Below are 53581 nucleotides of genomic sequence, written 5' to 3' on the forward strand. Positions count from 1 at the left end.
GCGTCACGGCGCGCCTGTTCGGCGGCGGCGGCGGCGGCGCGGTCGGCCTGGGCCTGGGTGGCCAGCTCGATGGCGCGGCGACGGGCTTCCTGTTCCTCACCGGACAGGGCGCCGCCGGCGGGTTGCTGACGCGGCGGAGCCGGACGCGGGGTCGGCGCGGCGGCCGGCGCGGCGGTCTCGGGGCGCGGACGGGCAACGTCGAAGCCCTGCGGACGCTGATGGCCGCCTGCGGGCGCTCCCGGACGGCGCTTGGTCTCGACGACCACCGTCTTGGTGCGGCCATGGCTGAAGCTCTGGCGCACGGTGCCGGTCGAAACCGATCCCGCGGCGCGCGGCTTCAGGCTCAGTGGCGCGCGCGGACCCGTCGTCGACGGGGTTCCTGCAGGCGTACCGTTGCCCTGGCCTTCGTTGGTCTTGTCGTTCTCGTCGCTCATCCGGTCGCTTTTACTCGTGGCGGGGAAGTCCGCCTGATCTTCAAATCGTCTCGTCGCCCCCGGTCGGGGCAGAGTCTGGAAACGCGAATAGCCGTGCGCAGTCCGGCGTTATGAAAACGCCAAACCCCGCCCGTTAATCCGCCCCTTCAGGCTCGTCCTTCAGGTCCTCGTCCGACCCGTCCGCAGCGTCAGACCTGTAGTCCAGGTCCCACGCCGCAGGGCGAAGCGATCGAAATCCCGCCAGTCGTTCGACCTCGGTGGTCCAGCGATCAGCGCGCCCGCCCAGCAGCAGGACGGCGTGTATCGCATTTTCCAGCCCCAGGGCCAAACTCAAATCGTCCGCACTGAAGGCGCCGCAGACCTTTGTGATCTGGTGTCGCGCCAGGGCGAGGATCTTGCCGCGTCCGTCGGAGGCGCCGTCGGACGCCTCGATGACCCACGCGGCCTTGCCGGCGCGGATGCTCGCGGCCGACTTTTCGAAGCCGGAGATAAGCACGCCTTCGCGCCGGGCAAGACCCAGCTGGTCCAGACAGCGCCGAACCAGCAGGTTTTCGACCGTGTCGGCCAGATCGGCCGCGGCGTTCAGCTTCGTTTTGGCGGCGCGCGAGAACAGGTTCTTCCTCGCCGCCGCCTCGACAGACGCGCGGTCGGCGGCGACCCACAGGCCGCGCCCGGGCAGTTTCCTGCCCAGGTCGGGGAAGACGGAGCCGTCAGGCCCGGCGACGAAACGGATCAGACGAGATTCATCCATGACCTCGTGTGTGACGAGGTCCCGGCGCTCCCTATCCGTCGTTGCGTCCCGCAAGCTCATGTTCAGCCCCGCGTCCCATCACGCGTCGCGGGAAGATTCGAGGTCTTCGGCGAAGACCTCCGCGTCGCCGTTGTCCAGCGCAGCCTCTTCGAGGCCTTCGTCCTGCTGGGCAGGCGCGAAGACGGCTTCGGGGTCGTATTCGCCCTCGGCGTATTCTTCCTCGTATTCCGGCTCGGGCTGCGGCAGTTCCGAAGCGTCGATCCAGCCGGCGGCCACGCGGGCCTGCAGGATCAGCAGCTCGGCCTCTTCCTGCGACAGGTTGAAGCTTTCCAGAACGCCCGGGACCTTGGTCCGCTCGCCGTTCTTCATCTCATAGCCGCCGCGGATTTCGTCCGTGGCCAGGTCGGCCAGGTCCTCGACGGTCTTGACCCCGCCTTCGCCCAGGGCGACGGCGATGGCGCCGGTCACGCCGGGCACGGCCAGGACTTCGTCCAGCACGCCCAGCTCGATGCGCCTGGCGTCGAGGGCGGCGGCCTGACGTTCCAGGAAGTCGCGGGCGCGGGCCTGCAGCTCCTCGGCGGTGTCCTCGTCGAAGCCTTCGATCTCAGCGACTTCGTAGGATTCCACGAAGGCCAGGTCCTCGATGGTGGCGAAGCCTTCGGTGACCAGCAGCTGGGCAATGACCTCGTCCACGTCCAGGGCTTCCTGGAACAGGCTGGTGCGCTCGGCGAACTCGCGCTGGCGACGCTCGGAGTCCTGGCTCTCGGTGATGATGTCAATCTGCCAGCCGGTCAGCTGGGAGGCCAGACGCACGTTCTGGCCGCGGCGGCCGATGGCCAGCGACAGCTGTTCGTCGGGCACGACCACCTCGACGCGGTCGGCTTCCTCGTCGAGCACGACCTTGGAGACTTCAGCGGGGGCCAGGGCGTTGACGATAAAGGTCGGCTCGTCGGCGTTCCACTGGATGATGTCGATCTTCTCGCCCTGCAGCTCGGCGACGACCGCCTGGACGCGCGAGCCGCGCATGCCGACGCAGGCGCCGACGGGGTCGATGGAGCTGTCGTTCGAGAGCACGGCCATCTTGGCGCGCGAACCCGAGTCGCGCGCGGCGGCGCGGATTTCGATGACGCCGTCGTACACTTCCGGCACTTCCTGGGCGAACAGCTTGGCCATGAAGCCCGGGTGGGCGCGGCTCAGCATGATCTGCGGGCCCTTGGCCTCGGGACGGACGTCATAGATGTAGGTGCGGATCCGGTCGCCGATGTTGAACACCTCGCGCGGGATCGACTGGTCGCGGCGCATGATGCCTTCGCCACGGCCCAGGTCGACGATGGTGTTGCCGTATTCGACGCGCTTGACGGTGCCGTTGACGATCTCGCCGACGCGGTCCTTGAACTCTTCGTACTGGTTGGCGCGCTCGGCCTCGCGGACCTTTCCGGTGATGACCTGACGGGCCATCTGGGTCTGGACGCGGCCGAACTCGAACGGCGGCAGGACCTCGACATATTCCTTGCCGACCACGGCTTCCGGGTCGCGCTTGGAGGCGTCCTTCAGGCGGACCATGGCGCTGTCGTTGAACTCTTCCAGCTCGTCTTCCGGCATCCAGTCGTCCTCGACGATGGTGACGTGACGGGTCAGGCTCAGCTCGCCGGTCTTGGGGTCGATCTTGGCGCGGATGTCGTGATGGGCGCCGTAGCGCGACTTGGCGCCCTTCTGGATCGCTTCTTCCAGGGCCTCGATGACGATCTCACGATCGATGTTCTTCTCCTGGGCGACCGCGTTGGCGATCTGGAGCAGTTCGAGACGGTTGGCGGAAATACCGGTGGCGGCCATCAGGCTTTGTCCTCGGGAAGGGTCTTGTTGGTGTCTTCGGGAGCCGCATCAGGCAGCTCGTCGTCTTCGGGTTCGCCGCGCGCCGCACGAAGCGCCGCGCCGCGTTTGATCAGGTCGTCGTTCATGACCAGCTTGGCGTCGACCACCCAGTCGAAGGGGATCAGGGCGGTGTCGTCCTCGCCGTCCAGGTCGATGGCGACCATCTCCGTGCCGGTCTCGTCCTTGTCCAGGCCCGCCAGAACGCCCTTGAAGCGCTTGCGGCCCTCGACCATCCGGTCGGCTTCCAGCCGCGCCTCGAAACCCTCGAACAGGTCGAAGTCGATCAGGCGGGTCAGCGGGCGGTCGATGCCGGGCGAGGAGACTTCCAGCAGATATTCGCCGGCGATCGGGTCGGCGGCGTCGAACACCTCGGAAACCGCGCGGCTCAGGCGGGCGCATTCCTCGACCGAGATGTCGTGGTCGGTGGGGCGCTCGGCCATGATCTGCAGCCGCTGGCGCAGGGTGCCGCCCATCAAGCGCACGCGCACGACCTCGAGGCCGAGCGACTCCGCGATGGGGTCGATCAGTTCGAGCAGCTGGCGGTCCTGGGAAGTCTTGGCGCGCAAGGCGGGGATCAACTCAATAAAAAAGCGGCTGGCCGTCCGGGCCGCCGCTTTGAAACGGCGCCGTCGGACGCCGATGTCTAACGATGTGGGAGGCGATATAGGCCAACCGGAAGGGGTTGTCAGCCCCCTCCGGTCACGGGCCCGAATTCAGGCGTTGCCCAGATAGTCCCGCTTGCCGATCTCGACGCCGGCGTTGCGCAGGATCCCGTAGGCCGTGGCCACGTGGAAGAAGAAGTTGGGCAGGGCGAAGCCGGTCAGATAGGCGCCGCCCTTGAAATGCTGTTCGCCGCCCGGGAATTTCAGGACCACGTCACGGTCCTCACCGCCCTCGAAGGTGTCTTTGTCGACCGACTGGATGAAGGCGACGGTGGCGTCGATCCGGCCCTTGAGCTCGGCGAAGGTCGTCTCCGTATCAGCCATCGACGGGTTCTCGGTCCCGCTCAGCCGGGCGACGGCGCCCTTGGCCGAGTCCGAGGCCAGCTGGATCTGGCTGGAGAAGGGCCGCATGTCGGGGGCGAGGCGCGCCTCGATCAGCTTCGCCTCGTCGAAGCCCTGCGACAGGGCCTTGTCCATGAGGGCGGACAGATTGGTCAGGGCGCGCACGAAGACGGGCGCGGAGGCGTCATAGAGACCGAAGGCCATGAGAGTTTCCCGGGGGTTTCTGATGTCCGCTTTCGGACGCCCGGTATCTGTTAGGCGGTCCGTTCGAATTCAAGGAACAGCGGAGCCGTATCGCCCAGTTTCTTTTCCTCATACCGCGTCACCAGATGGTCGGCCGGGGCGGTCGTCCAGTCCTCGGCGCTGTCGGCCAGCCAATGCAGGTGCGGATTGCGCTGGAAGCGCTCCAGCGCCCACTCGGCATAGTCCTTCCAGTCGGTGACGAAGCGCAACCTCCCGCCCGGCTTGAGCACCCGCACGAGGGCGGCGACGAAGTCGTCCTGGACCAGCCGGCGCTTGTTGTGGCGAACCTTGTGCCAGGGGTCGGGGAACAGGATCATCACCCGGTCGAGCGAGGCGTCGGGCAGGGCCTCGACCACCGCCCGGGCGTCGTCGGCGTGCAGCCGGACATTCTTCAGCCCGCCTTCATCGATGTGACGCAGGGCCGAGGCGACCCCGTTCAGGAAGGGCTCGCAGCCGATCAGCAAGGTCTCGGGATGGCGCGCCGCCTGGCTGGCCAGATGCTCGCCGCCGCCGAAGCCGATCTCCAGCCACACCGCCTTGGCGCCCGGCATCAGGGCGGCCGGATCGACCGGCCCGGCCTTGGGGTTCGGCACGGCGATAGACGGCATCAGGGTGTCGAACAGGGCCGCCTGCAGCGGCTTGATCGGACGCGACTTGATCCGGCCGAAAGTCCGCAAGGGGCGATGGCCGCTGGTGTCGGCTGGGGCGTTGGGATCGGGGGTCTTCGAGGCAGGCATGGCGCCCTCTAGCGGCTGATGGCGACGGAAAGAAGCCGTCGAGGACGAAAACGCCGGCCGCCCCTTTCGGAACGACCGGCGAAATCAGGACCCCGAGGGATCAGATCGTGATCAGGCGAGGGCCTTGAGCTGGTCGACCAGGTCGGTCTTTTCCCAGCTGAAGCCGCCGTCGGCGTCGGGCTCACGACCGAAGTGGCCATAGGCCGTGGTGCGGGCGTAGATCGGCTTGTTCAGGCCCAGGTGCTCGCGGATGGCGCGCGGGGTGGCGCCGCCGATGAAGTCCAGGATCTTCTCTTCCAGTACCGCTTCCGAAATCGTGCCGGTGCCGTGCAGATCGACGTGGATCGACTGGGGCTTGGCCACGCCGATGGCATAGGAGATCTGGATGGTGCAGCGGTCGGCGAGACCGGCCGCGACCACGTTCTTGGCCAGGTAGCGGCAGGCATAGGCGGCCGAGCGGTCGACCTTGGTCGGGTCCTTGCCCGAGAAGGCGCCGCCGCCGTGGGGCGCCGCACCGCCGTAGGTGTCGACAATGATCTTGCGGCCGGTCACGCCGGCGTCGCCGTCAGGCCCGCCGATTTCGAAGATGCCGGTCGGGTTGATGTGCCAGACGGTGTTCTCGTCGGTGAAGCCTTCCGGCAGCACTTCGAGGATGTAGGGCTTCACGATCTCGGCGACGTCGGCCGAGGACAGGCCCGGGGCGTGCTGGGTCGACAGCACGATCGAGGTCGCGCGGACCGGCTTGCCGTCTTCGTACAGGATGGTGACCTGGCTCTTGGCGTCGGGCTCCAGCCGCTTGTCGCCGGCGTGACGAACCTCGGCCAGCTTCTTCAGGATGTTGTGGCTGTACTGCAGGGTCGCCGGCATCAGCTCAGGCGTCTCGTTCGAGGCATAGCCGAACATGATGCCCTGGTCGCCCGCGCCCTCGTCCTTGTTGCCGGCGGCGTCGACGCCCACGGCGATGTCGGCCGACTGGCCGTGCAGACGGTTGATGAACTCGAACTTGTTCCAGTGGAAGCCGGCCTGTTCATAGCCGATGTCCTTGACGGCGGCGCGCACGGCAGCCTCGATCTCGGCCTCGATGCCCGGGGCCCAGGCGCCGGCGGTGTCCATGACGCCTTCGCCGCGGATCTCGCCGGCCAGGACCACCAGATTGGTCGTGGTCAGGGTCTCGCAGGCGACGCGCGCATAGGGATCCTTGGACAGGAACAGATCGACGACCGTGTCCGAAATCCGGTCAGCGACCTTGTCGGGGTGGCCTTCGGAGACGCTTTCCGAGGTGAAGAAGAAGGAAGAACGGGACAAGGATATGGCTCCGGGAACGCCTGCAGGGACGCGATTGGAGCCAGACATATAAAGATATGCTTATATGTTCAAGACTTGGGGCGGCCGGAATGGCGCGACAGCGGCGACGCCATCGATTTTTCCCCGGCCAGCCAACGCTCAAGAACCCCGCCCAGCAAGGCGTAGAGGGTGATCAGGCCGAACACCCACTGGGCCACAATATTCTCGCGGGCCGTGATCTCGGGTCGACTCATGACGGCCAGATAGGCGAGGACGACCAGCCCCTGGGCCGCGGTCGCCACCAACAGCCACCAACGATCGTATTTCAGCGTCAGCCACCCGAGTACGCCCAGCAGCACGAAATCGGCGACGGCGAGGCCCACCAGCAGCTCCCCGATCCGGGCCGGTTGCAGGAAGGGCGCGGCCAGATAGTTGACGAGCAGGATCATGGCGACCATCCGCTCCGCGCGACCGCCCTTCAGCCAGGCGACCGGCAGGACCACCACCACCGAGATCAGGAAGAAGAGCTGGGTCGGTGGCACGGCTCGGCTACGAGGTCTTCTTGGCCACGCCGGGATAGACCTGGGCGTCGATCTTGCCGACGGCCTCGTGCATCTCGCCCAGCATCACCACCGTCGTCGCGACGAAGGCGGCCAAAATGATGGTCAGACCGACGATCAGGGCGATGCGGAGCGCCGGGCTACGCGGCGGCGGCCGGTATCCGAGGCGCGCCTCAACCGCAAGATCGGCGGTCGCGCCGTCGGCCCGATCGCGCTCGCGATCGACTGCGCCGGGGCTGGATGGCTCCATGGACCCTTTCGGATCCCCCGTCGTCCCGTCCGCGACCGCGCCTGCGGCGGTCTCTGGTACGATCGGGTCCAGGAGCGCGAGGGCGGCCTTGCGCCGGTTGACGCCGAGCCGCTGGCACGCCTCGTGGACGTGCTTCTTCACCGTCGCTTCCGAGATGCCAAGGTGGGCCGCGATCTCCTTGTCTGTGCGGAAGGCGGTGAGGCGCAGACACTGCTCCTGACGCGCACTCAAACGGGGATGCATCGACGACTCCAAGGGATCGCCTCAACTAGAGCGTTTGCCCCGTCGCCGTCCACCATCTGAACGCGGTTCATCAGGCAGAAAACGCGCGGTTTCAAGCCTGTGTCCCGCATGCATCTTAAAAGTGGGACGCCGGCCCGATTCCCGACCGGCCAAACCGTCGCTCCGGCCGTCGAAGGGACGATGGCCCGACGCTGGAACATCGGGCCATCCCATCCGCGATGGATCGCCGCTCGAGGGTGCGGCGCAGGGTGTGAGCCCTATGGAAAGGACGTCGCCGAACCGACCCCGCCTCAGTCACGCACACGAAAATTGCAGCGAAATTCGACCTTCGCGCGTTGCAGCGGCCCGGCCCTTGCAACCTGGGCCATATTAAAGGGCCTGTGTATCAGGTCGCGACGTTCCGGATTTCCCGCATGCTGACCGCCTCCATCGTCCTCGCCGCCGTCGCCGTCATCGCGGTGATCGCCCTGTTCATTCGCGAGGGCATCGAAAAGCGCGGCTATCTGAAGAACGCCCGCCGCAAGCCCGGCCGCATCCCGCTAAACTGAGCGTGGCTGGAGGCGTCTCGTCTCGGGAGAGGGAGTGGTGCCGCTTAGGTGACTCGAACACCTGACCCCATCATTACGAATGATGTGCTCTACCGGCTGAGCTAAAGCGGCCCTCGGCGATCAGGGGCGGGGCCCCTCGATGCGAGGAGGGCTCTTTATACGGGACGCGGCGCCTTGCCAAGCGCTTCCATGAGGCTGTTTTCGTCGGGACGGGCGGCGATGCGGACCTCCGCGAAGCCCGAGGCGCGGATCGGGGCCGCAACAGCGGGCGACAGGGCGATGGCGATCCGGTTTGCGAGGGCCCCGGACGTCAGGCGTCGGACCAGAACCTCGGCCGCGCGGGCGGACTGGATCAGGACGATGTCGAAGATCTCCGGGAGAGGCGCCGCGCTCTCGACGGTGCGGTAGACGGCCAGCGTCCGCGTCGGGACCCGACGGGCCAGCAGCCCCGCCAGATCCGCCGCGGGCCGTTCGGCGCCGGGGGCCAGCAGGACGCCGCTCCGACCGGCCCAGTTCTGCGCGATCCGATCCGCCAGGGCCGCCGCGTCACCCCCCGTCGATCCGGCAGAGACCACGTCGGTGAAGCCCTCGCGGCGCGCCGCCTCGGCGGTGCGGTCGCCGACGGCGAAGACCGGCCAGTCGCGGCGCGGGGTCAGGGCGGCGAAGGCCAGGCCGTTGACGCTGGTGAAGGCCAGGGCCGCGACATCGTCGAGCACGACCTCCGGGGCGCAGAAATCGGGATCGCGCACCAGCAGGGGCGAGACCACGGCCCTGAACCCGGCCTGACGGACGCGGTCGGCGAGGCGGTCGGCGCCGGGGGCCGTGCGGGTGATCCAGACGATCGGCCCGGCGTCGCTCACGCCCGATCCAGCATTTCCGGCGCGACTTCCTGATCGCCGGCCGCCAGATGGACTTCATGGCCCAGGGTCTGACCGAGCGCATGGGCGGCGGCCTCGGCGTCGGCGGCGTGGATGTCGCCGAGCGTTCCCGACCGGCGCCAACGGGCCGAGCCGTCGGGGCTGAGCATTTCGGTGGTGAGCAGAAGATGGCCGTCGCCGAAGGTCGCATGGGCCCCGACCGCCGTACGGCACGACCCTTCCAGCGCGACCATCGCCCCGCGCTCGGCGGCGACGGCCAGGGCGGTCATCGGATGGTTGAGGGCGGCGATCCAGCGGGCGTGCTTCGCGGCTTCCTCATCCCCGTCGCGGGTCTGGATGGCCAATGCCCCCTGCCCCGGCGCCGGCAGGAATTTATCGAGTGACAGCCGCTCGCGGATCACCTCCGACAGACCCAGACGGTTCAGCCCGGCGGTGGCCAGAAGGATGGCGTCGAACTCCCCGTCGGCCAGCCGCTTCAGCCGGGTGTCGACGTTGCCGCGCAGCATCTGGATGTCGAGGTCGGGGCGCAGCGCCAGGGCCTGGGCCTGACGCCTGAGCGAGGCCGTGCCGAACCGGGCGCCGGCGGGCAGGTCGTCGAAGGAGGCGTATTGATGGCTGATGAAGGCGTCCGAGGCGTCTTCCCGCTCGGGGATGGCGGCGATGCGCAGGCCCTTCGGCTGTTCGGCCGGGACATCCTTCATTGAATGGATGGCGACATCGACGCGGCCGTCCAGCAAGGCCTCCTCGATCTCCTTGGTGAACAGGGCCTTGCCCCCGATCTCCAGCAGACGGCGGTCCTGCACCCGGTCGCCGGTCGTGACGATCTCGACCAGAGGAACCTGTTCGATCGACAGGTCCATGGCGGCGGCGATGGCGCGCTGCATCATGCCCGACTGGGCCAGCGCCAGCTTCGAACGCCGGGTGCCGATGCGAATGACGCCGGGGGCGGGGGGGGTCATGAACGTTGCGCTGGCCTTGTGGGGTCGCTACCTCGACCCGATGAGTATCGGCGCGGACTATAGCAGCGGGACAGAACCGGCAACCGAGGGGGACCTTCTGGTCCTCGGGCTGGAGACCAGCTGCGACGAGACGGCGGCCTCGGTCGTGCGGCTGACGCCGGACGGCACGGCGACGGTCCTGTCCTCGGTCGTGCATTCCCAGATCGATGACCACGCGGCCTTCGGCGGGGTCGTGCCCGAGATCGCGGCGCGCAGCCATGTCGAGATGATCGCGGGCGTCACCGAACGGGCCATGCGCGAGGCGGGTCTCGGCTATGACGCGCTGGACGGGGTGGCGGCGACGGCCGGACCCGGTCTGGTCGGCGGAGTCATGGTGGGACTGAGCTTCGGCAAGGCGGCGGCGCTGGCGCGCGGGCTTCCGTTCGTGGGGGTCAACCATCTGGAGGGCCATGCGGTTTCGGCCCGGCTCGGCGCGCCCGTGGCCTATCCCTTCCTGCTGCTGCTGGTGTCGGGTGGCCATTGCCAGCTGCTGGAAGTGCGCGGCATCGGCGACATGAGCCGGCTGGGCACCACCATCGACGACGCCGCCGGCGAGGCCTTCGACAAGATCGCCAAGGCCATGGGACTGGGCTATCCGGGCGGACCGGCGCTGGAAAGGCTGGCCGCTTCCGGCGACGGTTCGCGTTTCGACCTGCCGCGCGCCCTTCTGGGCCGCAAGGACTGCGACTTCTCCTTCTCGGGCCTGAAAACCGCCGCCTCGCGCCTCGCCCAGACCGTTGAGACCGATCAGGACCGGGCCGATCTGGCCGACGCCGTTCAGTCCGCCATCGCCCGCCAGCTGGCCGAGCGGTCGGAGCGGGCGATGAAGGACTATGCCGAGAAGCACGCACACCGGCTGTTTGTGGTGGCGGGCGGGGTCGCGGCCAACAAGACGGTGCGGTCCACGCTGGAAGCGGTGGCCGCGAAACAGGGCTTCGATTTCCTCGCCCCTCCCATGGCCTATTGCACCGACAACGCCGCCATGATCGCCCTCGCGGGCGCGGAACGGCTGCAACTGGGGCTGACCTCGGACATTGATACAGCCGCCCGGCCGCGTTGGCCGCTGGACGAAGCGCGCGCCTTGGCCGATCCTGTCCACCCCGCGGGCCGCAAGGGCGCGAAAGCGTAAGGACGACCTATGGAATTTCGATCTGCGGGCGTGATCGGCGCCGGCGCCTGGGGCACCGCCCTGGCGCAGGTGACAGGCTGGGCCGGGCTGGACACCCTGCTGCAGGCGCGCGAGCCCGAGGTGGTCGAAAGCATCCGCGAGCGACGGATCAACGAGGCCTTCCTGCCCGGCGTGGTGCTGGACGACCACGTCAACGTCACCGCCGACATCGCCGATCTGGCCGCCTGCGACCTGATTCTGGCCGTGCCTCCGGCCCAGCACCTGCGCTCGGTCATGACGGCCTTTGCCGCCCACTATCGCCCGGGCGTGCCGATCGTCCTGTGCTCCAAGGGCATCGAGCGCGGCTCGCTGAAGCTGATGACAGAGGTTCTGGCCGAATCGATCCCGGGCGCGACGGTTGCCGTCCTGTCGGGCCCGAGTTTCGCCGCCGATGTGTCGCGCGGCCTGCCGACCGCCGTCACCCTCGCCTGCGCCGACGCGGCGCTCGGCGAAGAGCTGATGTGGACCCTGTCGGCGCCCGGTTTCCGGCCCTATCTGGCCACCGACCTGATCGGCGCCGAGGCCGGCGGGGCGTTGAAGAACGTCCTGGCCATCGCCTGCGGCATCGTCGAGGGCCGGGGTCTGGGCCGTTCAGCCCACGCCGCCCTGATCACCCGCGGGTTTGCCGAAATGACGCGTCTGGCGGTCGCCTTGGGCGGCGAGGCCGAGACGGTGGCGGGCCTGTGCGGCCTCGGCGACCTGGTCCTGACCTGCTCCAGCCCGCAGTCGCGCAATATGAGCCTGGGGCTCGCCCTGGGTCAGGGCCAGACGGTCGAACAGGCGCTGGCCGGCAAGCGATCGGTCGCCGAGGGCTATGAGAGCGCGCCCGCCGTGCGTGATCTCGCCCGCAAACTGGGCGTCGAGACCCCGATCTGTGAGGCGGTCGCCGCGGTTCTGGCCGGTGAGACCACGGTGGACGTCGTCATCGACGGGCTTCTGTCGCGCCCCCTCAAGGTCGAGCGCAATTGAGCGAAGAGGCTGCCCCCGAGGCCGCCAGTGAGGCGCCCGCTGAGCGCAAGCGCGTCTGGACGACCCCGCCGAACGTGACGCTGGGCCTGATCGACGATATCGCCGAGCCCGGCTCGCGCGGCTACGTCCTGCAGATCGGCGAGGCCTTCTTCCACGGTTTCGTGGTCAGGAAGGCCGGCGAAATCGCAGGCTGGATCGACCGCTGTCCGCACGCGGGTTTCCCGATCGCGGTCGAGCTGGACCGCTATCTGACGCCGGACGGCGCCCTGATCCTGTGCGGCTGGCACGGGGCGGTGTTCGAGCCGATCAGCGGCAAATGCATTGGCGGCCCGTGCGCGGGCGGAAGGCTGTCGCCCTGGCCGGTCAAGGTCGAGGGCGGCATCCTGCGCACGGCCTGAAGAGAGGCTTTAGCCCTCTTCCTCGCCGCCGAAGGCCTCGTCGACCTCATCTTCGGTGATGCGCTTGGACGGATCGCCCGGCTGGCCGAGGTTCTGTTCCTCGGTGCCGTCGCCCAGCATGCCGGGGTGCGGATCGGTATCCTTCGGGTCGGCCATGATCGTCATCCTGTTGGAGGAGACTCGACAACGCCGCGTCGACCCCGGCGTTCCCCTGTCAGGTGAAGTCCCGAGAGCTACTTCCTCAGCCGCCGCGCATTGGCCAGGGCGGTGTCGTGGATCGGCTTCATCGCCTCGGCCTGGGCCTTCAGAAGTTCGGTGTTCAGCGTCAGCATCTGACCGGCCGCACGACCCCACCAGCCCATGGCGTAGTCATACTGGGCGGCGGCGAAGGCCTGGGGCGTAGCGGCGGCGGCCATGGCGGTCGCAGCCTTGCCCGCATGACCCAGCTCTTCCATCGCCGACTGCGACAGCCGCCCGCCGACATCGCCGAGGTTCTTGCTCAGCGAGGCCGCGGCCTCGGACAGGGCCTCGGTCTTTTCGGTGCCCATCAGGGCGATCTCGGTCAGGTCGGCCCGGGTCGGATCGGCCATCCCGGCGGCGAGGATCTCCAGCCGGGCCACGATGACGTCGCCGGCGGCCTTCATCATCTCTCCGCCCGCCACGGCCGTGGTCGCCGCCGAGCGGGCATTGCGCGCCGCCCGCTTGCTGTCCGTCAGGAATTTGTCGAGCAGGTTTTCGGTCATGCTTCAGTCGTGCGCCCCTGCGACACTTTGGACAAGGGAACTTAAGGCAGGGTTTCGTTCGAAAACTCGGCGACGTCCTTGAGCAGGGCCGGGATCGCCGTGTCGATGATCTTCTGACCCTTCTCCGGGCTGGCCTGGGCCGGGTCCGAGCCGATGCGGCCATCGGGGAAGCGGGCGCGGTAATCCAGGGCGTCGCGGATCGGGCCGTTGGGCGCGATCTTCGGGCTGTAGTCCGCCGTCTTGATCCGGTCCGGATAGGCGGCCTGGGTCACGGCGATCTCGGACGGGGTGGCGTGCATGCCGTGACCGGTCGGGAACAGTGAGTTGCACAGCCCCATGACGCCGGGCAGGTCCCACCAGTTCCGGAGCTTGAGCACCATCGGCGGATGCTCCTCGACGAAGGACCATTCGGCATAGATTTCCGAGAAGGTCGCCTCGATGGTCGCGACATTGCCGCCGTGGCCGTTGAGGAAATAGATCCGCTCGAAACCGTGGCGGCTCAGCGACGAGACCCAGTCAGTGATCGCGGCCATAAAGGTCGAGGGGCGCAGCGAGATGGTCCCGGCGAAGGCCAGATGGTGCTGGGCCATGCCGATGTTGAAGGTCGGGGCGACGACGAGGCTCTCGTCGGTCTTCTCGGCCGCGTGGGCGATGATCTCGGGGCAGAGCCAGTCGGTGCCGAGAAGGCCGGTCGGGCCGTGCTGTTCGTTCGAGCCGATGGGCACGACCACCGTCTTCGTCTGCTTCAGACGGGCGTCGATTTCGGGCCAGGAGGACAGGTGGATCAGCATGGCGAAGGCTCCGACGCGACTTGAGGTGCGGGCCTTGTATCAGACCCCGGACCGTTCGCGCGATTTCGGCGCAACGATTTCTCCGTCCCGGCGGTTGGCGAAGGCCCAAGCCTCCTCTACCCCTGCAAACAGCCATGACCCATCCTTCATCGCCCCTGCCCGCGGAAGTCGACGTCGCCGTGATCGGCGCCGGGTCGGCCGGGATCGCGGCGGCGCGGCGGCTGGCGAAGGCGGGCGTTTCCGTCATCGTGCTGGAGGCGCGCGACCGCATCGGCGGCCGGGCCCACACCGTGCATCGCCGCCTGACGCAGCATCGCGGCGGCAGCCTCGACCTGCCGCTCGACATGGGCTGCGGCTGGCTGCATTCGGCCGATGAAAATCCCCTCGTCGCCCGGACCCGCGAGAACGGCCTGACCGTCGACGAGACCCCGCCGCCGTGGAACCAGGCGGCCTTCGGCATGTCGGTGGACGAACGCGCGGCCTATCGCGCCGCCTATGACGCCTTCGACGAACGGGTGGAGGCGGCCGTGGCGCGCGGCGAGGACCGGCCGGCGGCCGACTTCTTCGCCCCCGCCGACACCGCCGAGGGCCGCTGGAACGGTCGGATGGACGCCCTGTCCGGCGCCCTGAACGGCGCCAAATTCGCCGAGGTCTCGACCGTCGACTACGACGCCTACCGCGACACCGGGGTCAACTATCGGGTGCTGGAAGGCTACGGGACCCTGATCGCGACCCTCGGTCGGCACGTCCCCGTCGTGCTCGATTGCCCGGTCGGGAAGATCGACCGGACCGGCCCGCTGATGAAGGTCGAGACCCTGCGCGGGGCCGTGCTGGCGAAGACCGTCGTCCTGACCGTCCCGACCAATCTGATCGCCTCGGAAGCCCTTCGTTTCGACCCGCCCCTGCCCGAGACGGTCGAGGCGGCGGCGGGCCTGCCCCTGGGTCTGGCCTCCAAGGTCCATATGGCGGTGACGAGCCCTGAGGACTTCCCGAAGGACGGCCAGCTCTGGGGCCGCAGCGATACGGCCCAGACAGCCGCCTATCACCTACGCCCCTTCGGCCGGCCGGTGATCGAGGCCTATTTCGGCGGCGACCTGGCCTGGGGGCTGGAGGCCGAGGGCGAGGCCGCCTTCTTCGACTTCGCCGTGAGCGAGCTGGTCGACCATCTGGGCTCGGACTTCAAGCGGCGGCTGACGCCCCTGACCACCTCCATGTGGGGCGCCGAGACCTGGTCGCGCGGCGCCTATTCCCACGCCCTGCCCGGCCATGCGGGCGACCGCGCCCGGCTGAGCCATCCGGCCGAGAGCCGTCTCTTCATCGCAGGCGAGGCCACGGCGCCGCACTTCTTCGGCACCTGCCACGGCGCCTGGATGGAGGGCGAACGCGCCGCCCTTCAGGCCATGGCCGCGCTCGGCGTCGACCGCTGGCTGTCGGAGCCGCGGGAAGAGCAATGAAGGCGACCGTCAAGCCGAAGACCCCGGTCAGGAGCAAGCTCAAGACCAAACCCGCCCCCAGACGCCCGTCCATCATGACCGGCGCCGCCATCCCGACCCTGGCCTGGCCGCCGGACGAGGATCGGGTCGAGGACATCTTCGAGCGCCTGTCGCGGGTCATGCCCGAGCCGAAGACCGAGCTGAACTTCTCCAGCCCCTATACGCTGGTGGTCGCCGTCGCCCTGTCGGCCCAGGCGACCGACGTCTCGGTCAACAAGGCCACCGACAGGCTGTTCGCGGTCGCCGATACGCCCGAGAAGATGCTGGCGCTCGGGGAGGAGGGGCTGGTCCCCTATATCGCGTCAATCGGCCTGTATCGCGGCAAGGCGAAGAACGTCATCGCCCTGAGCCGGATCGTGATGGAGCAGCACGGCGGCGAGGTTCCCCTGACCCGCGAGGCCCTGCAGGCCCTGCCCGGCGTCGGACGAAAGACGGCCAGCGTGGTCCTGAACGAGCTTGGGATCGAGGCCGCCATCGCGGTCGACACCCACGTCTTCCGGGTCTCGCACCGTCTGGGTCTGGCCAATGCCGCGACGCCCGACAAGGTCGAGGCCCAGCTGTTCCGCGTCGTGCCCGAGGCCTTCCTGCCCAAGGCCCACCACTGGCTGATCCTGCACGGCCGCTACACCTGCACGGCGCGAAAGCCCAACTGCCTCGGCTGCATCATCAGTGACCTGTGCCCGTCGCGGGCCGGTCTGGTGGCCATGGGCGAGGCGCGTTAGGCCTCCAGTCGCGCCTTCACCGCCTCGGCGAAGCCGGCGCCCGCTCTCGGGTCATTCTTCAGATAGAAGTCCGGCTCGATCAGTTCGGCCTCCATCAGCACCCAGCGCCCCTCGCCATCGCGGGTCATGTCGATACGGGCGTAGAGCAGGGGCTCCTCGATGGCGGCCAGCACCTGCTGCGCCAGAGCCATCGCCTCGGCGGGCGGCTCGACGGAGACATAGGTCCCGCCGAACTGGACCTGGATACGGAAGTCCCCGGGGACCGGGGTCTTGTTGACCGCATGGCTGAACTGGCCGCCGAAGAAGAGCAGGCTGGTTTCGCCCTCGCTGGCGATGGCGGGCAGATAGGGCTGGATCATCGCCGCGCCGTCGGGCGCATCGGTCAGGGCCTCCCCGCGCTTGAGCCGCAGGGTCTTCCACGCCCCGCCAGAGACGGTCGGCTTGACCACCAGTTCCTCGGCGCCGAAGGCCGCGAACGCCGCCTCGACATCGGCCTCGGTGACCTTGTCCGTGAAACGCGTCGGCGGGATCGGAACGCCCTTCGCCTCAAGCCGCGCCAGATAGGATTTGTCCGAGTTCCAGCCCAGCACCGAGGCCGGATTGGCCAGAGGCACGCCAGCCTCGGTCCAGGTCTTCACCGCCCGCATGAAGCGGTCATGGTCGCGGTGATAGCCCCAGAGCAGCACCGGCAGGACCAGAGGGAACCGCGTCAGCGCCCCGGCCTCCTCGATGTGGTCGACCCAGCTCTCCGGCACGGCGACGATATCGGCCCCGGCCAGGGCGCCTTCCAGACGCGCCAGCACCTGGGGCCACTGGCCGCGATAGGAAGAATCGGCGGGATCGGGAGTCAGGATGGCGATGGTGGTCATGACCGTGCCTATAGCCGAGGCCTCCACCTGAAGAAACGCATAAGCATGTCCTTATATGTTTCGCATGACACCCTTCGCCGGGTCGGCTAAGGGGCGGATATGACCCAAGCCACCTATGAAGTCTGCGCCGTCGGAAACGCCATCGTCGACGTGCTGAGCCCCTGCGACGACGCCTTCCTGGTCGCCCAGTCCCTGACGCCCGGCTCGATGCAGCTGGTCGACGAGGACCAGAGCGCGGCCCTCTACGACGCCATGGCGGCGGGCGTGGAGGCCTCGGGCGGTTCGGCGGGCAACACCGTCGCCGGCGTCGGCTCCTTCGGCGGCAAGGCGGCCTATATCGGCAAGGTCGCGCCCGACACCCTGGGCGGCGTCTTCACCCATGACATCCGCGCCTCGGGCGTGCATTTCGACACCGCGCCGCTGGAAAACGGCGCCGGCACCGGCCGCTGCCTGATCAATGTCACGCCCGACGGCCAGCGCACCATGTGCACCTTCCTGGGCGCCGCCAACCAGCTTGAGGTCGCCGACATCGACGCGGCCCTGATTGCCGACAGCGCCATCGTCTATCTGGAAGGCTATCTGTTCGACCCGGCCCCGGCCCGCGCCGCCTTCGAGGCCGCCGCCGCCGCTGCGCACGCCGCGGGCCGCAAGGTCGCCATCACGCTTTCGGACACCTTCGTCGTCGCCCGCTGGCGCGCCGAGCTGCTGAGCTTCATCGAGGCCTCGGCCGACATCGTCCTGGCCAACGAAGGCGAACTGGGCGCCCTGTTCGAAACCGAAGACTTCGACGCCGCCGCGTCCAAACTGGCCGCCATGGTCGAGGTCGCCGCCGTGACCCGCGGCGCCGAGGGTTCGGTGATCATCAAGGGCGATGAACGCGTCGCCGTCGCCGCCTTCCCGGTCGACAAGGTGGTCGACACCACCGGCGCCGGCGACCAGTACGCCGCCGGCTTCCTTCTGGGTCTGGCGCGCGGCCTGACGCTGGCCGACGCCGGCAAGCTCGGCTCGCTGGCCGCCTCGGAAGTCATCGCCCACTGGGGTCCGCGTCCGATGGTCAAGCTGGACGCCCTGGCGGGTGAAAAGGGTCTGACCCTCAGCGCCTGATCCGGTCAGTTCCGGCCAGTCAATTCCGCGCGGTCAGCCGGGAGGCGCCGCCGGTGATCCTGCAGACATTGTCGGTCTCGGGCCGACCCGTCTGTACGCCCGTGGGCGAGAGAATCCCGCCCCGGGCCTCGCAGTCCGCCGCCAGCTTCTCGGTGCGCTGCAGATAGCCCCCCTCCGGTGACGGACTGGTCGCGCAGGCGGACAGGGCTGAGGCGGCGGACAGGAGGGTGAGCAGGGAGGCGAGGGGGGATGCACGCATGGATCCAGCTCCGGTGAGACGGGGAGTTACAGGCCCAGCCTGTGCCCCGTTCCGGCCGAGATCAAGAGGCGGATCGAAAGACGCCCGCGGTGTCCGGCGCCGGACACAATCGGGATGCGCCTCGCATATCGCCGCGCTTGCGCCTATCTGTAAGCCATGACCTTCCGACCGACGACCCTCGAACGTGCGTATGAACTGGCCAGGAGCGGCGCCTGCCGCACCGTCGGGGACATCAAGGCGAAGCTCCAGGCCGAAGGCCATGAGCGGGTCCAGGACCGGCTGTACGGCGGCTCCCTGACCTCGGCCCTGCGCAAGCTGTGCGTCGAGCATTATGTCGCGCCTGAGGGCGACGACGCGCCCGCGCCGGCCATCCCTGAGGATGAGGACGCGGCCTGAGCCGACGTCCCGGACAGAGCCAGAAAATTCAACGCCTTGTTTCGGCGCCCATTCGGGCGCATAAGCCCGCTCGTCGATCTCTCTGCGTAACGCCCCTCTCTTTGCGAACGCACCGAGTTTCCAGGCCTTTCCCATTCAGAACCGACAGGCCCCGCGCGCTGTTGCACGTGGCCAATCGCTAGCGGAGGTCCTGAAAATGGCTACCGGCACTGTCAAATGGTACAACTCCACCAAGGGTTACGGCTTCATCGAGCCTTCGGACGGCGGCAAGGACGTCTTCGTCCACGTCTCGGCTGTTGAAGGCGCTGGCCTGAACGGCCTGAACGAAGGTCAGAAGATTTCCTACGAAGTCGAACGCGACCGTCGCACCGGCAAGGAATCGGCCGGTCAACTGAAGGCCGCCGAATAGTCTCATCGACTGTTCGACTGAATTCGCGGGGTCGGTGGGAAACCACCGGCCCCGTTTTCATTTTCCTCACCGGGCATCGCCCGGGGAGGGGGACCGCGACCCGCCTTGGTCGTGGTGGAGGGGCCTTGCCGCACCCCCACTCGCCGCGTAATGGCCGAGCATGTTCGGCCTCGCCAATCCCGAGCGCTTCATGCGCTTCACCGGCCCGCTGACCCCCTGGCTGTGGGGCGTGGCGGCCGTGCTGCTGGCCGTCGGAACCTGGCTGTCGTTCACCGCGCCCGGCGACTATCAGCAGGGCGACACCGTCCGCATCATGTTCGTCCATGTGCCGGCCGCCTCCCTGGGCACGATGGTCTATGCGGCCCTGGGGGTCTCGAGCTTCTTTGCCCTGGTGTTCCGCCATCCTCTGGCCGACGCCGCAGCCCGCGCCGCCGCCCTGCCCGGCGCCGCGTTCACGGCGCTTGCCCTGATCACCGGCTCCCTCTGGGGCCAGCCGATGTGGGGGACCTGGTGGGTCTGGGACGCGCGGCTGACGAGCGTGCTGGTGCTCTTCCTCTTCTACCTCGGATACATGGCCCTGAGGTCGGCCATCGACGATGAGCAGAAGGCCGCGCGCGCCGCCGCCGTCCTCGGTCTGGTCGGGCTGATCAATCTGCCGATCGTGAAATTCTCCGTGGACTGGTGGAACACCCTGCATCAGCCGGCGTCCCTGCTGCGCGACGGAGGCTCCAGCCTGGCGCCGGTCTTCCTGTGGCCCCTGCTGACCATGATGGCGGCCTATGCGGCCCTGTTCCTGGCGGTCTGGCTGACGTCGATCCGTACAGAGATCGTGCGCCGCCGGGTGATGTCGCTGCGCGCCCGCGCCGCTCTCGAAGCCTGACGGAGGCCTGATGCTCGACCTCGACATGACGCCTTACGCCGCCTTCGTCTGGCCCGCCTGGGGGATCAGCGCGCTCGTGCTGGCCGCCCTCGTCGCCCGGGCCGTCATCGCCTCGCGGCGCTGGAAACGCGAGCTCAAGCGGCTTGAGGACGAGCGTCCATGATGCGCTGGCTGGCGATCGTGCCGCTCGTTGTTCTGGCCGCGCTCGCCGTGCTGTTCGTCGGCTGGTCGCTGAGGCATGACCCGACCTACAAGCCGGACGCCGCCGTCGGTCAGGACGCGCCCGAGCGGGTGCTGCCGGTTCTGGTCGGCTCGGTCGCCGGACCGTCCAACGTCGATCTGAAGACCGTTGCCATGGGCCGGCCGGTCATCGTCAATATGTTCGCCAGCTGGTGCGCGCCCTGCCGGGTCGAGCATCCGAAGCTGATGGCGCTCAAGGCCCGGGGCGTGCGGATCATCGGCGTCGCCTACAAGGACGAGCCCGAGGCCACGGCGAAGATGCTGGAGGACCTCGGCAACCCGTTCGACATGGTCCTGGTCGATCACGAGGGCCGGGCCGGGCTCGATCTCGGCATCTCCGGCGTGCCCGAGAGTTTCGCCGTCGACCGCACCGGCAAGATCGTCGCCAAATCGTCCGGCCCCCTGACCAACGACGCCGACGTCGAACGGCTGGTCGCGGCGCTCAGGTAGCGCGTCAGAAACGGAACCCCGGGGCGCTCAAGCAGTGAGCGACCGCGTCGTGCGCGGTAGCGCCCACAACAAAGGTTAATCGCGTTAACCTTTTTTCGAGAGATTTCGTTAACCCTGTCGGCATGAGCGCGATTCGCCCCGACCTGCCCGCCGTCCAGCCCCAGACCTCAGGGTCGTCGTCGCTGCGTCAGGCCCAGGCCGCCTTCTTCCGCGCGGCCCTCGGCGAGGTTCAGGCGACGCAGGTCCAGACCACGCCGGTGCGGACGACCATGGTCCAGCCCCAAGCCACTGGAGGGGCCACCGAGCCGACGTCGTCCGCGGGCGGACGGTCGCTGCGTCCGGGCAGCCTGCTGGATATCAAGGTCTAGGAAAAGATCACTCGGCCGGTTCGAGGACCGGCTTGGCCTTCTTGATCTTCGGGGCTTTCTTCGCGCCGCCCTCGGCCGCCTTGCGGGCCAGCTTCTCGGCGCGCTTGGCTTCCTTGGCCGCCTTCTTGAGCGCCTTGGCCTCGGCCTTGGCCAGATCGGGCGCCTCGTCCGCCGCATTGGCCAGATCGGCCAGCAGTTCCAGGAAGCCGTCGCGCTTGCCCTTGGGCAGCAGGGCCATGATCCGCTTGTCGGCGGCCTCGACCTTCGGACGGGCGCTTTCCAGCAGGGCCTTGCCCTCCTCCGACAGACGCACAGCCTTGGCCCGGGCGTCGACGGTCGAACGCTCCCGTTCCAGCAGGCCCTTGGTGGTCATGCGCGAAACCAGATCGGCCAAGGTCGAACGGTCGATGCCGGTGGCCCGGACGAGATCCGTCTGGGTCAGGCCCGACTTGGCCGCCACGGCCTCCATGACCGCGAACTGGCGCTGGGTCGGACCGTCGGGGCCGGCCTCCTCGGAATAGATGTCGAGCGCCAGCTGCAGCACGCGGTGCATCAGGTGGCTGGGCGATTCCGCGAGGGTGCCCAGACGCTTGGACGACTTGCCGGACTTGACCATGGTCGAACTTCCCCAAGGAGCTGGCGATGGGCCGGTATAGGCCTCTACCGTGGACGGAGGGTTATCAGCGTGGCTTTACGGTTTGACGACATTCCGGTGTTGGCGCTGCGCGCCGGCGCTATCGCTCGCGACGCGGCCGCTCGCTGCTTGAGCGCCAAACGGGCCGCCGTCTGTGTCAAAGCCCGGTGTCCGGCGAGGTCGGGCCGGGCTCCCCGGAACCGGAATCGTCCTTGATCATATGCTTCATGATGTAGGGAATCTGGAACAGGCCGAAGACGCAGGCGAGGACCCAGAGACCGACGCGGAACTGGACCCAGATCGCATCCGGCTGGGTTCGCCAGACGATCTCGTTGGCGATGGCGATGGCCGCGAAATACAGGCCGTAGCGCAGGGTCAGGACCCGCCAGGCCTGATCGGTCACATGGATCGCCTCGCCCAGCAGATATTTGAACGGCGACTTGTTGAGCGGCAACGAGCCCAGCAGCACGATCGCCAGCATGGCGTTCTGCACCGTCAGCTTGATCTTGATGATGCTCTCGTCATGGAAAAAGATCGTCAGCCCGCCGAAGACAAGGGCGAAGGCGCCGGTGATCAGGGGCAGGGGGGCGAACCGCTTCTCGACCCAGTAGCCGACGGCGAGCGCCACGGCCGAGGCGATGCACAGCACCCAGGTCGCCTTGATCATGTCGCGGGTGATGAAATAGGCGGCGGCGAAACACAGCAGGGCGCCGAAGTCGACCGCCTGACGGATCCACTGCGGGCGTTTGGCTTCAGGCACAGTCTGGTCGGTCATCTTCAGTCCTCGAGCCCGACCAGCGAGCGGGAAAAGGCGCGGGCGTCGAAGGGTTGCAAATCCTCGATCCCCTCGCCGACGCCGATCAGCTTCAGGGGGGCGTCCGACGCCTGGGCCACGGGCACCAGAACCCCGCCGCGCGCCGTGCCGTCCAGCTTGGTCATGACGATGCCCGAGACATAAGCGGCCCGGCCGAAAATCTGTTCCTGGGCGAGCGCATTGCGGCCGACGGTGGCGTCCAGCACCAGGAGGGTCTCATGCGGGGCGTCCGGATCGATCTTCTTCAGCACGCGAACGATCTTGAGCAGTTCGTCCATCAGGGCGGACTTGTTCTGCAGCCGGCCGGCGGTGTCGATCAGGACGACGTCATAGTTCTCGGCCCGGGCCTTGGTATAGGCGTCGAAGGCCAGACCCGCCGGATCGGCCCCGTCGCGGCGGCTCTCGAAGTCGGCGCCCGAGCGCTCGGCCCAGACCTTCAGCTGCTCGCGGGCCGCGGCGCGGAAGGTGTCGCCGGCGACGATCATGACCTTCGCCCCCTTGGCGGTCAGGTCGGCGGCGATCTTGCCGAGCGTGGTCGTCTTGCCCGATCCGTTCACCCCCACGAAGAGGACGACATAGGGTTTGATGCCTTCCGACAGCGGATCGAAGGTCGCCTGACGCGGCAGCAGCTCGGCGGCGACGGCCTCGGCCAGGGCCTCCTTGACCTCACGCTCGTCGGACACCTTGCCGAAGCGCAGGGCGCGGAAGCGTTCGACGATCCGGTCGGTCGCGGCCGGACCCAGATCGCTCTCCAGCAGATGCTCCTCCAGCCGGTCCAGCGCCGCCTGATCGAGCGGCTCCTTGACCAGGCCGCCGACGACCGTCTCGGTGATCTGTTTGGAGGATCGGGCCAGACCGTCCGACAGACGCTGGAACCAGCCCTTTTTCGGGGTATCGTTCATGAGAACGGCTTTAGCGGTCCGACGCCCTCAGGTCACGGACTAACATAGCCGCAGTTGGCGGAGCCGGGACTTTGGCTCTATATGAGCATAAGATCCCGAAGGACCGCGCCTTGGCCGAACTCCACGCCTTCCATTCCAGCCGCACCCACGGCTTCGTCCGCGTCGCCGCCGCGACCCCGGTCGTGCACATCGCCGATCCGAAATCCAACGCGGACGAGCATATCGCCCTGATCCGTCAGGCGGCCGAACAGGGCGTCGATCTGATCGTCTTCCCCGAGCTCAGCCTCAGCGCCTACGCCATCGACGACCTGCATCTGCAGGCGGCCCTGCTGGACGAGGTGGAGCGACAGATCCACGACGTCGCCAACGTCACCGCCGAGACCGGCGTGATCTCGGTCATCGGCGCGCCCCTGCGCAGCGGGGACAGGCTCTACAACTGCGCCATCGTTCTGGGCGAGGGACGGGTTCTGGGCGTCGTGCCCAAGACCTATCTGCCGAATTATCGGGAGTATTACGAAAAGCGCTGGTTCAGCCCGGCCGACGACCACCTGCCGGACCTCGGCGGCGAGTGGGGCGCGTTCGGCACGCGGCTGATCTTCGCGGCCGAGAACCGGCCCGGCTTCGTCTTCGGCGTCGAGATCTGCGAGGACTACTGGGCGCCCGTGCCGCCGTCGACGCGGCAGGCGCTGGCCGGGGCCCGCATCCTGCTCAATCTGTCGGCGTCCAATGTCGTGATCGGCAAATCGGATGACCGCGCCAACCTGTCCGCCAGCCAGTCGGCGCGGGCCATGGCCGCCTATGTCTTCACCGCCTCGGGTTGGGGCGAGAGCACGACCGACCTCGCCTGGGACGGTCAGGCGACGATCCATGAGCTTGGCGCGAAACTGGCCGAGGGGCCCCGGTTCGCGATGGAGTCCCATCTCACGGTCGCCGACGTCGACGTCGACCGGATCGGGCTGGAGCGGCTGCGCACCGGCACATTCGCCGACTGCGCCCGTCGCGAGCTGGACGAGGATCACGCCTTCGACATGGTCCTGTTCGAGGCCCGTGAGGACGAGGTCGCCAACGTTACCCTCCGGCGTCCCCTCGACCGCTTCCCCTTCGTGCCCGACGATCCGGCGCGGCTGGATCAGGACTGTTTCGAGGCCTTCAACATCCAGGTGCAGGGGCTGATGCGGCGCCTGAAATCCACGGGGTCGAAAAAGATCGTCATCGGCGTCTCGGGCGGGCTGGATTCGACCCAGGCCCTGCTGGTCGCCTGCCGCGCCTTCGACCGGCTGGGGATGCCGCGAACGGATATCCTCGCCTTCACCATGCCGGGCTTCGCGACCTCGGAGGGGACGAAGTCCAACGCCTGGACCCTGATGAGTTCGCTGGGCGTCACGGGCGCAGAGCTCGACATCCGTCCGGCCGCCGAACAGATGCTGAAGGACATCGGCCATCCGTTCGCGGACGGCCAGCCCGTTCATGACATCACCTTCGAGAACGTCCAGGCGGGTCTGAGAACGGACTACCTGTTCCGGCTGGCCAACCAGAACCACGGCTTCGTGCTGGGCACCGGCGACCTGTCGGAGCTGGCTCTGGGCTGGGCGACCTATGGCGTCGGCGACCATATGAGCCATTACAACGTCAACGGCGGGGTGGCGAAGACCCTGATCCGGCACCTGATCCGCTGGGTCGCGGACAAGGAACACGCCGGTCCCGCCGCCGACGTCCTGCACGCCATCCTCGCCACCGAGATCTCGCCGGAGCTGGTCCCCGCCGGCGCCGACGGCAAGATCCAGTCGACCGAGGCGACGGTCGGGCCGTATGCGCTGAACGACTTCTTCCTGTTCTACATCACCCGCTTCGGCCTGAAGCCGTCGAAGGTGGCCTATCTGGCGCATCAGGCCTGGGGCGATGCGTCGAAGGGCGACTGGCCGGCGCATCATCCGGAAGCGGATCGCGTCGAATACGACCTGCCGACGATCAAGGCCTGGCTGCGGAAATTCCTGATCCGCTTCTTCGCCACCAGCCAGTTCAAGCGCTCGGCCCTGCCGAACGGGCCCAAGGTCGTGACCGGCGGCAGCCTCAGCCCGCGCGGCGACTGGCGGGCGCCGTCCGACGGCAATGCGCGGGTCTGGCTCGACGAGCTGGACGCGAACGTTCCGGACTAGACGACCAGAGAGACCATCGACCCCGACAGGCCTGCCTCGCCCAGCGCCGTATCGACGGCCTCCAGAGCCTTGTCGGCGTCGGCGACCTCGGGGGTGTTCGGATCGCCCGCGGCCTTGGCGTCGGCTTCAGCCTTGGCCTTCATGGCCTTGAGCTCGGCCAGCAGCTGTTTGACCGTGGTGGCGAACTCGGAGTCCTCGCGGGCGCCGTCGGCCTTGCGGGCCTGATCGGCGTTGGCCGCCGCCTGGGCCGCCATGGCCGCGCGGTAGGGGTCCCTAAGCGCCCCGCCAGAGGAAGCGTCGGGGTTAGCCTCGGCGTCCGCATCGGTCGAAGGTTCGGCGCCTTCGGAGGCCGTGACGGTCGGGGCGGCCTCGCCTCCGGACGCGGTCGCCTCCCCGCCCGCCGCAAGGGTCGCGGTCGAGGCCATGCCAGCGTCGGACCCGGCGCCGCCCCAGGACTTCACGATCGATCCCAGTTCGCGGGCCAGCTGGGCGATGATCTTGCCGACCGCCTCGGGGTTGGCGGGCATGGACATCTTCAGCATCTGGATGCGGGCCTTGAGCTCTTCGGCCTTCTTCTTGGCGATGGCCTTGCGCTCTTCCGAGGCCTTGTCCTGACGGACGGTCATGGACTCGACGGCGGCCTTCGCCGCGCGGATCTTCTGCTCGTCGCGGCCCGAGATCGACGGCAGCGAAGCCGTGGTCGTGGCGGCGGTCGAGGAGACGATCGGGTTCATGGCGGCGGAGGGTTGGGCGATTTGCCCATCCGCACAAGAACGCCGGTGGGTGACGCGACCGCCGCCGTACGCTAACCCGAGGCCATGACCGACGCCCCGACGAAAGACTCCAACGGCAACCTGCTCGCCGACGGCGACAGCGTGACCCTGATCAAGGACCTCAAGGTCAAGGGCTCGGGCGGGGTGACGCTGAAGCGCGGCACGATGGTGAAGAACATCCGCCTAACCGACGACCCGGCCGAGATCGAGGCCAATGTCGAGAAGGTCCGCGGCCTGGTGCTGCGCACGGAGTTTGTAAGGAAGGCCTGACCGCGTCCTTCTCCCCTTGCGGGAGAAGGTGGCCGAGTGAAACGAGGTCGGATGAGGGGTCGTGCCGACGCCTGAGTTCGAGCCCCTCACCTTACAGGCCTGCGTGACCCCTCATCCGTCACGCTTCGCGTGCCACCTTCTCCCGCAAGGGGAAAAGGACGTGTTTCATCGCCCTCACGCGCCTACGCGCTGAAGTGGCGGGGAAGCGGCGGAGCACGGGCGATCTCGCCCGGGGCACCGTTGACGACGACCCTCGCGGATCGCCGCCTCTAAGGGGGAGTTTCGGCGTGGTCGCCCGTGCTCCGCTCGACCGTTTTTCGCAAGCGCCTTGGGGGAGGGAAGCTCTTCAGCCGGGAGCGGCGGGGGTCCCATTTGCCCGCCGCCTCAGGTTCACCCGGTTCGTCCCCGTTCCGCCGGCTCAGCCCACGACAGGCGAAGAGGGCCAGGAACCCCCTCCGGACCCGGGACTCTCCATGCCCCGGCAACCCCGCGATCGACCCCGCCGCACGTCCGGCTCCCGGGCCCGGGACGCCTTCCCCTCACGACGGGACAGGAGAGATTATACGGCGGGTTTGGGGTGTGCTGGATCGAATGGGGCGAGAAAGGCGGAAAGCCGGGCGGGCTTTGGGATTGGGGTGCTGAATTGTGATGGCTGAGGCGCTGGAGCTCGCATCCCTCTCCCAGAGGGAGCGGGAAAGGACAGCAAGATCAACGCCTGCCGCGATCCAGACCCTCCACACGAAAATAGAGGGACCGCCCCATGCCCGTAACCGCTATCTAGCGTCTTTACCGTCATCCGCGCCGGCAGAAACAAGGAATGCGGTACGGCTATTCGAGGGGGCATCCGCATATATGCGTCTTCCCCTGCGACGGGTCGAACGGATGCCTGTGTTGGGGGACAGTTAGCTCTGGCGCTTGCTTGCCACTAGCTTTGGCGGACTTGGTGGAGGGCCGTTTTCGGGTGCCGGTTGAGAAGCGTGAGGCCTAAGGAAGTCGCGCAAGATACGGCTAGGACCAGCACTATCTGGGAAAATTAGGGAGAAAATTATCGACCCAACGACACCTATAATGATGCCTACCGCCGCACCCACCATCTGCCGTCTCGCTTGAACCAAGCGTCGCTTCCAAGTCGGTGTGTTTGCCTGAACGATGTTGAATTCATTCAGCAAATCGATTTCAAGCTGATCCGCGTCGTTGAATAGAGCAATAAATCCCGCAAGAAAACCAGACGACCCGCTAATTTCGTCTCTCAGCAACACTCTACGGCGCGCAGTTAGATCATTACGCCTAACAATGAATGCTGCATCTATAGTACCGTGTAGTAGTTTTATTTCTCCGCAAAGACGAGATATGCGCTCCTTAATTGCTATAACAGAAAGCTTTAAGGCGTCTCGCTTTGCTCTCTCAATGTGCGATCGGCCCTTGTCCATCTCAGCTGTTGCGTCAGCGAGTGAATCAGCAACAAGGGCTCGGGCGAAATGCGTAAACGCATTTCGAATCTCATTGTTAACTTGCTCTGGATGCTTTTCGTTCAGCGCGACCGCCGCTGAGAAGAAGCTCATAAGTTCGCCGTGGACGTCAGATTCTAAAACATCCCCGATGTCTGTAAGAATCTGGCGCCGTTCGGCCGGGCGCATGGGCATTCGCTAGGGCTCTAGGTTGTTCAACCCTAGAACTTCAGCTTTGCAAACCACTTGTCAACTTGATTGCGCTTCGCGACCCGGCCAAGCGGAAGGTGCACGTTGCCCGTGAGAGCAACATGGTCGGGACGCACAATACCCACAGGAAAAGCGGAAAGGTCCGTATCAGCCGTGACCCCCCTGCGGGCCAGCCGGGCGCGCATTTCGGAAACCAGTTCCGCGCGCTCTTGAACTTGTGCTCGGGTCATGCCGAGCTCTCCGATTCTGATAGCCTGAACGATTGTATAGGCTTAGGCGTGAACCCTAAGTTAAGGGCGCAAAAAGGCGCACGCCTCACAAAGTGAGGCATGGAAACGAAGGCGGACTTATAGGGTTCCAAATAGGCCTGCACAAGCGCAGTTATCCACAGAAGCGAATCGAGAATGGCTTGAATTGCCAAGAATCTCAAGCCTGAGCCCAAATATGGTAGGTAAGGGAGGCTTAAAACCACAATCACTAGTGGATAACAGCCTTTTCCACATGAGTTGTGCGCAGCCCTTCAAGAAACTTCGGATGCGCGCGAGATGGGGCGTAACTTTCGGCAAAAATCTCACCTTCACGAACCCGGACGACTTTCGCAGCTCGGGTGACAGGAAAGCGCGGACCTCAGTGAACCCGCGCTTTCCCAATCTCCAGCCCGCCCTGGCCCGCTGACACGGCGATCACCGCTCCGTCCTCGAACTCACCGGCCAGCAGCTTCTTCGCGATCGGATCGACCAGATCCTTCTGGATCACCCGCTTGAGCGGACGCGCGCCATACACAGGGTCATAGCCCTTGTCGGCGAGCCAGGCGGCCGCCGTGTCGTCCAACGCCAGCGTGAGACGACGATCGGCCATCAGCTGTTCGAGGCGGGCCAGCTGGATGCGGACGATGCCGCCCATCTGTTCGCGCCCCAGGCGGCGGAAGAGGATGATCTCGTCGATGCGGTTGAGGAATTCGGGGCGGAAATGGGCCCGGACGGATTCCATGACATAGGGGCGGACGGTTTCGACGTCGTCGCCCTCCTGCTGACCCGCGAGCGCCTCCGACCCGAGGTTGGAGGTCATGATGATCAGGGTGTTGCGGAAGTCGATGGTGCGGCCCTGACCGTCGGTCAGGCGGCCGTCGTCTAGGACCTGAAGCAGGACGTTGAAGACATCGGGGTGGGCCTTTTCGACCTCGTCGAACAGGACGACCTGATAGGGGCGACGGCGCACGGCCTCGGTCAGGGCGCCGCCCTCGTCATAGCCGACGTATCCGGGAGGGGCCCCGATCAGGCGGCTGACCGAGTGCTTCTCCATGTACTCCGACATGTCGAGGCGGGTGATGGCCGCGTCGTCGTCGAACAGGAAGGCGGCCAGGGCCTTGGTCAGCTCGGTCTTGCCGACGCCGGTGGGGCCGAGGAAGAGGAAGGAGCCCAGCGGCCGGTTCGGGTCGTTGAGGCCGGCGCGGGCGCGGCGCACGGCGTCGGCGACGGCGGTCAGGGCCTCGTCCTGACCGACCACGCGACCGCGCAGGGCGTCCTCCATCTTGAGCAGCTTCTCGCGCTCGCCTTCCAGCATCTTGTCGACCGGGACCCCGGTCCAGCGGGAGACGACCTGGGCGATCTGTTCGGCGTCGACGACCTCTGGCGTCAGGGGGCCGGACTTGTCGGCCTCATTGGCTTCGGCCTCGGCGAGTTGCTTCTCGATGGCCGGGATCTGGCCGTAGGCGATCTCGGACGCGCGGCCGAGGTCGCCGTTGCGCTGGGCCAGGGCCAGGTCGGCGCGCAGGCGGTCGAGGGTCTCGCGCAGCTGGGCGCCTTGCCCGACCTTTTCCTTCTCGGCCTTCCAGCGACGGGTCAGGTCTTCGGATTCGACCTCGAGATCGGAGATGTCGTCCTCGAGGGTTTCCAGACGCTGTTTCGAGGCCGCGTCGGTCTCCTTCTTGAGGGCCTCGCGCTCGATCTTGAGCTGGACCAGACGGCGGTCGATCTCGTCGAGGGCTTCGGGCTTGCTGTCGACGGCCATGCGCACGCGCGACGCGGCCTCGTCGATCAGGTCGATGGCCTTGTCGGGCAGGAAGCGGTCGGTGATGTAGCGGTTCGACAGGGTCGCGGCGGCGACGATGGCGCTGTCGGAGATGCGGACCCCGTGGTGGACCTCATACTTCTCCTTGAGGCCGCGCAGGATGGAGACGGTGTCCTCCACCGAGGGCTCGGCGACGAAGACCGGCTGGAAGCGGCGGGCGAGGGCCGCGTCCTTCTCGACGTGCTTGCGGTATTCATCCAGCGTCGTGGCGCCGACGCAGTGCAGTTCGCCGCGCGCCAGGGCGGGCTTGAGCAGGTTGGAGGCGTCCATGGCCCCGTCGCCCTTGCCGGCGCCGACCAGGGTGTGCATCTCGTCGATGAAGAGGATGATCTGGCCCTCGGCGGCCGAGGTCTCGTTGAGCACGGCCTTGAGCCGCTCCTCGAACTCGCCGCGGTATTTCGCCCCGGCGATCAGGGCGCCCATGTCCAGCGACATGACCTTCTTGTCGCGTAAGGATTCGGGCACGTCGCCGTTGACGATGCGCAGGGCCAGACCCTCGACGATGGCGGTCTTGCCGACGCCGGGCTCGCCGATCAGGACGGGGTTGTTCTTGGTGCGCCGGGCCAGGACCTGGATGGTGCGACGGATCTCCTCGTCGCGGCCGATGACCGGGTCGATCTTCTGGTCGCGTGCGGCCTGGGTCAGGTCGCGGGCATAGCGTTTGAGGGCGTCATAGCCGTCCTCGGCGGCGGCTGAGTCGGCCGTCTTGCCCTTGCGGACGTCGGCGATGGCGCCGTCGAGCTTCTCGGGCGTGGCGCCGACGGACTTGAGGATTTCCTTCGCCACACCGCCTTCGCGGGCGATGGCGGAAAGCAGGCGTTCGGTGGTGACGAAGGCGTCGCCGGCCTTCTTCGAGGATTCCTCGGCGGTGGCGAAGACGCGGGCGGTGTCGCCGTCCAGATAGAGCTGGCCCGAGCCGCCGGAGACCTGGGCGCGCTTCTGCAGGGCGGTTTCGGTGGCGGTCTCGGCCTTGGCCGGGTCGCCGCCGGCGGCGGTGATGAGATTGCGGGCGAGGCCGTCGCGCTCCTCCAGCAGCACCTTCAGCAGGTGCTCGGGGGCGAACTGCTGGTGACGGCGCGCGAGGGCGAGAGACTGGGCCGACTGGACGGCCTGTTTGGCGCGGTCGGAATAGAGGTCGAGGTTCATGCGTGTGGGTGTCCCCTTGAGAGGCGGATTCCGTCCAGGGCGTCCTCTGAAGCAAGCAACGCGCCGTCCGGTGGTCGAGATTTGGGTGTGTCGGGGGGATCGCACAAGGGGGTTGAACCCCGACCCCGTGCTTCATGTTTCAGCGCTGTTACATACTGAACGCAAAGAGAAATATCCCGGACAGAGGTCGATTTCCAACGACCGGACGTTTCATCTTCATCGGACATTGCCGATCAAGAAGGAGACCTCTCATGCGCAACACCCGCACGATCCTGGCCGCCATGGCCGCCGGCCTGATGACCCTGAGCGCCATTCCGGCCACCGCCGCGCCGCAGTCGCACAACAACGCCCCGCAGCAACAGCAGCGCGGCAATGATCACGACAACCGCGGCGGCAATGGCGGCGGCAATGAATACGGGACCTGGAACACCGGCTGGGGCGCGCGTCCGCCGGCGCCGCCGCGCAGCTTCACCCGCCACAACGACTGGTATCGCCACGTCCGCGCCTGTTCGCAGCGCTATCGCAGCTACAATCCGGCGACCGACCGTTACACGGTGCGACGGGGCCAGACGGCAGTCTGTCGCTTGTAATCCTTGAGTAAACCCGCCGGAGTTGCAGGCTTCGGCGGGATGGGGGCAGGCGAGCGGTGAAATCTCACCTGCGGTGCAACGTCGCAGGGGGCGGGGTGTTCTTGGTGAACGCCGGGCAGGTCCCGGCCATCGGAGAAACGCTTATGAGAAAACTGCTGATCGCCGCCGCCGCCGGTCTCATGACCCTCAGCGCCCTGCCCGCGACCGCCGGGACTGCGTCCCAAGAACGGCCCTACAACGCCGGACCGATGCATGGTCCCGGCCCGCAGCACGGCCCCGGCCCCGTCGTCCGCCCGGGACCGGACGGCATGTACGGCACCTGGGACGACCATTGGGGCGCCCGTCCGCCGGCGCCGCCGCGCGGCTGGACCCGCCACAACGACTGGTATCGCCACGTCCGCGCCTGCTCGCAGCGTTACCGCAGCTACAACCCGCGCACCGACACCTATGTCGTCCGCCGCAACGTCTACGCCCGCTGCCGCCTCTAGGCTGAACGCGTGGTAGATGAAGACGCCCGCCGTAGCGATACGGCGGGCGTTTTCGCGTCCGGTTGTCAGGTCGCCGGAAGGCCGACGCGGCGACGCCAGGCCGGGTAGTCGCGGTCGATCAGGCCGGCGCCGGCGCCGTCGAAATAGTTGTAGCCGGCGCGACGTTCGCGATCGATGTCGGCGAAGTTCGCCTGGAACACCGAGGTGCGGTCGATGAAGATCGGGCGGTTGGTCCCCAACTCATAGAAGCGGGCCCAGAGGCGGGCGCCCGGCGCCGGGATCACGCGACGGTCGGGCTGCCCCTCGGCATTGGTGAAGCGCTCGACGGCGATGTCGGGAATGACGGTCGATCTGAACCAGGCCACCGAGCCCTCGACGGCGGCGATGATCTCGGGCGAAGGGTTGGGCACGCCCATCAGGAAGCGGGTGATGCCCACGCTCTCATAGCCCGAGAGCGACGGCGGCTCGAATTTGCGCGCCCAGGCCGGGGCCAGGGTGACCTCGTCATGCTGGGCGCACCAGACGGTCAACTTGCCGTCCTGTCTGATCTGGGTCTTGAGGATGATGTCGACGCCGCGCGCGACGGCCTCGGCCGCCTTCGCCTTGCGGCCCGCATCGACGAAGCCATAGGGGCCGGCGCCGTTGGAGACGTCGCGCAGGACGTTGAGCACCCGCACCATGGCGTCGTCGTTATAGGTGATGTGGGTGTAGTAGCCCGTTCGCAGCGGGAAGAACTGGGGCCAGCCGCCGTTCGGATACTGGGCCGCCAGGATCCAGTCGAAACCCTTGTCGAAAGCGGCGACGTAAGCGGCAGAGTTGGGGGCGCCGCCCGCGTGAACCACCCTGGCCAGGAACTCCATCTCCAGTGTGGTGGCCTGGTTGTCGATTGTGTCGCCGAGCTCTTCGTCCACGGGCGCCGCCGGGGGCGCGCTCATGTCCGTGTTCTTGGGCCAGGAGCCGTTGGCGAACTGATAGAGCAGGACGGTGTCGGCCAGACGCCGGGCCTCGGACGAGGCGTACCAGGCCGCGTCCTGACGCAGGACCGCGCTGCCCCAGCGGACGGGTGCGGCGTTCTGGGCGGCGACAGGCTGCGGTGCGCTCGCAACAGCGGGGGCGCAGGCGGCCAGAACCGCGAGCACGGGCACCATGGCCACGACGAGAGCGCGGCCGCGGACGGTCGATGAATACGGCATGGGGCTCCTCCCGAATGGACCTTGAGGCCCGCCCCGTTCCGTCCCGGACGGCGAGGTCTGCGCGGACGCTACACCAGCGTTGCGGCGCTGAAAAGACACCGGTGTCAGGAAGCTTTGAGCGGCGCTGTGCTGGCGTCCGTCTGAATCGGCGGGTAGCGTCGCCGTTCAGGTTTCGCCGGAGCTTTCCCCATGTCCATCCGTCTGTCGCGTCGTCAGGCGCTTTCGTCCGCAGGTCTGGGCATGGCCGGCCTGGCGGCGGCCCCGAACCTGGCCTGGAGCCAGACGGCGACCGCAGCGCCCGGCGCCGCCGCTGCGCTGGCCGACGCCGTCGACGCCTGGGTGAAGCGGGCCATGGCGGCCTTCCCGGATCAGCCGGCGATCTCCATCGCCGTGGTCAAGGACGGCCAGACGGTGCTGGCGCGCGGATACGGCGTCCGCAAGATGGGCGAGGCCCGGACTGTCGACGAACACACCCTGTTCGCCATCGCCTCCAACACCAAGAACGTCACCGCCGCCGCCCTGGCCATCATGGTCGACGAGGGCAAGGTGAAATGGGACGAGCCGGTCAAGACCTATCTGCCCGACTTCGCCCTGTCGGACCCCTATATCGGCGAGCACATCACGGTGCGCGACACGCTCAGCCACCGCGCCGGCTTCGGCCTGGGCGCCGGGGATCTGCTGTTCTGGCCCAACAGCGACCGGACCCGCGACGAGGTCGTGCGTCAGGCCGCCTTCGTGCCGATCGAGGACGGGTTCCGCGCGAATTATCACTACTGCAACCTCATGTTCGTGGTCGCGGGCGCGGTGCTGGAGAAGGTTTCCGGGATGCGCTGGGAGCAGTTCATCCAGACCCGGATTTTCGACCGTGTCGGCATGAGCGAGACCGTGCCGATGGCGACCCTGGCGGACCCGTCGAAGTCGGCCCTGCCCCACGCCCGGGTGGGGCCGCCGCTGCGGACCCACGGTCCGATGACCCTGATCGCGGAGTCGATCGCCGAAGTGTGGAACTGGGATTCGGCAGCGGCGGCGGGCGGCATCTGCACCAATCCGGTCGACTGGGCCAAATGGATCAATGTCCGCCTGTCGATGGGCAAACTGCCGGACGGGACGCGCCTGTTCTCGGAAGCGGCGGCGAAGGAGATGTGGAAGCCCAACATCATCGTCGGCAGTTCGGAAGGCCCGACGGCGGCCATGCCGGGCCGGGCCATCGCCTCGACCTACGCCATGGGCCATCAGGTGCAGGACTATCGCGGCGAACGCTATATCAGCCACGGCGGTGGTTCGCCGGGCGGCATCTCGGCGACGGTGATGATCCCGGGGCGCAACGTCGGCTTCTCGGTCTTCTCCAATGCCGAAGAGGGCCAGCTTCTGCGCGCCCTGCGCTCGGGCATCGCCGACATCTGTATGGAAAAGGGCGGTTCGTTCGACTGGATCGCCGACTCGGTGCGTCTCGCCGCCGAAGCCGAGCCCAAGGCGATCAAGGCTGCCGCCGACATCGACGCCCGTCAGGCCGCGGGGACCAAGCCTTCCCTGCCGCTGGAGGCCTATGCCGGGACCTGGCGCGATCCCTGGTACGGCGACATCACGCTTGAGGTGAAGGACGACGCGCTCTGGATGGCCTTCACCCACACCCCGACCCTGAAGGGGCCGGTCGAGCCCTATGACGGGGAGACGATGCGCACCCGTTTCCTCGACAAGCGCGAGGAGGACCTGCTGGTCACCTTCGCCCTGGAGAACGGCCGCCCGACCACGGCGACGATGAAGGCCCTGAGCCCGGACGCCGATTTCTCGTACGACTATCAAGACCTTAGGCTGACAAAGGTCTGATCGTGGGGGTCTGATCCCTCACTGCGTCAGTTCGAGGATCTCCAGCTTGGCCTCCTGTTTCGGCCAGGGAATGACCAGACGCCAGCGCTGCGGGCCGAGGCGTTCGAGGACGCCGATCTGGTCGCGCTCGCGGGTCTGGCCATAGGTCGGATACGTCGTCTCGTCGCCCCAGGCCTGGGCGCCGAGGAAGACCAGCTGATTGTCCGAATGGGGATAGAGGAGGCCGCGCGAGCGCTGCGAGCCTGTGGTCTTGGTCAGGATCAGGTCGCCGCCGGGGGTCAGCTCCACCGTGCAGCGGAAGTTGGGGTAGGACACGAAGGCCGGGCCCTTCTCGTCGCGCGACCCCAGTTTGATCGTGCGGCAGCGGTAGTTTCCGGGCGGGGGCTGCAGGCGGCCGTTAAGGGCGGCGTTGGGATCGACGAGGGGGCCGAGCGCCTCGACCTGATCGGCGAAGCCCTTGTCCTCGGCCTCGGCGCGGCCGAGCCGCCAGGCCTGATCCAGACGGCCGAGAGCCGAGGCGTCGGCAGTTCTGGCGACCTGACGCCAGTCCGAACTGCCACCCTGGGCGCCGGGCGCCGATGACGCGACGGCGGGCGCAGGATCCACGGCCGGGGGCGTCGGTCCGCTCAGGGGCTCGCCGGCGGCGGGATCATGGGGCGCAGAGGCGGGCGGGGTGACCCCGTCCTGGGGCGTGGTCTGGGGGTCTTCGGTCGAGGGCGCCGGGTTCTGGCTGCAGGCCGCGGCGACGAGCAGGAGGGCGGCGGCGAGAGGACGGGCGGTCATGGACGCTCCTTCGATCAGAGGGAGACGAACGACCTCGCGCGCGTGGGGTTCACCGTCCTCTGGGATCCAGAAGCAATCCGGAGACGGTCGCGGCCAGCAGACGCGGGGCAAAGGGCAGGCGGGCGACCTTGCCGAGGATGTGGTCGCGGATCCACGGCAGGACGGCGCCGTCGGCCTGATAGAAGGGGGTAAAGACCATCGACAGGGCCTGATAGAGGCGCACATGCCAGCGCCGGGCGGCGGCATAGGCGTCCAGCGCGTCGGACAGGTCCGGTTGGGTCTCCAGCGCGTCGGCGAGGGCCAGGGCGTCGAGCAGGCCCATATTGACCCCCTGCCCCAGCTGCGGACTGGTCGAATGGGCCGCGTCGCCGAGCACCGCCAGCCGGTCGGCGACGGGCCGCATCAGGGTGTGATGGCCATAGCGGGCCAGGGTCATGGCGTCGGGATCGACAATGGCGTCCAGCACCGGCGCGACCTCAGGCCAGAGGGTCAGGATTTCGGCCTTCCACGCCTCGAGGCCCGCCGCGCGCCAGGCCGGATGGTCGTCGCCCTTGAGGCTCCAGAAGAAGGTGGCGAGGCGTTGGTCGGGATCATCAGGCAGGCCGCCGCAGGGCAGGACGCCGATCATCCTGGAGGCGCCGCGATAGACCTGTTCCAGCGCCCCTTCGTCGAAGCCGCCGCCCGGCCAGGGGACCGTGCCCCACAGGCCCGACCAGCCCAGTTCCTGACGCCGGGCGCCCAGAGCTTTGGCGATAGGCGAACGGGCGCCGGTGGCGTCGACGATCAGGTCGAAGGCCGCGCTGGTCCAGCCGCCGGCGCCGATCAGCCGGCCGTCGGAGGCGGCGACGATCTCCCGCCCGGTTTCGAAGATCACCCCCTCGGCCAGACAGGCGGTGTGCAGGACGTGGAAAAGGGTCGCGCGATGCACCCCCAGAGACGCGCGCGGCGCCTTGAGGTCGTCGTAGCGGATGTCGAGGACGACGCGTCCCCGCCGGGCCTCGCGCCCGAAGATGTGGGTCAGGGGCTGGGCATGGCGTTCGACATCGGCCGTCAGGCCGAGGCGGTCGAGGACGTGCAGCCCCGTGGTCTGAAGCATGAAGCCGGCGCCGACCGGGCGGGCTTGCTCGAACCGCTCGTACACGACGACGTGGCGGCCCTGACGCGCCAGCATCAGGGCGGCGGCGAGGCCGGTGGGTCCGGCCCCGGCGACGGCGACGGATCGGGTCAAGTTCAGGCGGGAACCAGCTCGATCAGGTCGAGGTTGGATTCGTTCTGTGGCCAGGGGATGACCAGCCGCCAGCGGCGGTCGCCGATCCGCTCAAGCGTGGCGACGACGTCGCGGTCGGGGCGGCGGCCATAGGTGTTGGCCGGGGGCTCTGCGGCCAGGGCCACGGAGCCGAGGAAGACCATATGCCGGTCGGTCTCGGGGAAGAGCAGGCCCGAGGGCCGCTGGGAGCCGGTCAGCTTGGAGAATTTCAGGCCGCGCGGCGTCTGTTCGATGCGGCAGGCGAACCAGCCGTAGACGACATAGCCGAGGCCGTCCTCGCCGCCCTGTGAGCCCAGTTTGACGGTGCGGCAGCGATAGTCGCCGACGGGCGGAACAACGGGGGCGAAGGCGGCGCGAGGATCGATCAGATCGCCGAGACCGGTCAGGTCGCCGGAGCCGGTCTGGCGGCGCGCCTGCTGGAGGGCCAGGGACCAGGCGGCGTCGCGGCGCTGATAGCGGTCGCGGTCGGTGGCGGTGATGACGCCGCGCCAGTCCATCAGGGCGGCGCCCGTCGGGCCGGCCGGCGGAGCCGGGTAGGCGGGCTGGTTCGGCGGGGGTGGCGGCGGCGGGGGCGCGCCCGCGGCGCAGGCCGACAGGACCAGTGAGGCGGCGAAACCGGCGAGAACGACGAGACGCATGGACGACCCTGGAGCTACGACAGACGCGAGGCCTTCAGAGCGCTCGCAGCCCGCCCCGTCAAGCTGTTACGCAGCTTCCGCCGCGTTCCGGCCCCCCGCCTCCGACAAAGTTTCCATCAGGGCGCGATTCAACGCCCGGGCCAGAACCGGAATGTCGAGCGGCTTGGTCAGATAGTCGCGGAAGCCCGCCGCCCGACCGCGCCTGATGTCGCCGGGCATGGCGCTGGCCGACAGGGCCAGCACGGGCAGGCCCCGCGTCAGGGGATCGGCGTCGAGCCTCGCCTTCAGTTCGAACCCGTCCAGACCCGGCAGGTTGATGTCGAGGATGATGACGTCGGGCCTCAGATCGCGGGCCAGGGCCAGCCCCTCGTGCCCCGTCTCGGCGACATGCAGACGAATGCCGCCCAGAGCCGCGATGACATGCCGCATCAGGGCGATGTTGGACGGATTGTCCTCGACATAGAGCAGGGTCGCCGCGCCGCCGCCCGGCATCACGGGCGTCTCCAGCGCTGGAATGGGAGAGGCGACGACAGCCGGCGCCAGCGACCGGGCCAGCGGCAGGCTGAGGGTGAAGATCGACCCCTCGCCCTCGCGGCTGACCGCCTCGAGCCTGCCCCTCATGGCCTCGGCCAGACGGCGCGAGACGGCCAGGCCGATGCCGGTCCCGGAGGCATCCGGGATCTCGCGGCCGTGACGGTTGAAGGGCTGGAACAGGTCGGTCATCCGCGCCTCGGGAATGCCAAGGCCGGTGTCGTGGACGGCCAGGGCCACCCCCTCGGACGTCTGGTGCAGTTGCAGGAAGACCGCGCCGCCCGGGCGATTGTATTTGATGGCGTTGGACACGAGGTTGAGCAGCACCTGACGCAACCGGGTCCGGTCGGCGACCACGCCGAAGCCGGCGGTCGGCGGCGGCGGGGTCAGGGCGATGCCGGCGGCTTCGGCCTGGGGCCTCAGGCTGTCGCAGACCTGGCGCGCGACCAGATGCGGATCCACCGCCTCGATCGACATCGACACCTTGCCGGATTCGATGCGGGCCAGTTCGAGCACCTCCTCGATCAGGCCGAGCAGGTGCTGGCCCGAGGCGAGGATATGGTCGACGGCCTGGGACTGACGCCGGGTCATGGGTTCGGCCTGAACGTTCATCCGCATCAGCTCCGCAAAGCCGATGACCGCGTTCAGCGGGGTGCGCAGTTCGTGAGACAGGCCGGTGAGAAAATCCGCCCGCGCCGCCTCGGCGTCAGCCAGACGGCGGGCGCCGTCCGCGACGGCCTGTCTGGCCTCGGCCAGAGCGTGGGCGTCGGCCGCCGCCTGTTCCCTGATCGTCGCGTTGAGCGCCGAAAGCCGTCGCGCCTCCGCCCGCGCCTTCAAGGCCAGCCTCACCCCCGCCCAGGCGCCCGAGGCGGCCAGGGCCAGCAGCATCAGAATGAGTTCCATCGCACGTCCTCCTTGGCGCAAGGATGACGGCCATAGATTGCATTATGGTAAAACCACAGGTTGTATTCCGAGGCCGAAGAAACCCCGGAGCCGCGAACGGTCCGGGGTCGGGATTACTCTTCGGTCGCGGTTTCGGCCTTGCGGCGAGGCGCGCGCTTCTTCGGTGCGGCCTCTCCGTCATCCGCAGCGGCGGGCTCGGCGGCTTTCTCGGCGGCGGGGGCCGACGACCGGGTCAGGAAGCCCGGCAGGGCCGCCGGGGCGTCGTCGCCGTCGCCTTCGCGCGGCATGCGGGCGCGACGCGGACGCTGGGCCTTGGGGGCGTCATCGGCGGCGGGCTCGTAGGGCGTTCCCGTCAGGGCTTCGGCGGGCGATTCCGTCTGGGCGTCGGCGGCGGAATCGGCGCCGGCGTCATAGGGGGCGTTGTCGGGCGCCTCGCCCACGCCGCCCTCGGCCTCAAAGCGGCGGTTGCGCTCCTCACGACGGCGCTCCCAGCGTTCACGGCGGGTCTCGCGGCGCGGACCGCCCTCTTCGCCTTCGGCGCGGGGTTGCTGCTGGTCGCGGTCGCGATTGTTGTCACGGTCGCGGTTCTGATCGCGATCCTTGTTGTTGTCGCGGTCACGCCATTCGCGCTGCTGGCCGCCTTCGCCGCGGTTCTGGTCGCGGTCGCGGTTCTGATTCTGCTCCCGAGGCTGATCGTTTTCACGAGGCTCATTGGCCTGCTGGGCGGCGCGATCGGCGGCCTGTTGCGCGGCGAGGAAGGCGGCGGCCTGGGCCCCGGTCTCGTCCTCGAAATCGATGTCGAAGCCCTGGTTGGACAGTTCGCGCGCGGCGATCTCCGACACCGGACGGGCCGGCTGCAGGGCGCGCAGGACGCGGAAATAGTGTTCGGCGTGCTGGAGATAGTTCTCCGCCAGCACCCGGTCGCCCGAGGCCGTCGCGTCGCGGCCGAGCTGCAGATAGCGCTCATAGACCGTCTGGGCGTTGCCGCGGACCTTGATGTTCTCCGGGCCCTGGGAGTCCCAGGACCGGTTCGGATTGGCGTTGTTGGCGTTCGACTGACCGCCGCCGGGCTTTCTGTTGCGTCCGCGTTGACGCTTCATGCCCTTGAAATCTCTCATGAGACGCTACCGTGCTTTCGAGAGGACAGCCGGATCGCGATGCGCGTCCTGGACCTGTCCGTTTCGTCGTTCCGCTTCGTTCGGGGCCAATCCCCAAAAAACGATATGGTCGGAAATCCGTCGTCGCCCCGTGGTCCGCCGGGCTTTCCGGCCCGACCGTCACATGCCCCGAGCGCGCGTGACTGAACCGGATAGGCGGCCAAGGCGTGCGGTTTGGGTGGGAGACAGCCCCTGACTTAGCGCGCGTCCGGCTGTTTTCCAAGGGGTTTGTTCGCCTCCCCGTCGCCGGACGAAGAGGAGGCTTTATCGCATAGCCGGACCTCAGGTCTCGACAGGGCTCAAATGGCCGCCGCTCACCCCGAACTCCGCGTTCAGGTCCAGCAGATGATGGCCGTGGACCGCTGACGCCTGCAGGTCCACCACGATGACCAGAAGAGTGTTGTACCGGCCCGTTCCGATCAGGACCTGGTCGAACTGGCCACGGGCGTCGCGATAGACATAGTGGACCTCGTTCAGTCCCGGCAGACCGAGCGCATCGAGGTCCAGCGCCTCGACATAGGGCCAGATGTCGATGACCGGGCCGGAATCATCGATGACGTCACGCATCGGCGACTCGGAACAGGCCTGAAACTCTTCCCGCGTGAGCAGCCGGCCCGCCATGGCGCTCAGCCCTGCGGAATCGGGTTGGTGCGCGGGTCCGGACCGTTGGTGACGACGCGGTGGCGGTCGCCAAGGTCCTTGACCACGATGACGTTCTCGAAGCCCGCCTCGACGAACAGGGCCTTGACCGCCTCGCCCTGGTCCCAGCCGATCTCGACGGCGAAGACGCCGCCGTCTTTCAGGATACGCCGGATCTCGGGGGCCAGTTCGCGATAGGCGACGAGGCCGTCCAGTCCGCCGTCCAGCGCCAGGATCGGATCGTGCTCGCGCACCTCGGGGTCGAGGCCGGGAATGTCGTCCGACGGGATATAGGGCGGGTTGGAGACCACGAGATCGAAGCTGTGGTCGGCGAAGCCCGCCGCCCACTCGGTCCTCAGGAAGGTGGCGCGGCCGTCGAGGTCGAGGTTGGTCGCATTCTCGCGCGCCACGGCCAGGGCCTCGAAGGAGATGTCGGTGCCGACGCCCTTGGCCGCCGGACGCTCCGACAGGATGGCCAGCAGGATGGCGCCGGAACCGGTGCCGAGGTCGGCGACGGTGAAGGCCTCATGCGGGGCGTGGGCCAGCATGGCGATGTCGAGGATGGTCTCGGTGTCCGGGCGCGGGCTGAGCACGTCGGGGGTGACGTTCAGCATGATCTTCCAGAAGCCCTTGCGGCCGAGGATGCGCGACACCGGCTCGCGCTTCAGCCGACGCTCGACGAAGCCGTCCAGCGCAGCCAGCTGGTCGGCGCTGACGGCGCGATAGGGGTCGGTCAGGATATCCATCCGGCTGGCCCCGGCGGCGGCCTCCAGCAGCAGGCGGGCGTCGATGGAGGGGCTGTCGATACGCGCGGCCTTGAGCCGGGCCTGGGCGGCCTTCCAGGCGGAGACGAGCGTGGGGGAAGAGGTCGTGTCGGTCATGCGGGTCTCGCTACCGGATCGCCGAGCGCGATGCGACCCCCCTGCTCGATCGAGACATAGAGTCCGCACAGCATATGGCCGTAGGTCTCGAACAACGCGCGGACGACCGCGAGGTCGCGTTCGCCGGTCTCGGGATCGACCTCGGTGGCGGCGCAGCGGACGATGGGCTTGGCCCCGCGCAGGGTGGTTTCGCCGATGGTCAGCACCTCGCCGGCCCAGTCGTTCTCGACCCATGGCGCCCAGCCCTCGACCCAGACATTGGCGCGAAAGCGCAGGGGATCCAGGGTCTGGCCCCAGCGCTTTTCAAGATCGCGGACGCTGTTGAGGTTCAGGATCGAGACCCGGCCCTTCGACGAATCCATGAAGCGGTGATCGGGGCCGGCGTCGATCAGCTTGAGCGGCCCTATCGCCTCCTCGCCGAGAAAATCGGCCAGCCGGCTCTCGAAGGCGGCGCGGTCGCCGGGCTCGTCGAGGCGGACAGAGAGGTGGTCGCCATCGATCTCGGCGGTCAGGACATTGGCCGCCTCGTCCCAGCGGGTGCGGACCTTGGCCAGGATCGCCTGACGCATCAGGACGGTGAACCTCTGTTTGGGGATCTGTTTGGGGGCCGAGGGGTCATAGTCCGAGGGGCCATTCTCCACCGCCCACATCCGGTCGCCGGGAAACCAGCCGCCGGTCGGCAGCACGGCCTCGATCAGGGGCTCGGGCGTGAACCCCTTGACCGGATGGCGGTAGAGGGCGGCGACGGAAGACATGGCCAATGAGTGCCGGACGAACACGGTTGCGGCAAGAGCAGGGTAAAGGCGGGAACGGGGCGACAGCTTCGCCGTTAGCCGTCGATGGCGCCCTCTCCCAAGCTCCCGTTCAAACTGACCCGGGTCGGGAGCCAGGCTTCGGTCTGGCGGTTCGTGGCGGCGGTCGCGGGCGGTTTGGCGGCCGGCGCCGGGGCGGCGCACCTGCTCTACACCCAGGGGCACAAATACGGCGTGGAACTGAGGCCGAAGCGTCCCGAGATCCTGCCGCCCAAACCGCCGACGCCCGAGGATTACGACGCCCGCGATCCCGGCCGGGGTCGTCTGGCCCAGAGGCCCGAACACATTCCGCACAAGGGCTGGATGGACATCGCCTGGCGTGTTGGTGCGGCCTATTTCGGCGACCGGGTCGGCTTCTTCGCCGGCGGGGTGACCTTCTTCCTGGTCCTGTCCCTGTTCCCGACGCTGGCGGCCTTCGTGACCCTGTACGGCCTGTTCGCCGATCCGGCCGACGCCTGGAGCCGGCTGCAGTTCCTCTATTCGGTCCTGCCCTCGAACGTGGCCCAGTTCCTGGGCGGCGAAATGCAGCGGCTGGCCGAGAACTCATCCGGCCAGCTGACCTTCACCCTGGTCTGGACCCTTCTGCTGTCTCTGTGGACGGCCAACGGCGGGATCAAGACCCTCTTCTATGGGCTGAACGTCGCCTATCATGAGGTCGAGAAGCGCAATCTGGTCCACTACAACCTGATCTGCATGGCCTTCACCCTGTCGGGGCTGACGGCGGTTCTGCTTTCGGCGGGTCTGGTGGTCGGGGCGCCGATCGTGCTCTCCGTATTCGGGCTGGAGGAGGATTTCGGCCTTCTGGCCCTGCTGCGCTGGCCGGTGTTGTTCGTCGGCTATGTCGCCGCCCTGACGGCGATCTACCGCTTCGGGCCCTGCCGGCAGAAGGCCCGCTGGCGCTGGCTGACGCCGGGGGCGATCTTCGCGGCGGTGCTCAGCGTGATCGTGTCCTTCGTCTTCAGCTGGTACCTGTCCAACTTCGTGCGACTGGACAGCTACGGCCCGCTGGCGGCCTTCATGGGCTTTCTGCTGTGGATCTGGTTCTCGGTGCAGATCATCCTGATGGGCGCCGAGGTCAACGCCGAGATCGAGCACCAGACGGCCATCGACACCACCACCGGAGCCCCGCGTCCGCTGGGTGAACGCGGGGCTTTGGTCGCCGACACCATCGGACCGAGGCGGGGATCGCCCGCGGCGCTCGACTTCACCCTGAAACACGCCGAGGCCGTCGCCGACCGGCTGATGAAGAAGAAGGCGAAGACGAAGCGCTAGAAGAACAGCGGGTCCGAACGCTTCTCGGGCGGCAGGGTCTCGAGCTTCTGGGGCGTGTCCTCACGGCGCGGCCTGGGGGCCTGGGCCGGAGCCGGGGCGGGCCGAACCTCGACGCGCGGCGCTGTCGGCTGCTGGCCGTCGTAGGGCTCGCCCGCGTTCGGATCGACCGGAGCCACGACCGTGCCGCCATAGGGGTCCTCGACCTGGCCGATCAGGTCGCCGACCGGATCGGGCGGGACCCAGCCCTCGGGCATGGGCGGGCCGTTGGGGATCGAGGGCGCATTCAGGCGCGGCAGGGCGGCGGACATGAAGTCCTTCCAGATGGCGGCCGGGGAGCCGCCGCCGGTCACGCCGCGCATCGGCGTCGCATCGTCCTTGCCGACCCAGACGGCGGCGACGAAGCCGCCGGTGTAACCGACGAACCAGGCGTCCTTGTAGTCCGAGGTGGTGCCGGTCTTGCCCGCCAGATCGCGGCCGGGGATGGAGGCAGAGGCCCCCGTCCCACCGGTCATCACGCCGCGCAGCAGCTGGTTCATATAGTAGAGCGGCGGATTGTTGATCGCCTGACCGCCGATCGCGCCGGAATTCGAGTGCTGATAGATGACCCGGCCCGAAGGGGTGCGGATGCGGCTGATGCCATAGGCCTGAACCCGGCGGCCGCCGTTGGCAAAGGCGTCATAGGCCTGGGCCATCTCGATGGGCGAGACCTCGGAGGTGCCCAGCGCCATGGCCGGGTCGAGGCTGATCCGGCTGGTGATGCCCAGACGGCGGGCGGCGCGCGAGACGCTGTCACGGCCGATCTTGTCGGCGACCGAGGCCGCGATCGTATTGGTCGAATGGGCCACGGCGTCGGCGATGGTGGTCGGTCCGCCGAAGGTCCCGGAATAGTTCTTGGGCGACCAGGTGCCGATGGTGATCGGCTCGTCGACCACCGGGGTCTGGGGCGTATAGCCGGCCTCCATGGCCGCCAGATAGACGAAGGGCTTCCACGAGGAGCCGGCCTGACGCTGGGCGTCGACGGCGCGGTTGAACTGGCTGTCGGCGTAGGACGAGCCGCCGATCATGGCGCGGACCCGGCCGTCGCCGTCGAGCGCCACCAGCGCCGCCTGCTGCACGCCCTTGGAGGCGTCGCGGGTCAGGATGCGGTTGACGGCGCGCTCGGCGGAAGTCTGGAGCGTCAGATCGAGCGTGGTCTCCACGACCATGTCCTCGGTCGGTTCGCCGACCAGGCCGCGGATCTGCTTGTCGAGCCAGTCGATGAAATACTGGGCGTGCTGGCTGGCCAGGGTCCGCGAGACGCGCACGGGCTCGAGCACCGCCTGTTCGCGCTGGGCCGGGGTGATCACCCCGGTGTCGACCATCTGGTTCAGGACGACCGTGGCGCGGGTGGCGGCGCGTTCATGTTCGGACACCGGCGAATAGCGCGAGGGGGCCTTCAGAAGGCCAGCCAGAAGCGCGGCCTCGCCGACCGTCAAATCCTTGGCAGGCTTGTCGAAATAGCGCTGCGAGGCCGCCTCGATCCCATAGGCGCCGGCGCCGAAATAGACCCGGTTCAGATAGAGGGCGAGGATCTCCTTCTTGGAGAATTTCATCTCCAGCCAGACGGCCAGCATCAGCTCCTGCACCTTGCGGCGCATGTTCTGGTCGGGGGTCAGGAACAGGTTCTTGGCCAGCTGCTGGGTCAGGGTCGAGCCGCCCTGGACGACGCGGCCAGCGCGCATGTTGCGCGCGGCGGCCCGCATCATGCCGATGGGGTCGAAGCCCGGGTGCCACCAGAAGCGGCGGTCCTCGATGGCGATGAAGGCGGCGGGCACATAGTCGGGCAGGCTGTCGAGATCGGCCGGCGGCGCCTGTTGCGTCCCGCGCGTGGCGATCAGGGCGCCGTTGCGGTCCAGATAGGTGATCGAGGGCTGGCGCGAGACATTGTAGAGGCTGGAGGTGTCCGGCAGGCCGCGCGCGAAGACGGCGAAGAAGACCACCAGGAAGATGACCCCCCAGATGGCCAGGACGCCGCCCCAGTAGAGGAACTGCTGCAGACGGGTCCGCTGCGGCTTCGCGCCGCCGCCGTTACCCGTCGGACGGCCACCCGAATGGCCACCCTGTCTGCCGAAACCTGGACCGGCCATGAAGTTCCTCAAAGTCCCGCTGCGGAAGGGTTCTACCCGATCCGGCGCTATCCCACACGTCGCTCATCAAAACAGCCCGCGTGGTGAACAGGCGGTGAAGATGTCACGGGAACGTGAGGCTTGTTTCCGGTGAAATCAGGGCGGAGCGGTTAACGATCGGTGAGGCGGGGGTGCAGGAGGGGTGCAGGGCCCCTACCGCCGCGCCACCCAGACGAATCCGTACTCGTCCTGCTCGGCCGGATCGATCGGGTCGGGTGTGAAGCCGTGGGCCGCGAAGAGGGTGCGGTATTCCTCGGGCGAGAGGCTGCCGTGGTAGAGGGGTTCGCCGCGCCAGTCGCCGACGATTTCGCCCTCGTGCGGACCGCTGGAGGTCATGAAGACGCAGACGTCGGCGGCGTGGGAGAGGATGCGCGGCAGAGCGATCCTCTGGTCGGCGGGGCTGAGGTGGAACAGGCTGTGCCAGGCCAGAAGGCCGTCGAAGCGGCGGTCTCCGAGGTCGAGCGTTCGCATGTCGCCCGCCAGCCATTCGCCCTGGGGCAGGGTCTCGGCCGCATGGGCCAGAAGGCCCGGCGACGGATCGACGCCGGTGACCCTGAACCCCCGCTCGATCAGGGCCGCCGCCACCGGCCAGCCGGCGCCGCAGCCGACGTCCAGCACCGTCCCGCCGGGCGGCAGCGCGGCCATGAACCGTTCGAACCAGCCGGCCTCCGACAGATGGTCGGGGGCGTAGCGGCCCAGCGTCCGCCCCCGGTCGGCGATCCAGTCCCCGGCCTTGTCGGAATAGAGGCCGATGATCCGACTGGCCGAGGGATGGGTCATCGCTTTCCTATTGGGCGACGAACGCGTCCAGCGCCGAATAGAAGGCCTCGGGCTGGTCCAGCATGATGAAGTGGGCGCTGTCGTCGATGCGCACCAGTTTCGCGCCCGGCAGGTTGGCGAAGGAGGCGCGATAGATGCCGTCGGTCATCTCGGGCGTCATGCGGGCGTCGTTGAACTTCGCATAGAGGACCTCGGTCGGAGCGGTGATCTTGCCGATCTCCGGGCGCAGGTCGGTGGCGATCAGCTCGCGGAACGAATGGGCCGAGACCTGCTGGTCGCTGGTCGCGGTGTCGTGCAGCGGGCCGGCGCGCTTGGATTCCGTATTGATCATGCCGGTGACCGAGGCGGCGGCGCGGGCCTGATAGTCGGCGGGGCTGGCCGTGGCCATGCCGTTGCCGATCATGTCGGCGGTCGCCGCGATGCTTTCGGCCGTGGCTCCCGGAGGGCCGAACATCGCCCCCATGAAGGGCACCATGTCCACGACCATCAGCTTGCCGACCAGATCGGGGTAACGCGCAGCCAGCATCATGCCGATGGTCCCGCCCATGGAGTGACCGACCACCACCGGGTGATCCAGATGGTTCTCGGTGATGTAGCGGGCGATTTCCTCGGCGACCGGAGCGGCGACCGGGCCCGTCGCGTTGCCCTCGACCGGCGCCCCGGCGAAGCCCTGGATATGAATGCGGTGGACGCGCCAGCCGGCGCCGAGATGTTCGACCGTCCCGTCCCAGACCTCGGGCGAGGAGCTGAGACCCGGGATCAGGATGATGTCGCGGCCGCCCGCTTCACCGTCGATACGGACATGCAGCCGGTCCGAGGCGAAGTCGGCGTGGCGATGGTGTTCGGCGTGGCCGGTGTGGCCGTCCTGGGCGGAGGCGAGGCCCACCGCGCCGAAATTGATCATCAGACCGACGGCGGCGACCAGTCCGGTCAACAGCTGGGTGTTCATTGTGGCGTCCCTCCGGAGCGGGCCGTTCGCCCGCGCTTCTGATCCCTTGTCGTCACAGTGGGGACGATTGGATGCGGGCGGAAGCGGGGCGTTGGAAAAAATCCTGCGTGATGACGTCGCGGGCGTGGACGCCTAGAATGACCGAATGCCCTCCGCCGACTCCGCCCCCGTCTCTTCCAACGCCCCTGAAGCGAAAGCTCCGCCGACCGCCTTCGGCAAGGGGTTCGTGCTGGACGCCTGGTATTTCGTGGCCCTGGCGCGCGATGTGGCGAAAGGATCGCTCAAGCGGTACGAGATCATGGGCGAGCCGGTGCTGATCGGCCGCACCAATGCCGGCGCTGTCTACGGCATGCGCGACATCTGTCCGCACCGGGCCGCGCCGCTTTCGGCCGGGCGTATGGTCGACAAGCCCGGCGAGGGCGAGACCATCGAATGCCCCTATCACGGCTGGCGCTTCCGTCCCAACGGGGTCTGCGCCGCCATTCCGTCGCTGGTCGAGGATCAGGCCTTCGAGGCCAGCCGCATCCGCGTCCGCTCCTATCCGGTGGTCGAGAGCCAGGGACTGGTCTTCGTCTTCATGCGCTCGGATCCGCGCTCGGAAGAGGCGCCCGACCATGCGCCGCCGGTCTTCCCCGGCGTCGTCGGCGGCGAGGCGAAACTGGTCGAATGGATGGATTTCGACAGCCATATCGACCACGCCGTCGTCGGCCTGATGGACCCAGCCCACGGGCCCTTCGTGCATCAGCAGTGGTGGTGGCGGTCCGAGCATTCGATGCACGAAAAGGCCAAGGCCTTCGAACCGCGCGAGTTCGGCTTCGCCATGGTGCGCCACGCCCCGTCCTCGAACTCCCGGGCCTACAAGATCCTCGGCGGGGCCCCCGCCACGGAGATCAGTTTCCGCCTGCCCGGCTATCGCTGGGAGCATATCCAGGTCGGTGAGAAACAGGTCCTGGCCCTGACCTGTCTGACGCCGGTGACGGACACGAAGACCCGGATCACCCAGATCTTCTGGTCCGACCACTGGGTGTTCAACATCGCCAAACCCTTCTTGCGGATGGGCGTCGTCGCCTTCCTGAAACAGGACGGCGGGATGGTGAACCTGCAGAACGAGGGGCTGCGCTACGACCCGGCCCTGATCTGGATCGACGACGCCGACAAACAGGCGAAATGGTACCAGCAGCTCAAGCGGGAATGGACGAAAAGCCGCGTCGAGGGACGCGGCTTCGTCAACCCGGTCAAGGCCGGGGTGCTGAGGTGGAAGAGCTAGATATCCTCACCACGAAGTGGGGAGGGGGACCGCGGCGCGCTTGCGCCGGGGTGGAGGGGGTTCTCGGCGGAACCGGACTCCGGCCCTGCCAAAGAAAACAAGGAAGAACCCCCTCCACCACCCGCCAGGCGGCGGGCGGTCCCCCTCCCCGGGCTACGCCCGGGGAGGATATTAGCGCGTCAGGGCGCCCGCGAGGATCACGTCGATCTGCTTGGCGACGTGGGCCGACAGTTGTTCTTCGGTCCAGCTGTCGTAGGCCGCGCGGCGGTAGTTCGACAGATAGGCGTCCCACAGCAGCTCGGTCAGCAGCGGCACGTCGGCGTCCTGCGACAGCTCGCCCTTGCCGACGCCGTCACGCAGGATCTGGGTGATGACGGCCAGCAGTTGCTTGGTCACGGCGCGGGCGCGCGTCTCAGCGGCCAGCGGCTGGAACCACGAACGGGCGACGATGGCCTGGAACAGCGGCAGCTGGTCCAGCGAGCCGTGGTAGCCGGCGGTCAGGGCGGCGGCCAGACGGGCCTTGACCGAACCCTCGCCGGCGCCGGCCTTCACCGTGTCGGCCAGTTTGGTCATGTCTTCGGTCAGGACGGCTTCGAACAGCTCGGCCTTGTCCTGGAAGTTGGCGAAGACGGCGCCGGTGGACATGCCCGCGCCCTTGGCGATGTCGCGGATGGTGGCGGGCTCATAGCCCCGCTCGGCGAAGAGGCCGCGGGCGGCGTCCAGCACCTTCTGACGGGTGCGGACCTTGGCGGCCTGACGGCGGTTCATGCGGGGAGCTTCGGATCCGGCGACGTCATCGGGGGAAGGGGCGTCGGCGATCGCGGCGGTTTGGGACATGGAGATGCTTTACTCAAACCCGACGGCGGGGGGACCGCCGGGACGATGGGGAGAAGGGGACGACTGCAAATTCCAGCGCCGCCAGATGGCGAAAATCACCGGTCTTCGAAAGACGCTGCCCCGAGAACGGGGGTCTTCATCACGGAACGATGACGAAAATGGGGTCCAAATATTAACGGGGCCGTTCCACGCGGCGTGACGCCGGGGAAGCGCCACCCGGGGTAAACGCCGTTATCCCGACATTCCGTCGCGAACGGTCACGCTTTATTTTCCAGCGGTTTCCGAACGCTAGAACCACGAAGGGCGCGGGTCGCCCGGCCACGTCGTTCGGCCGGAATCGCCGCCTGGAAGACGGCGCGGAAAACGTCGCGCTTTTCGTGGATAGACGCGAGCACCAGCCCCATCGGCACCCCGACGTCGACCAGGGTGTTCTCGGCCAGCTGCAGACTGGCCTCCGTCGTCTCCGGCACCGCGTCGGTCACGCCGAGGCCGTAGAGACGCGCGGCGTGGCGGTCGTCGCGCGCCCGGGCGATCAGGGTCATATCGTCGCGAAGGGCCCGGGCGGCGATCACCACCTCGTCCACCTTGGACGGCGCATCCATGGTCACGACCAGGGCGCGGGCGCTGTCGATGCCGCAGGCGGTCAGCATCTCGGCGCGACCGGCGTCGCCGTAATAGATGTCGAACCCCTCGCGCCGGCCCTCGGATACGGCGGTCGGATCGGCGTCCACGGCGATGAATGGCACCTTGTGTTCGGCCAGCATCTCGCCGACCAGCCGCCCGACCCGGCCGAAGCCGACGATCAGGACGGCGCCCTCGCGCACGACCGGGTTGAGGGCCTCGCTCGGCACGGCCGGCGTCTCGACGTCACGCGGCTCCAGCCTGCGGGCCAGCTTCACGCCCAGCCAGGCCATCAGGGGCACGGTGAACATCGACAGGGTGGCGGAGACCAGCACGGCCTGGGTGAAGGCGGGCGGGGCCAGACCCTCGCTCATGGCGGTGTTCAGGACGACGAAGGCGAACTCCCCCGCCGGCCCCAGGACCAGGGCGGTTTCGATCGCAGTGCGGGCGCCCAGCTTCCACAGACGGGCGAGACCATAGATGACCCCCGCCTTCAGGGCGGTCATGGCGATGGCCAGGCTGAAGACGAAGACCGGATCGGCGGCGAGGACGTTCAGGTCCAGCCCGATGCCGACCCCGACGAAGAAGACGCCGAGCAGCAGGCCCTTGAACGGCTCGATATTCACCTCGACCTCGCGCCGGTACTCCGTCTCGGCGATCAGCAGGCCGGCGATCAGGGCGCCGATGCTCATCGACAGACCGGCCGCCTGGGCCGCGACCCCGGTCCCGACCACGACCAGCAGACACAGGGCGACGAACAGCTCCTGCCCGCCATGCGACCGCTTGCGGGTGCGGGCCACCGAGCGGAACAGGGGTCTGAGCACGACCCGGCCCAGGACCACGATCAGACCCAGGCCGAGCGCGGCGGGCGCCAGGGTGAAAAGGGTGCGGCCGATCTGGTCGGGCTGCAGCAGGCCGCCCGGATGGGCGGCGGCGGCCAGGAAGGAGGCGGTGATCAGGATCGGCGCCACGGCCAGATCCTGGGCCAGCAGAACCGCGAAGGTCGACCGGCCGGTCGCTCCCTTCAGCCGCCCGTTCTCGGCCATCACCGGCATGACCACCGCGGTCGAGGACAGGGCCAGCCCCATGCCGAGCACGGCGGCGGCGGCCAGCGACTGGCCCAGCAACAGGAAGCCGCCCGCCAGCACCACGGCGCAGACCAGAACCTGAAGCAGGCCGAACCCGAAGACGAGGCGACGCATCGCCTTGAGCCGCTCCCACGACAGCTCCAGACCGATCATGAACAGAAGGAAGGCGACGCCCAGTTCGCTGAGCTGGGCGATCTGGGCCGGGTCGCTGATGGTGAACCAGGACAGCCAGGGCAGGACGGCGGTCAGCTGACCTAGGCCGTGCGGACCCAGAATGACGCCGGCGGCCAGAAAGCCGAGCACCGGACTGATCTTCAGTCGGCTGAACAGGGGCACCACCACGCCCGCCGCCGCCAGGAAGACGACCAGATCCTTGTATTCGCCGCCGCCGCCGTGACCCGCCATTCGTCCCCCAATTCGCTATGGGGACAATCTTGTCTCAACGCGGCTCCGGCGCCATCCCGTCGCGGAGATTCATGAATCTTTTTTAAGGCGACACCCCCCCGGTCCGGCGTAGGTTCGCCGCCGAACCGCCATATTGGCTTCGGCCGCGCATGGCCTCATCCGCCGCTCAATTCGACGAAAATCGCCGACCTTTCAGGACTGATTTCCTACATGAAGAAGCTTCTCCTCGGCGCCGCCCTCGGCGCCCTGCTCGTGCCCGCCGTCTCCTTCGCCCAGACGGTCGACGCCGGCCTGTTCAGCGCCCAGTCCGACGAGCATGAGTGCCTCGACGACGGCTGCACCATGGTCGCCCTGTTCCAGGCGGGTCCGACCGGCTCGGGCTATCAGGGCACGGTGGCGCCCAAGTACGGAACCTGGGGCTTCGACCTCGCCGGCCGCGACACCACGGTGAACCCGGGCGACGACTTCATGGAATACGCCAACGGGACCGCGCTGAAGTCGCTGGTCATCCCGTCGGACCGCACCTCCTACGGCTCGTTCGCCCTGCTGCGCGAACTGTCTGACAACCGGATGAAGGAACTGGTCCTGGGTCTGGCGGCCCGCACTGACCTGACGCCCGGCACGGACGAGGCCAAGATCGCCGACGCCTACCGCGCCTATATGGACGAGGCCCGCATCGAGGCGCTCGACGCCCAGCCGCTGCAGCCCTATCTGGCCGCCATCCGCGCCGCCGACAGCCGTGACAAGATGGCCGTGCTGATGGGCGGCACCCAGGGCCGCCTCGGCAGCTCCTTCTTCCGCACCGGCATCACCATCGACGCCAAGGCGCCCGACCGCTACGTCGTCGCCGCCGGCCAGGGCGGCATCGGCCTGCCGAACCGCGACTACTATCTGGACCCGCGCTACGCCGACAAGAAGGTCAAGTATCAGGCCTATGTCGAGCGCATGCTGACCATGATCGGCTGGGACAAGCCCGCCGAGAACGCGGCCGCCATCGTCGCCCT

The 53581-nt window shown here is 68.0% G+C and carries 58 protein-coding genes and 1 tRNA gene (1 of these 59 cut by a window edge); 21 read left to right on the forward strand and 38 right to left on the reverse strand.

The window, feature by feature from the left end:
• The 9 genes from AC1ROD_RS00005 to AC1ROD_RS00045 all read right to left on the reverse strand — a co-directional run.
• Positions 1 to 434, reverse strand: a 434-nt coding sequence (locus AC1ROD_RS00005; RefSeq protein WP_492946214.1) for a translation initiation factor IF-2 associated domain-containing protein, incomplete at its 3' end; no start/stop codon positions are given.
• A gap of 133 nt (positions 435 to 567) precedes the next feature.
• Positions 568 to 1245 carry an RNA-binding protein gene (locus AC1ROD_RS00010; protein WP_492946215.1) on the reverse strand — a complete coding sequence of 226 codons (678 nt, stop codon included), beginning with the start codon at positions 1243 to 1245 and terminating at the stop codon, positions 568 to 570.
• 18 nt (positions 1246 to 1263) lie between these two features.
• A complete protein-coding gene (nusA, locus tag AC1ROD_RS00015; RefSeq protein WP_492946216.1) occupies positions 1264 to 3018 on the reverse strand; it encodes a transcription termination factor NusA in 1755 nt (584 codons plus the stop codon).
• Positions 3018 to 3623, reverse strand: a complete 606-nt coding sequence (gene rimP, locus AC1ROD_RS00020) for a ribosome maturation factor RimP (RefSeq protein ID WP_492946217.1) — start codon at positions 3621 to 3623, stop codon at positions 3018 to 3020. The genes nusA and rimP overlap by 1 nt, the downstream gene beginning before the upstream one ends.
• A 147-nt stretch (positions 3624 to 3770) precedes the next feature.
• On the reverse strand, positions 3771 to 4265 hold the full coding sequence (locus AC1ROD_RS00025) for a DUF1993 domain-containing protein (protein WP_492946218.1): 495 nt from the start codon (positions 4263 to 4265) through the stop codon (positions 3771 to 3773).
• A gap of 50 nt (positions 4266 to 4315) precedes the next feature.
• Positions 4316 to 5041: a tRNA (guanosine(46)-N7)-methyltransferase TrmB gene (gene trmB / locus AC1ROD_RS00030; protein WP_492946219.1), complete on the reverse strand. Its 726-nt coding sequence runs from the start codon at positions 5039 to 5041 to the stop codon at positions 4316 to 4318.
• Positions 5042 to 5152: 111 nt separating this feature from the next.
• Positions 5153 to 6346 (reverse strand): methionine adenosyltransferase, encoded by a 1194-nt coding sequence (gene metK, locus AC1ROD_RS00035; protein ID WP_492946220.1) that lies wholly within the window; start codon positions 6344 to 6346, stop codon positions 5153 to 5155.
• Between the two features lie 68 nt (positions 6347 to 6414).
• Entirely contained in the window at positions 6415 to 6867 is a 453-nt protein-coding gene (locus AC1ROD_RS00040; RefSeq protein WP_492946221.1) for a hypothetical protein, read from the reverse strand.
• Positions 6868 to 6874: 7 nt separating this feature from the next.
• Complete coding sequence (locus AC1ROD_RS00045) at positions 6875 to 7378, reverse strand: helix-turn-helix domain-containing protein (RefSeq protein WP_492946222.1); 504 nt, start codon at positions 7376 to 7378, stop codon at positions 6875 to 6877.
• A gap of 413 nt (positions 7379 to 7791) precedes the next feature.
• Here AC1ROD_RS00045 and AC1ROD_RS00050 point away from each other — a divergent pair, with 413 nt between their 5' ends.
• Entirely contained in the window at positions 7792 to 7926 is a 135-nt protein-coding gene (locus tag AC1ROD_RS00050) for a hypothetical protein (protein ID WP_492946223.1), read from the forward strand.
• Positions 7927 to 7961: 35 nt separating this feature from the next.
• Here AC1ROD_RS00050 and AC1ROD_RS00055 read toward each other — a convergent pair.
• The 3 genes from AC1ROD_RS00055 to hemC form a co-directional block, all read right to left on the reverse strand.
• Positions 7962 to 8037: transfer RNA gene (locus AC1ROD_RS00055), tRNA-Thr, on the reverse strand.
• 44 nt (positions 8038 to 8081) lie between these two features.
• Positions 8082 to 8786, reverse strand: coding sequence for a uroporphyrinogen-III synthase (locus AC1ROD_RS00060; protein ID WP_492946224.1), 705 nt, complete (start codon positions 8784 to 8786; stop codon positions 8082 to 8084).
• Positions 8783 to 9763 (reverse strand): hydroxymethylbilane synthase, encoded by a 981-nt coding sequence (gene hemC / locus AC1ROD_RS00065; protein WP_492946225.1) that lies wholly within the window; start codon positions 9761 to 9763, stop codon positions 8783 to 8785. The genes AC1ROD_RS00060 and hemC overlap by 4 nt, the downstream gene beginning before the upstream one ends.
• 40 nt (positions 9764 to 9803) lie before the next feature.
• Between hemC and tsaD the strand changes: the two genes are divergently transcribed.
• From tsaD to AC1ROD_RS00080, 3 genes are read left to right on the forward strand one after another with little or no spacing between them, the layout of a single operon-like run.
• Positions 9804 to 10931 carry a tRNA (adenosine(37)-N6)-threonylcarbamoyltransferase complex transferase subunit TsaD gene (tsaD, locus tag AC1ROD_RS00070; protein WP_492947713.1) on the forward strand — a complete coding sequence of 376 codons (1128 nt, stop codon included), beginning with the start codon at positions 9804 to 9806 and terminating at the stop codon, positions 10929 to 10931.
• A gap of 9 nt (positions 10932 to 10940) precedes the next feature.
• Positions 10941 to 11939 carry an NAD(P)H-dependent glycerol-3-phosphate dehydrogenase gene (locus AC1ROD_RS00075; RefSeq protein ID WP_492946226.1) on the forward strand — a complete coding sequence of 333 codons (999 nt, stop codon included), beginning with the start codon at positions 10941 to 10943 and terminating at the stop codon, positions 11937 to 11939.
• Positions 11936 to 12337: a Rieske (2Fe-2S) protein gene (locus AC1ROD_RS00080; protein WP_492946227.1), complete on the forward strand. Its 402-nt coding sequence runs from the start codon at positions 11936 to 11938 to the stop codon at positions 12335 to 12337. The genes AC1ROD_RS00075 and AC1ROD_RS00080 overlap by 4 nt, the downstream gene beginning before the upstream one ends.
• Before the next feature lie 9 nt (positions 12338 to 12346).
• On the opposite strand, the gene AC1ROD_RS00085 is transcribed toward AC1ROD_RS00080, so the two are convergent.
• The 3 genes from AC1ROD_RS00085 to AC1ROD_RS00095 all read right to left on the reverse strand — a co-directional run bounded on the left by AC1ROD_RS00085 (position 12347) and on the right by AC1ROD_RS00095 (position 13871).
• Positions 12347 to 12493 carry a hypothetical protein gene (locus AC1ROD_RS00085; protein WP_492946228.1) on the reverse strand — a complete coding sequence of 49 codons (147 nt, stop codon included), beginning with the start codon at positions 12491 to 12493 and terminating at the stop codon, positions 12347 to 12349.
• Between the two features lie 77 nt (positions 12494 to 12570).
• Positions 12571 to 13080, reverse strand: a complete 510-nt coding sequence (locus tag AC1ROD_RS00090; protein WP_492946229.1) for a phasin family protein — start codon at positions 13078 to 13080, stop codon at positions 12571 to 12573.
• Positions 13081 to 13121: 41 nt separating this feature from the next.
• Positions 13122 to 13871 carry a creatininase family protein gene (locus tag AC1ROD_RS00095; protein ID WP_492946230.1) on the reverse strand — a complete coding sequence of 250 codons (750 nt, stop codon included), beginning with the start codon at positions 13869 to 13871 and terminating at the stop codon, positions 13122 to 13124.
• Positions 13872 to 14005: 134 nt separating this feature from the next.
• Here AC1ROD_RS00095 and AC1ROD_RS00100 point away from each other — a divergent pair, with 134 nt between their 5' ends.
• Positions 14006 to 15325, forward strand: a complete 1320-nt coding sequence (locus AC1ROD_RS00100; RefSeq protein WP_492946231.1) for a flavin monoamine oxidase family protein — start codon at positions 14006 to 14008, stop codon at positions 15323 to 15325.
• A complete protein-coding gene (nth, locus tag AC1ROD_RS00105) occupies positions 15322 to 16086 on the forward strand; it encodes an endonuclease III (RefSeq protein ID WP_492946232.1) in 765 nt (254 codons plus the stop codon). Before AC1ROD_RS00100 ends, nth begins: the two co-directional genes overlap by 4 nt.
• Here the strand turns inward: nth and AC1ROD_RS00110 are convergent.
• Positions 16083 to 16955 carry an ATP-grasp domain-containing protein gene (locus AC1ROD_RS00110; protein ID WP_492946233.1) on the reverse strand — a complete coding sequence of 291 codons (873 nt, stop codon included), beginning with the start codon at positions 16953 to 16955 and terminating at the stop codon, positions 16083 to 16085. The genes nth and AC1ROD_RS00110 overlap by 4 nt on opposite strands.
• A gap of 99 nt (positions 16956 to 17054) precedes the next feature.
• Between AC1ROD_RS00110 and AC1ROD_RS00115 the strand changes: the two genes are divergently transcribed.
• Positions 17055 to 18059 carry an adenosine kinase gene (locus AC1ROD_RS00115; protein WP_492946234.1) on the forward strand — a complete coding sequence of 335 codons (1005 nt, stop codon included), beginning with the start codon at positions 17055 to 17057 and terminating at the stop codon, positions 18057 to 18059.
• 19 nt (positions 18060 to 18078) lie between these two features.
• Here the strand turns inward: AC1ROD_RS00115 and AC1ROD_RS00120 are convergent, their stop codons facing one another.
• The gene (locus AC1ROD_RS00120) at positions 18079 to 18318 is read right to left on the reverse strand and encodes a hypothetical protein (RefSeq protein WP_492946235.1); all 240 of its coding nucleotides are present in this window, start codon (positions 18316 to 18318) and stop codon (positions 18079 to 18081) included.
• A 156-nt stretch (positions 18319 to 18474) separates the two neighbouring features.
• On the opposite strand from AC1ROD_RS00120, the gene AC1ROD_RS00125 reads away from it, so the two are divergent.
• The 6 genes from AC1ROD_RS00125 (at position 18475) to AC1ROD_RS00150 (ending at position 21061) form a co-directional block, all read left to right on the forward strand.
• Positions 18475 to 18714: a hypothetical protein gene (locus AC1ROD_RS00125; RefSeq protein WP_492946236.1), complete on the forward strand. Its 240-nt coding sequence runs from the start codon at positions 18475 to 18477 to the stop codon at positions 18712 to 18714.
• Positions 18715 to 18910: 196 nt separating this feature from the next.
• The gene (locus AC1ROD_RS00130; protein ID WP_131250401.1) at positions 18911 to 19123 is read left to right on the forward strand and encodes a cold-shock protein; all 213 of its coding nucleotides are present in this window, start codon (positions 18911 to 18913) and stop codon (positions 19121 to 19123) included.
• 160 nt (positions 19124 to 19283) lie between these two features.
• Positions 19284 to 20003, forward strand: coding sequence for a heme ABC transporter permease (locus tag AC1ROD_RS00135; protein ID WP_492946237.1), 720 nt, complete (start codon positions 19284 to 19286; stop codon positions 20001 to 20003).
• A 10-nt stretch (positions 20004 to 20013) separates the two neighbouring features.
• On the forward strand, positions 20014 to 20166 hold the full coding sequence (ccmD, locus tag AC1ROD_RS00140) for a heme exporter protein CcmD (protein ID WP_492946238.1): 153 nt from the start codon (positions 20014 to 20016) through the stop codon (positions 20164 to 20166).
• A complete protein-coding gene (locus AC1ROD_RS00145) occupies positions 20163 to 20693 on the forward strand; it encodes a DsbE family thiol:disulfide interchange protein (protein ID WP_492946239.1) in 531 nt (176 codons plus the stop codon). The genes ccmD and AC1ROD_RS00145 overlap by 4 nt, the downstream gene beginning before the upstream one ends.
• A gap of 122 nt (positions 20694 to 20815) precedes the next feature.
• A complete protein-coding gene (locus AC1ROD_RS00150) occupies positions 20816 to 21061 on the forward strand; it encodes a hypothetical protein (protein WP_492946240.1) in 246 nt (81 codons plus the stop codon).
• 7 nt (positions 21062 to 21068) lie between these two features.
• Here AC1ROD_RS00150 and AC1ROD_RS00155 read toward each other — a convergent pair whose 3' ends face one another.
• The 3 genes from AC1ROD_RS00155 to ftsY form a co-directional block, all read right to left on the reverse strand.
• Positions 21069 to 21677 carry a MarR family winged helix-turn-helix transcriptional regulator gene (locus AC1ROD_RS00155; protein ID WP_492946241.1) on the reverse strand — a complete coding sequence of 203 codons (609 nt, stop codon included), beginning with the start codon at positions 21675 to 21677 and terminating at the stop codon, positions 21069 to 21071.
• 175 nt (positions 21678 to 21852) lie between these two features.
• Entirely contained in the window at positions 21853 to 22470 is a 618-nt protein-coding gene (locus AC1ROD_RS00160; protein WP_492946242.1) for an inner membrane-spanning protein YciB, read from the reverse strand.
• A 2-nt stretch (positions 22471 to 22472) separates the two neighbouring features.
• Positions 22473 to 23411 carry a signal recognition particle-docking protein FtsY gene (gene ftsY / locus AC1ROD_RS00165; RefSeq protein WP_492946243.1) on the reverse strand — a complete coding sequence of 313 codons (939 nt, stop codon included), beginning with the start codon at positions 23409 to 23411 and terminating at the stop codon, positions 22473 to 22475.
• 110 nt (positions 23412 to 23521) lie between these two features.
• On the opposite strand from ftsY, the gene AC1ROD_RS00170 reads away from it, so the two are divergent.
• Positions 23522 to 25567 (forward strand): NAD(+) synthase, encoded by a 2046-nt coding sequence (locus AC1ROD_RS00170; RefSeq protein ID WP_492946244.1) that lies wholly within the window; start codon positions 23522 to 23524, stop codon positions 25565 to 25567.
• On the opposite strand, the gene AC1ROD_RS00175 is transcribed toward AC1ROD_RS00170, so the two are convergent.
• Positions 25564 to 26301, reverse strand: a complete 738-nt coding sequence (locus AC1ROD_RS00175) for a hypothetical protein (protein ID WP_492946245.1) — start codon at positions 26299 to 26301, stop codon at positions 25564 to 25566. The two genes, AC1ROD_RS00170 and AC1ROD_RS00175, sit on opposite strands and share 4 nt — an antisense overlap.
• Positions 26302 to 26385: 84 nt before the next feature.
• On the opposite strand from AC1ROD_RS00175, the gene AC1ROD_RS00180 reads away from it, so the two are divergent.
• A complete protein-coding gene (locus tag AC1ROD_RS00180; RefSeq protein WP_492034428.1) occupies positions 26386 to 26610 on the forward strand; it encodes an alkylphosphonate utilization protein in 225 nt (74 codons plus the stop codon).
• Between the two features lie 902 nt (positions 26611 to 27512).
• Here the strand turns inward: AC1ROD_RS00180 and AC1ROD_RS00185 are convergent.
• The 3 genes from AC1ROD_RS00185 to clpB form a co-directional block, all read right to left on the reverse strand.
• Positions 27513 to 28253, reverse strand: coding sequence for a hypothetical protein (locus AC1ROD_RS00185; RefSeq protein WP_492946246.1), 741 nt, complete (start codon positions 28251 to 28253; stop codon positions 27513 to 27515).
• A gap of 26 nt (positions 28254 to 28279) precedes the next feature.
• Positions 28280 to 28498 carry a hypothetical protein gene (locus AC1ROD_RS00190; protein ID WP_492946247.1) on the reverse strand — a complete coding sequence of 73 codons (219 nt, stop codon included), beginning with the start codon at positions 28496 to 28498 and terminating at the stop codon, positions 28280 to 28282.
• A gap of 397 nt (positions 28499 to 28895) precedes the next feature.
• Positions 28896 to 31484 (reverse strand): ATP-dependent chaperone ClpB, encoded by a 2589-nt coding sequence (gene clpB, locus AC1ROD_RS00195; protein ID WP_492946248.1) that lies wholly within the window; start codon positions 31482 to 31484, stop codon positions 28896 to 28898.
• Positions 31485 to 31735: 251 nt separating this feature from the next.
• Here clpB and AC1ROD_RS00200 point away from each other — a divergent pair, with 251 nt between their 5' ends.
• On the forward strand, positions 31736 to 32074 hold the full coding sequence (locus tag AC1ROD_RS00200; RefSeq protein ID WP_492946249.1) for a BA14K family protein: 339 nt from the start codon (positions 31736 to 31738) through the stop codon (positions 32072 to 32074).
• A 143-nt stretch (positions 32075 to 32217) separates the two neighbouring features.
• Positions 32218 to 32562 carry a BA14K family protein gene (locus AC1ROD_RS00205; RefSeq protein WP_492946250.1) on the forward strand — a complete coding sequence of 115 codons (345 nt, stop codon included), beginning with the start codon at positions 32218 to 32220 and terminating at the stop codon, positions 32560 to 32562.
• Positions 32563 to 32627: 65 nt separating this feature from the next.
• Here AC1ROD_RS00205 and pelA read toward each other — a convergent pair whose 3' ends face one another.
• A complete protein-coding gene (gene pelA / locus AC1ROD_RS00210) occupies positions 32628 to 33755 on the reverse strand; it encodes a pectate lyase (RefSeq protein ID WP_492946251.1) in 1128 nt (375 codons plus the stop codon).
• 189 nt (positions 33756 to 33944) lie between these two features.
• On the opposite strand from pelA, the gene AC1ROD_RS00215 reads away from it, so the two are divergent.
• Positions 33945 to 35582 carry a serine hydrolase gene (locus AC1ROD_RS00215; protein WP_492946252.1) on the forward strand — a complete coding sequence of 546 codons (1638 nt, stop codon included), beginning with the start codon at positions 33945 to 33947 and terminating at the stop codon, positions 35580 to 35582.
• Between the two features lie 18 nt (positions 35583 to 35600).
• Here the strand turns inward: AC1ROD_RS00215 and AC1ROD_RS00220 are convergent, their stop codons facing one another.
• The 8 genes from AC1ROD_RS00220 to AC1ROD_RS00255 all read right to left on the reverse strand — a co-directional run bounded on the left by AC1ROD_RS00220 (position 35601) and on the right by AC1ROD_RS00255 (position 43136).
• Entirely contained in the window at positions 35601 to 36365 is a 765-nt protein-coding gene (locus AC1ROD_RS00220; RefSeq protein ID WP_492946253.1) for a DUF4893 domain-containing protein, read from the reverse strand.
• 49 nt (positions 36366 to 36414) lie between these two features.
• On the reverse strand, positions 36415 to 37593 hold the full coding sequence (locus tag AC1ROD_RS00225; RefSeq protein ID WP_492946254.1) for an FAD-dependent oxidoreductase: 1179 nt from the start codon (positions 37591 to 37593) through the stop codon (positions 36415 to 36417).
• Positions 37594 to 37595: 2 nt separating this feature from the next.
• Positions 37596 to 38270, reverse strand: a complete 675-nt coding sequence (locus tag AC1ROD_RS00230; RefSeq protein WP_492946255.1) for a DUF4893 domain-containing protein — start codon at positions 38268 to 38270, stop codon at positions 37596 to 37598.
• Between the two features lie 66 nt (positions 38271 to 38336).
• Positions 38337 to 39704 (reverse strand): hybrid sensor histidine kinase/response regulator, encoded by a 1368-nt coding sequence (locus AC1ROD_RS00235; protein ID WP_492946256.1) that lies wholly within the window; start codon positions 39702 to 39704, stop codon positions 38337 to 38339.
• Between the two features lie 113 nt (positions 39705 to 39817).
• Positions 39818 to 40804, reverse strand: coding sequence for a DUF4167 domain-containing protein (locus AC1ROD_RS00240; protein WP_492946257.1), 987 nt, complete (start codon positions 40802 to 40804; stop codon positions 39818 to 39820).
• Positions 40805 to 41143: 339 nt separating this feature from the next.
• On the reverse strand, positions 41144 to 41428 hold the full coding sequence (locus tag AC1ROD_RS00245) for a hypothetical protein (protein WP_492946258.1): 285 nt from the start codon (positions 41426 to 41428) through the stop codon (positions 41144 to 41146).
• 59 nt (positions 41429 to 41487) lie between these two features.
• The gene (prmC, locus tag AC1ROD_RS00250) at positions 41488 to 42381 is read right to left on the reverse strand and encodes a peptide chain release factor N(5)-glutamine methyltransferase (RefSeq protein WP_492946259.1); all 894 of its coding nucleotides are present in this window, start codon (positions 42379 to 42381) and stop codon (positions 41488 to 41490) included.
• A complete protein-coding gene (locus tag AC1ROD_RS00255) occupies positions 42378 to 43136 on the reverse strand; it encodes an MOSC domain-containing protein (RefSeq protein WP_492946260.1) in 759 nt (252 codons plus the stop codon). The genes prmC and AC1ROD_RS00255 overlap by 4 nt, the downstream gene beginning before the upstream one ends.
• Before the next feature lie 84 nt (positions 43137 to 43220).
• On the opposite strand from AC1ROD_RS00255, the gene AC1ROD_RS00260 reads away from it, so the two are divergent.
• The gene (locus AC1ROD_RS00260; protein WP_492946261.1) at positions 43221 to 44465 is read left to right on the forward strand and encodes a YihY/virulence factor BrkB family protein; all 1245 of its coding nucleotides are present in this window, start codon (positions 43221 to 43223) and stop codon (positions 44463 to 44465) included.
• Here AC1ROD_RS00260 and AC1ROD_RS00265 read toward each other — a convergent pair.
• The 3 genes from AC1ROD_RS00265 to AC1ROD_RS00275 form a co-directional block, all read right to left on the reverse strand.
• On the reverse strand, positions 44462 to 46591 hold the full coding sequence (locus tag AC1ROD_RS00265; protein ID WP_492946262.1) for a transglycosylase domain-containing protein: 2130 nt from the start codon (positions 46589 to 46591) through the stop codon (positions 44462 to 44464). The genes AC1ROD_RS00260 and AC1ROD_RS00265 overlap by 4 nt on opposite strands.
• Positions 46592 to 46783: 192 nt before the next feature.
• Positions 46784 to 47410: a class I SAM-dependent DNA methyltransferase gene (locus AC1ROD_RS00270; protein WP_492946263.1), complete on the reverse strand. Its 627-nt coding sequence runs from the start codon at positions 47408 to 47410 to the stop codon at positions 46784 to 46786.
• Positions 47411 to 47417: 7 nt separating this feature from the next.
• A complete protein-coding gene (locus tag AC1ROD_RS00275; RefSeq protein WP_492946264.1) occupies positions 47418 to 48359 on the reverse strand; it encodes an alpha/beta fold hydrolase in 942 nt (313 codons plus the stop codon).
• A 145-nt stretch (positions 48360 to 48504) separates the two neighbouring features.
• On the opposite strand from AC1ROD_RS00275, the gene AC1ROD_RS00280 reads away from it, so the two are divergent.
• Positions 48505 to 49626 (forward strand): Rieske 2Fe-2S domain-containing protein, encoded by a 1122-nt coding sequence (locus AC1ROD_RS00280; protein WP_492946265.1) that lies wholly within the window; start codon positions 48505 to 48507, stop codon positions 49624 to 49626.
• Positions 49627 to 49797: 171 nt separating this feature from the next.
• Here AC1ROD_RS00280 and AC1ROD_RS00285 read toward each other — a convergent pair whose 3' ends face one another.
• The gene (locus tag AC1ROD_RS00285) at positions 49798 to 50463 is read right to left on the reverse strand and encodes a TetR/AcrR family transcriptional regulator (RefSeq protein WP_492946266.1); all 666 of its coding nucleotides are present in this window, start codon (positions 50461 to 50463) and stop codon (positions 49798 to 49800) included.
• A 257-nt stretch (positions 50464 to 50720) separates the two neighbouring features.
• Positions 50721 to 52577 (reverse strand): cation:proton antiporter domain-containing protein, encoded by a 1857-nt coding sequence (locus AC1ROD_RS00290; protein ID WP_492946267.1) that lies wholly within the window; start codon positions 52575 to 52577, stop codon positions 50721 to 50723.
• Between the two features lie 210 nt (positions 52578 to 52787).
• Between AC1ROD_RS00290 and AC1ROD_RS00295 the strand changes: the two genes are divergently transcribed.
• Positions 52788 to 53581: the 5' portion of a M13 family metallopeptidase gene (locus AC1ROD_RS00295; RefSeq protein ID WP_492946268.1), read on the forward strand. 1351 nt of this gene lie beyond the right edge of the window; the window shows 794 of its 2145 coding nt (coding positions 1–794); it begins with the start codon at positions 52788 to 52790; the stop codon falls past the right edge of the window.

The organism is Brevundimonas sp. GW821-FHT12E07 (assembly GCF_058807035.1).

What these genes read in the sequence shown, in the direction of transcription:
- AC1ROD_RS00010 (WP_492946215.1), bottom strand. Translation starts at nt 1,245, where the DNA reads ATGAGCTTGCGGGACGCAACGACGGATAGGGAGCGCCGGGACCTCGTC.
- nusA (WP_492946216.1), bottom strand. Translation starts at nt 3,018, where the DNA reads ATGGCCGCCACCGGTATTTCCGCCAACCGTCTCGAACTGCTCCAGATC.
- AC1ROD_RS00025 (WP_492946218.1), bottom strand. Translation starts at nt 4,265, where the DNA reads ATGGCCTTCGGTCTCTATGACGCCTCCGCGCCCGTCTTCGTGCGCGCC.
- trmB (WP_492946219.1), bottom strand. Translation starts at nt 5,041, where the DNA reads ATGCCTGCCTCGAAGACCCCCGATCCCAACGCCCCAGCCGACACCAGC.
- AC1ROD_RS00045 (WP_492946222.1), bottom strand. Translation starts at nt 7,378, where the DNA reads ATGCATCCCCGTTTGAGTGCGCGTCAGGAGCAGTGTCTGCGCCTCACC.
- AC1ROD_RS00050 (WP_492946223.1), top strand. Translation starts at nt 7,792, where the DNA reads ATGCTGACCGCCTCCATCGTCCTCGCCGCCGTCGCCGTCATCGCGGTG.
- hemC (WP_492946225.1), bottom strand. Translation starts at nt 9,763, where the DNA reads ATGACCCCCCCCGCCCCCGGCGTCATTCGCATCGGCACCCGGCGTTCG.
- tsaD (WP_492947713.1), top strand. Translation starts at nt 9,804, where the DNA reads ATGAGTATCGGCGCGGACTATAGCAGCGGGACAGAACCGGCAACCGAG.
- AC1ROD_RS00075 (WP_492946226.1), top strand. Translation starts at nt 10,941, where the DNA reads ATGGAATTTCGATCTGCGGGCGTGATCGGCGCCGGCGCCTGGGGCACC.
- AC1ROD_RS00085 (WP_492946228.1), bottom strand. Translation starts at nt 12,493, where the DNA reads ATGGCCGACCCGAAGGATACCGATCCGCACCCCGGCATGCTGGGCGAC.
- AC1ROD_RS00090 (WP_492946229.1), bottom strand. Translation starts at nt 13,080, where the DNA reads ATGACCGAAAACCTGCTCGACAAATTCCTGACGGACAGCAAGCGGGCG.
- AC1ROD_RS00095 (WP_492946230.1), bottom strand. Translation starts at nt 13,871, where the DNA reads ATGCTGATCCACCTGTCCTCCTGGCCCGAAATCGACGCCCGTCTGAAG.
- AC1ROD_RS00100 (WP_492946231.1), top strand. Translation starts at nt 14,006, where the DNA reads ATGACCCATCCTTCATCGCCCCTGCCCGCGGAAGTCGACGTCGCCGTG.
- nth (WP_492946232.1), top strand. Translation starts at nt 15,322, where the DNA reads ATGAAGGCGACCGTCAAGCCGAAGACCCCGGTCAGGAGCAAGCTCAAG.
- AC1ROD_RS00110 (WP_492946233.1), bottom strand. Translation starts at nt 16,955, where the DNA reads ATGACCACCATCGCCATCCTGACTCCCGATCCCGCCGATTCTTCCTAT.
- AC1ROD_RS00115 (WP_492946234.1), top strand. Translation starts at nt 17,055, where the DNA reads ATGACCCAAGCCACCTATGAAGTCTGCGCCGTCGGAAACGCCATCGTC.
- AC1ROD_RS00120 (WP_492946235.1), bottom strand. Translation starts at nt 18,318, where the DNA reads ATGCGTGCATCCCCCCTCGCCTCCCTGCTCACCCTCCTGTCCGCCGCC.
- AC1ROD_RS00125 (WP_492946236.1), top strand. Translation starts at nt 18,475, where the DNA reads ATGACCTTCCGACCGACGACCCTCGAACGTGCGTATGAACTGGCCAGG.
- AC1ROD_RS00130 (WP_131250401.1), top strand. Translation starts at nt 18,911, where the DNA reads ATGGCTACCGGCACTGTCAAATGGTACAACTCCACCAAGGGTTACGGC.
- AC1ROD_RS00135 (WP_492946237.1), top strand. Translation starts at nt 19,284, where the DNA reads ATGTTCGGCCTCGCCAATCCCGAGCGCTTCATGCGCTTCACCGGCCCG.
- ccmD (WP_492946238.1), top strand. Translation starts at nt 20,014, where the DNA reads ATGCTCGACCTCGACATGACGCCTTACGCCGCCTTCGTCTGGCCCGCC.
- AC1ROD_RS00145 (WP_492946239.1), top strand. Translation starts at nt 20,163, where the DNA reads ATGATGCGCTGGCTGGCGATCGTGCCGCTCGTTGTTCTGGCCGCGCTC.
- AC1ROD_RS00150 (WP_492946240.1), top strand. Translation starts at nt 20,816, where the DNA reads ATGAGCGCGATTCGCCCCGACCTGCCCGCCGTCCAGCCCCAGACCTCA.
- AC1ROD_RS00155 (WP_492946241.1), bottom strand. Translation starts at nt 21,677, where the DNA reads ATGGTCAAGTCCGGCAAGTCGTCCAAGCGTCTGGGCACCCTCGCGGAA.
- AC1ROD_RS00160 (WP_492946242.1), bottom strand. Translation starts at nt 22,470, where the DNA reads ATGACCGACCAGACTGTGCCTGAAGCCAAACGCCCGCAGTGGATCCGT.
- ftsY (WP_492946243.1), bottom strand. Translation starts at nt 23,411, where the DNA reads ATGAACGATACCCCGAAAAAGGGCTGGTTCCAGCGTCTGTCGGACGGT.
- AC1ROD_RS00175 (WP_492946245.1), bottom strand. Translation starts at nt 26,301, where the DNA reads ATGAACCCGATCGTCTCCTCGACCGCCGCCACGACCACGGCTTCGCTG.
- AC1ROD_RS00180 (WP_492034428.1), top strand. Translation starts at nt 26,386, where the DNA reads ATGACCGACGCCCCGACGAAAGACTCCAACGGCAACCTGCTCGCCGAC.
- AC1ROD_RS00185 (WP_492946246.1), bottom strand. Translation starts at nt 28,253, where the DNA reads ATGCCCATGCGCCCGGCCGAACGGCGCCAGATTCTTACAGACATCGGG.
- AC1ROD_RS00190 (WP_492946247.1), bottom strand. Translation starts at nt 28,498, where the DNA reads ATGACCCGAGCACAAGTTCAAGAGCGCGCGGAACTGGTTTCCGAAATG.
- clpB (WP_492946248.1), bottom strand. Translation starts at nt 31,484, where the DNA reads ATGAACCTCGACCTCTATTCCGACCGCGCCAAACAGGCCGTCCAGTCG.
- AC1ROD_RS00200 (WP_492946249.1), top strand. Translation starts at nt 31,736, where the DNA reads ATGCGCAACACCCGCACGATCCTGGCCGCCATGGCCGCCGGCCTGATG.
- AC1ROD_RS00205 (WP_492946250.1), top strand. Translation starts at nt 32,218, where the DNA reads ATGAGAAAACTGCTGATCGCCGCCGCCGCCGGTCTCATGACCCTCAGC.
- pelA (WP_492946251.1), bottom strand. Translation starts at nt 33,755, where the DNA reads ATGCCGTATTCATCGACCGTCCGCGGCCGCGCTCTCGTCGTGGCCATG.
- AC1ROD_RS00215 (WP_492946252.1), top strand. Translation starts at nt 33,945, where the DNA reads ATGTCCATCCGTCTGTCGCGTCGTCAGGCGCTTTCGTCCGCAGGTCTG.
- AC1ROD_RS00220 (WP_492946253.1), bottom strand. Translation starts at nt 36,365, where the DNA reads ATGACCGCCCGTCCTCTCGCCGCCGCCCTCCTGCTCGTCGCCGCGGCC.
- AC1ROD_RS00230 (WP_492946255.1), bottom strand. Translation starts at nt 38,270, where the DNA reads ATGCGTCTCGTCGTTCTCGCCGGTTTCGCCGCCTCACTGGTCCTGTCG.
- AC1ROD_RS00235 (WP_492946256.1), bottom strand. Translation starts at nt 39,704, where the DNA reads ATGGAACTCATTCTGATGCTGCTGGCCCTGGCCGCCTCGGGCGCCTGG.
- AC1ROD_RS00240 (WP_492946257.1), bottom strand. Translation starts at nt 40,804, where the DNA reads ATGAAGCGTCAACGCGGACGCAACAGAAAGCCCGGCGGCGGTCAGTCG.
- AC1ROD_RS00245 (WP_492946258.1), bottom strand. Translation starts at nt 41,428, where the DNA reads ATGCGTGACGTCATCGATGATTCCGGCCCGGTCATCGACATCTGGCCC.
- prmC (WP_492946259.1), bottom strand. Translation starts at nt 42,381, where the DNA reads ATGACCGACACGACCTCTTCCCCCACGCTCGTCTCCGCCTGGAAGGCC.
- AC1ROD_RS00255 (WP_492946260.1), bottom strand. Translation starts at nt 43,136, where the DNA reads ATGTCTTCCGTCGCCGCCCTCTACCGCCATCCGGTCAAGGGGTTCACG.
- AC1ROD_RS00260 (WP_492946261.1), top strand. Translation starts at nt 43,221, where the DNA reads ATGGCGCCCTCTCCCAAGCTCCCGTTCAAACTGACCCGGGTCGGGAGC.
- AC1ROD_RS00265 (WP_492946262.1), bottom strand. Translation starts at nt 46,591, where the DNA reads ATGGCCGGTCCAGGTTTCGGCAGACAGGGTGGCCATTCGGGTGGCCGT.
- AC1ROD_RS00270 (WP_492946263.1), bottom strand. Translation starts at nt 47,410, where the DNA reads ATGACCCATCCCTCGGCCAGTCGGATCATCGGCCTCTATTCCGACAAG.
- AC1ROD_RS00275 (WP_492946264.1), bottom strand. Translation starts at nt 48,359, where the DNA reads ATGAACACCCAGCTGTTGACCGGACTGGTCGCCGCCGTCGGTCTGATG.
- AC1ROD_RS00280 (WP_492946265.1), top strand. Translation starts at nt 48,505, where the DNA reads ATGCCCTCCGCCGACTCCGCCCCCGTCTCTTCCAACGCCCCTGAAGCG.
- AC1ROD_RS00285 (WP_492946266.1), bottom strand. Translation starts at nt 50,463, where the DNA reads ATGTCCCAAACCGCCGCGATCGCCGACGCCCCTTCCCCCGATGACGTC.
- AC1ROD_RS00290 (WP_492946267.1), bottom strand. Translation starts at nt 52,577, where the DNA reads ATGGCGGGTCACGGCGGCGGCGGCGAATACAAGGATCTGGTCGTCTTC.